This is a genomic window from Rummeliibacillus pycnus, assembly GCF_044359855.1.
Taxonomy (GTDB): domain Bacteria; phylum Bacillota; class Bacilli; order Bacillales_A; family Planococcaceae; genus Rummeliibacillus; species Rummeliibacillus pycnus_A.
Genome location: NZ_CP132291.1, coordinates 1 through 57,671, shown reverse-complemented (window position 1 = coordinate 57,671; position 57,671 = coordinate 1). Strand labels below are relative to the sequence as shown.

Sequence of the window (57,671 nt, the reverse complement as noted above, 5' to 3'; positions counted from 1 at the left end):
ATGGTTTATTAAAAGTAATATTCTCATCGTTTTCGGGAACTTGTTTTCTTGGTATCAACATTAAGATTGCCGCTAAAATCGCGAATACGCCATAAACGATGTTGACTTGGCCTTCGCTAAAACCACTTGAGGCAAAACTTCCTATTAAACTACCAACTAAAACGGCAATACCCATCGTTGCGATTAATGAGATGTTTAAGTAATTTCCTTTTCGAAAGGCAATCACACCTGAAATTGATGTTACTAATATTTCTACTGCAGTAATGCCTGACACCTCATGTGAAGTAAAGGAAGCGACACCAAACGCTGCAGGAATATATAATAGCATCGGATATTTTATAATGGCTCCACCAATTCCAAGCATCCCTGAAATAAACGAACCAACTAATCCTATGCAAAATAATACAATGATTAGTGATAAACCCATAGTTTCCCTTCTTTCAATGAAAAGGACGAGCTAAAGCTCGCCTTTATTAACCTTTTTGAATATAAAAAGCAATGACATCTGCTTCTTCTGTTTGTTTCAAGATTTGATGACCACCAGATTTAACCCATGCAGGAATGTCATTTAACGAACCTTTATCTGTAACAAACACTTCTAAAATGTCCCCTGTATTTAATTGATCCATTGCTTTTTTTGTTCTGACGATTGGCATTGGACAAGCCAATCCTTTTGCATCTAAGGTTTTTGTTATATTCATATTATATCTTCCTTTTCTTTTTCAGTATATCTCTATAGTATTTTTTACGAATCCTTTACTTGAATTTAACGAACAGCACAGCGATTAGGTCCAATTTCCATTTCTGTTTGTTCGTCATTATCAGGTGTAATTTTCCCCATATTCACTTGACGAATTTGTTGGTACGCATTTGGTTGAGGTGGCAAATGATCTGTTACAGTATGACGAAACTCTTCTTCGTCCTTAATATTCAAACCATGGTTTTCTGCAAATAAATCACCTAAACGTTTTGCTACTGTTCCATCTTCATTTAATTCATCGATGATCATAAAATGAGCTGGTAATACGATTAAATCTTCTGCTAGTTCACGGTAACGTTTGTATAATGTGGTACGTAAATCCCCTACCCAATCTTCAGCAAGTCCTGCAAGATCCGGACGACCGATTGAGTCGATAAATAAGATATCTCCAGTTAAAAGATATTGGTTATCTACTACGAAGGAAGTTGAGCCAATTGTATGCCCCGGTGAGTATAACGCACCAACATCAATTTTAGCTGCACCAATTTGAACAGTTAATCCATCTTCAAGAGGTGTGTAATTATAAACAACTTCAGTCGCATCTTTTGGTGGTAAGTAGTATGTTGCGCCTACTTGTGAAGCAATATGTCTTCCTCCTGAAATATGATCGGCATGTAAATGCGTATCAAAGACATGTTTAATTTCTACGCCTTTCTCTTTGGCAAAGTTTGTGAATACATCTGTAAAACGTACTGCATCTATAAGTGCTGCTTCACCTTCGGAAATCACCATATAAGAAAGACAACCTTTTCCAAGTCGAACGAATTGATAGAGCTCGCCACCATTTAAATCTGCTACCTTAATTGGTTCAAGGTGCATACTCCAAGACTTCATACCACCTTCAAGATAAGCAACATCCATACCTTCGTCAGAAAGCATCTCTGCAACCATCAAAGAAGAGCCTTCTTTTGCACAAGCGACTAAAATTTCTTTGTCTTTTGGAAGTTGAGGTACTATTTCTTCTACACCATCTAATAATTCAAAATATGGTATGTTAAGATATTCGAATTGGTGTCCTTCAATTTTCCAATCTTCAAAAGCATCATGATTACGAACATCTAAAATAAATAACTCTTTATTTTCAATTACTTTTCGTGCAACTTGTGCTGCAGTCCATTTTGTTACTGTCATTTATAATTACCCCCATAGGTATTTAAAAGTTGATTTTTTTGGTGAAGAAGCATAGACCTCTTCACCAAATTATTTTTTATCCAAAATCGTTCAATTAGAATGATAATGATGGTGCTGCGTCTTTCGCGAATTCTAAGAATGTTACAGCGCCACCAACTTCGATGCCATCAATGAAATCTTCTTTTGTAAGTCCCATTACATCCATTGTCATTTGACAGCCGATGAATTTTACACCAAGATCTTGTGCCATGTCAACAAGTTCTGGAATAGATGGTACATTTGCTTTTGCAAATCCTTCTGCCATCATTTCTTTGCCAGCTGGCATCGGCAAGTTTTTCATTCCTTCTTTATGGATTAAGTTTAAGCCTTCAAATGTAAAGAAAATGGCTACCTCTTTTTCTGTTGCTGCAGCTGCAGTGGCGATATTGAAAACTTTATATGCGTCGAAAAGACCACCATTTGACGCGATAATTGCTACTTTGTTTGACATAATAAAATCCTCCTAAAATATGTTTTTTATTTATTTAAAGAATCAATTTCATATATTTAATTTAGGTTTTATACATACGAACGTTATAACGCAAGTGCTTTTCAATATCTGGATTTGTATGTTCCGCTACAGACGGCGCTTTCCACGGGCTTGGCTTCAATCTCCTCGGGCCAACACGATGTTGGTCACAAAGCCGTTGCCACAGGACGTGGCGCTCTTAGGCTTTGGTCCTTAAAATCGTTCCTGCGGGGCTTTCAGCTCAAGCTTTTCCCGTAGGAGTCGCCGTCTTCCGCTTCACAATTATCAAAATTTACAATCATTAAATGTTCGTTTATTTTATACCAATTTTACATAATGAAATTAACTCAATAAATTTAATCAATATATTAAAGCTCTTTTTTGATGTCGCCTTTCCAAGAGGTCATTCCTGGTAAAACGTTATATACATTTGTAAAACCTGCTTTAACCAATTTTGAAGCGGCTAATCCACTGCGTTTGCCCGTTCTACAAATAACATAAATTTCTTTAGATTGATCAAGCTCATCCATACGTGCATCTAAGTCACCCATTGGAATGGATACAGCACCTTCAATGTGGCCAAATGCATATTCTGCTTCTTCACGAACGTCTAAAATAAGACCATCACGTTTTGAAATTTCATCTAGCTCAATTGTTGGTTCAAATGTTTTCTCATCAACTGTTTCGTTAGAGCATTTACGAATGTAGTGATGTAACACACCGTCTTGTTCATTCGTTCCAATATATTGATGTCCCACTGAGTCAGCCCAAGCTGCTAAATCTGCTTTTGACCCTTTATCGGTTGCTTGAACCTCTATAATTTGACCATCAACTAAATCAGCCATTGCTTTTTTTGTTTTAACGATAGGCATCGGGCAAGAAAAACCCTTTGCATCTAATTGTTTATCAGTTCTTAACATCTAAAATCCTCCCAAAATACCATCAGGGGTATTAAATTTGATAAAAAAATCTATTCGACAGCGCCTTCCCATTCAAGCATTCCGCCTACCATGTTTTTTACCTCATAACCTTGGCTTTCTAAAAATGCAGTTGCTTGGCCACTACGTGCACTTGAACGGCATACCATAATATAAGGTTTGTCACGGTCGAGCTCATGCATTCGGAATTCTATTAATCCAAGTGGAATATTCACAATACCAGGTATATGACCCGCTTGCACTTCTTGTACTTCACGAACATCAATTAAATTCAATTGTTCTCCCGCTTCTAAACGTCGTTGAACCTCTTTTGTTGAAATTTCTTTCATCCTCATTACCTCCTAAAAAACATATGCCTAGTTGAAGAATTTCAACAATTTCTTATCCTTGGCAATTTAAATTAGTAGTTCCCTTTTATTTTCTTCTTTCTCTAGTTACCCATACCTATATAGGTATTTAATTACTTAAAAAAATATAAGATAACGACTTTTAAAGATCTTAATTGCAAAACGAACAGCCGTTAATTGTGTAATGCCTTCTCATCCATCATCCCGAGAATATTTGAAGTTGCCTACATTAAAGGCGATCAATCATCGCTTTTACATGTTCTTCTGCTTTCCCCTCCAAAACAATGAATTCAATTACAAGGAATACTATATACCCCTGCAGGTATTATTGTCAACAAGAAATGGTTATTTTTTATTCAGATATTTTATATGGTGTCTTTTCTTATGTTGAGTGTATTAATTATTTTGGCGTTAAACATGGAAATATATACATAGAACCGACTACTGCAAAACAAAAAAGACCTTACAAGTGACATTTCTCCATGCAAGGTCTTCTATATTAAACTAGTCGTGATTTAATGTATATTCATCATAACTTAATCTTTCTGGAACATTTAAGTTATCGTTTATTGTTTCGATGAGTTTTAATTGTTTAGTTGATAATGAATCTATCTTTTTTACTGCATCTTCTGGATTTACTACTTCTTGTTTTCCTAATCTGAAATTGTTCAAAAATAACATATGGATTTCCTGCATATCTTGGAAATTCTTCATAATTGATAACATCACTTTATAGTTTTCCTGAGAAAAAGAATCCCCATATGTATCTTTAAATAGTTTTTCTTCTTCTTTCCAATATGAAACTTGATCTTTTGCGATGTCATAATCAAGATTTGCTTTTTCTACAGCATCTTTTGTAGAAACATTGTCCATTGTTGCGTAATTTATGAAATCATCCATACTGTTTTCAACATTATTTTCTCTATCAAAATTATATAAACTATTATAAATATTTTCACGATATATTGCCTTATAAATTGTGGCTGGTTTCGTTAAATCAGCTAAAAACTTCTTCTTTTCTGTAAAATTTAAATGATCAATTCGCTTTACAATTTTATCGCTTAAAGACTTTATTGTCTTATCATCATTAACTTCTAGTTTATCAACATTCAAAGCTTCAGCAGATATATTCAGTGTCTTTTTAACTAAACCATAGTCTTCAGGTGAAAAATCACCTTTTTCAACATAACTTTTTTTCTTAAAAATAGCATTAATATCATCAATTGCCTTTTGAGTTTGTTCATTGATTTTTTCTTTTTCTTCCTTACTCATACTTTGTTGAGAGGCTTTTGTTTCATTAGGAGCATCTGAATGAGCAGAACATCCTGTTGCTAATAAACTTGCTGCTAGTATTGGTATTACAATCTTGTTTTTCAATATATACTCACTCTTTCTATTATTATTAATAATTGAATCATTGACTAAGTTTTAATATGAAGGAAAATAGAATAGCAATAGAAAAGACTATGGGTTTTTCCCCGTAGTCTTTTGCTATAAATAGATTATTCAATCTTATGTACTAAATTAACTTCAAGATATGTTTTACTTCTAGTTAATGTGATAACTAATAAGTTTTAAAGTATTGTGATCTGTATCTTCAAAAGTCATTTCAAAATCATATATTTTATCATGCCATGAGAATTGTCCCGAAGTGTCGTAAGTACCATCTCCATTATCGATGATATGGTAGTCATCTTTACTCCATGACCAATCAACGTTATCGATTTTTTCATTTTGCTCTACCGCATCTTGTACTGCTAATTCAATGTTAGTTTCAATATCATCTGATGAGGAATCAGATGATGAGTCACTTGAACATCCAGTTGCTAAAATAGTAAGTGCGCTTACTATTAAAAATGATATTTTTCTCATATAAGCACTCCATCCTATCAAATATATACAATATAATATTTTTTCAATAAAGGGAACCTTTATATTAAAATAACTCTATTTAGTAAAAAAAATTAAGATTCATCAACTTCTTTAATATTTTTATCAGAACAAAAATCCTTCTATTGTGAAAACAGTTCACTAAACATCGTTGCATAACTTTATACTCCGCTACACTGATTCTTTTTCTCTAAAAACATATTTTTTAATCTGATTATTTTACTTTTTTTGCTAAAATTAGATTAAATAACAGTAAAGGAATGGTGAGAAAATGAGTTCAGATAGAATTAAGCTTATTCGTCAAGAAGAAAAACTATATCACGACTATTGTTATGACAACTATAAACTTTTTGAACAAGGTTCATGGTTGTATAAACCTGTTAAGATAGTATTGGATTTAATTTCCTATTTTGAAGAAAAGGATACCATAAAGGTACTTGACCTTGGCTGTGGTGTTGGTAGAAATAGTATTCCGATTGCACAAAAATTAAAAGTTGACTCAAAAGTCGTCTGTGTTGATTTACTTAATACAGCAATTGAAAAGTTAAGACAATATAGTAACGCATTGAATGTGCAACAAATTATTGTTCCCTATAAAGAAGATATTGCGGATTTTGTAATACAACCAAATGAATATGACTATATTGTTGCCGTTTCAAGCCTAGAGCATGTTGAATCGCGGGATACCTTAGAAAAAGTTCTATTAAATATGAGAAATGGAACAAAAGTAAATGGTGTGAACTGTATTATTATAAATTCTGAAGTTGAGGAAGTTGATTTGGAAACGGGGGCCAAATTGGAGGCATATATGGAAGTGAATATATCTTCTGCAGAAACGATAAGTACACTCAGACAGGTCTATAATGGTTGGGAAGAATTATTAGTGTTACCAAAATCACTAGAATACCAAATTACACGAAAAGGAAAACCAGTTTTATTAAAAACAACTGCAATTACTTTCGCCGTTCAAAAGAAACTAATTTAATAAAATGCTATCCCATTCACAGGTTGCCAAATAAAAAAATCGCTAGATGTCCTAACATCAAGCGATCTATTATAATAGTTGTTCCCAAATGATTGGCTGAATCTTTTTAATTCACAATATTATGCTGTGTTAAATAGTCATAAGTAATATCGACAAACAAAAATTCTTGGCAATTTAATGCCATTGAATAGGTACGTGTAGGTTCACTAGTTTGGATATCGTTATAAATGTTAGATAAATCACCTTTTACATCATTTCGTAGCTTAATCATATTTAATAGAAAGTACGGACGCCAGCTCCAGTTTTTGCCGATTGCCTCTTCCTCTATTTGCCACTCACTATTTAGTCTGACGATATTGGGTGAAGTTTGAAAGCCTTCGTCGTTACAAATATATAAACGAAAAGCATAGTCCTCTAGTTTTTCGGCAAGTTCTATAATACTTTCGACATTTTCACTTGTCGGATTCGTATCTTTCACCATTGTTGAAATGACTTTTTGTAGCTTATTCATTTCTTTGTACTTTACTTCTAATATCTTTTTCTCGGTTGAGATAAATTGCTGACATTCGCTACGGAAACGGTCCTTTAAGACTTCACGGTCAATAAAATGATTGGACGGTTTTTCTAAATATTTACCTTTAAAATACCGCGCTCCATTTTTCCACGCGTAGTGTAATTCATAGCTCGTATTAATTTGATCAAACATTAATGTTGCACCCATTTGGACTGCAAGTGTCTGAATTGTTGTAAACATATAATTTTGAGCACCCCATGCATTGTAATCCAGCCCGCTTACTTTCATTTTCAATACAGTGGGTTCTATTAGTAAAATTTGATCCAGCTTACTGTCTGAACCAATATCAGCAATTACCATTTTTACTCCATACGTTTTAATATAGAGAATTGGATGCCGTAGCTGATTGATATCCCCACTAAATCTTTGCATTGGAATGACTAAATGAATATTTTGTAAAAGGTTCTCTTCCACAAAATCTTTTAAAACTTGAAAATAGGCATCGCCAAAGTCCATCATCAACAGATTGGGGTTACATGGTAGATACAGATTAGCTTCTTTTAAAGCATCTTTTGCGATGGTAAGTGCCTTTTTAACCATGATCAGTTCCACTTCTGCACGAATATCAGCCGGAACTGTTTCGTCATATGTAAATTCAATAATATTGAAATGTTGATCATCTTTTAATATTCGACCAATTACTTCGTATGCTACAATCACATGCTCATCTGCACTAAAGATTGGCTCAAATAATATTTCGATTTCATCTAATCGATCGAGAAGGTCAAGAACGTCCATTAACTGGTCCCCCATTCTAACTTGCTACTACTATTATATCCTACATTTTTGAAGCTGGCACTGACACAATTCTTTTAAATAATTATTTTTTTAATATAAAAACTCTCACCAATTTTATCAAGAATGAGTAAGAGTTTTTCTGATGAGTTATATGCTCTTGTTTTTAGGGACAACGAATTTTAAAATTGATTCAGTTATGATGAGAACTAAATGTATCAAGATAAATTTTAATGGGGAAATATTTTATTACTTATTGCTCTTTGAGGCATGTTTTTTGGTTAAGTGAAAAAGCAAAGCGTATGAAATCGATATAATTCAATTCGCTTTGCTTGTTTATTTTATTTTTTTCTTATCTCTAGCAAAAATATTGTTTATAATACAATTATTATGATTATCTAAGGAGTTTTTTATGGAACTGATAACAAGTAAAGTAATTATTATTTCTTTATTTTTATTGATCATAACAATGATTGAGACATTGGCTTATTCAACGAGGATTTCAGGAGCAAGAGTGAAACTAATTGCAACTGCATTATCTTTGTTTAGTACATTAGTGATTATTTCAAGGTTTTCAACGATGATTCAACAACCGTTAACGGCAAAACTCATTGCAGAGGCTCCTGATACTAACAAATTATTTTTTATAGAGGAACAATACAGGATTTTAATTGGCGTAACATCTATTGGCGTCTTATTGGGAATATTTCTTTTCCCAACTTTCATCAATATCTTTTCGCGAGCCATAGTTCAATTATCTAACGAACGAGGTTCCATAATGGGATTATTTCTTAAACATTTTAACAAAAATGGAATAACAAAGGTGTTTAAGTGTTTTAAATTACCAAGATTATCGTACTTAAAAGGGATTACATTAAAAACAATTCCTAAACGTCTCTTTGTTGTGAATGTGATTATTTCAGCAGTTTTTACGATTGGTGTTCTTTCTTCAATATATGCTTCAATGTTAGTGCCAAGTGATTATTCTCAGGCTGCGTTAATGTCATCTGGTATTATTAATGGTATCGCAACTATTTTATTAACATTGTTTATTGACCCAAAAGCTTCTGTCTTAGCTGATAGAGTAATGAAAAATCAAACTGATTATAAATACTTAAAAAGTTATTCATTGACCATGATTAGTTCAAAATTCTTGGGCACAATAGTGGCTCAACTTTTACTTATTCCAGCTGCATATTATGTTGCTTGGTTTGCCAAATGGATTTAATGATAATTATTATTCACAAACGTGAGTTTTGTTAAAAAGAACATTAAATTTCGCTATTCAGATGTTGATTTTCCGCTACAGACGGCGCTTTCCACGGGCTTTGCTTCAATTTCCTCGTCACTACATTAAGGTACTGTAAAGTGTTTAAAAGCGATTATTAATAGTATTAATTTACATCTGCATGATGTGGAATTAGCTTCGCTTTCCGCGGGCGAGCGTTGAGCCTCCTCAGGGCAACAGGATGTTGGTCACGGAGTCGTTGCCACAGGACGTGGCGTTCTTATATTCCGTTCCTTAATCGTCCTGCGGGGTCTCACCTGTCTCGCTTTCCCGCAGGAGTCTACGCTAATTCCACATCAACAAAGATAGCTATATAGGATTTTAATAATAAATTTTAATCTATTTTACTTTTTCAATGCCTTCACTTGGATCCTTCGGGGCTTTCAGCTCAAGCTTTTCCCGTAGGACTCTGAATGAACCTCTCTGAATTAGCCTCGCACGGAAGAAATGCGAATGCATTTTCGAGGACTCGCCGTCTTTCACTCCACAATGAACATTAAATTCGTATATTTCATATGAATTTTACTTTATTAAATTGATTCAATCATCAAGCTTTTTATAAAAACTGCATACTAAATTAGCAAAAAGAATCCATTTTGATCTAACTTTTATCAAAATGGATTCTTTTCATTTGTCGGAGGTTGCAGTGTCATGCCATCAATTTGATTAAACTTTTTCACAAAGGTACAACCATGAATGGAAATAGATAGTTTTTTTAATAGTAATCAATTGAAATGGTATGAATTACCCCTATGGGTATGGCACCGGTTATTAAATCTCCATTCCCACTTCTTCAAAAGTCGGCATGTTTTTCATCATGCTACATGCTGCTTCGATAATTGGGAAAGCTAAAGAGGCTCCAGAACCCTCGCCTAGACACATGTCCATTTTCAACATTGGCTCTTTACCTAAAAGTTCACTGGCTATTATTCCTCCTGGTTCTTCAGTGGCATGTGAAGTAATCAGATAATCCTTCACTTTTGGTTCAATAGAAGCTGCGATTAAAGCTGAAACACTGGAAATCAAACCATCCACTACAACAGGTACTCGATTCGCTGCAGCTGCAAGCATAACGCCAGCCATCCCAGCGATTTCTAGTCCCCCAACTTTCGCCAGCACATCAATACCGTCAGCTGGATTTGGTTGGTTCGTCTCAATGGCATTTCGAATGACTTCTATCTTATGTTCTAATCCGCCTTGTCCAAGCCCCGCGCCTCTACCTGTAATTTCTTTCGGATCGCAATTGGCTAAAACAGATAATATCGCTGTACTTGGTGTTGTATTGCCGATGCCCATTTCACCTGTGCCTAGTAAATTGACCCCATTTTGTATTTCCGTTGTGGCAATTTCAATACCCACTTCTAAGGCTTTGATCGCTTCATCTCTTGTCATAGCAGGACCTTTTGCCATATTGTCTGTTCCTTTTTTTATTTTTCGGATAATGACACCAGCATCACTTGGGATGTCCTCTTTTACACCTATATCAACTGTCACAATTTTAGCACCAGAAACCTTTGCGATTGTCCCTACACCAGTGATTCCTTTTGCAATGTTTAAAGTTTGTGCAAAAGTCACTATTTGTGGATTACTCGTAACGCCTTCTTCATACACACCGTGATCCGCTGCAAGTACAATTACTGCTTTTTGATCAATCGCAGGGAAAAGCTCTCCTGTAATACCTGATAATTGTACAGCTATACTTTCCAATTTCCCTAGACTTTTTGGAGGCTTGATCAGGTTGTCCACTCTATATTGAGCTTTTTCCATCATATTTTGGTCTAACTCTTTAATCTTTTCAATGGTTTGTTGTAATAAGTTCATTTTCATCTCTCCCGAATAAAATTAAAAGCCTGCAGTTTATTTGCATCACAAATAAACCGCAGACTTTTCCATCATCTGTTCTATTCAAGTAATGAGGCAGGTCTCCTGGCTCGGGGTCAACATTTCATCAGACCTTCCCAGAAACAATATCCAGTGGCATTTCTGATCAAACTCCCCCATACAGTGGCGGGTCCGCTGAAGATTTTCACTTCATTCCCTATTCTCCTTGTTAAAAAGGCACCTTTTACTTTTATTGAATTTTCTATTAATTATGATACTAGGGAATTGATTGGAATGCAATCTATTATTTTAATTAACTATAATCTCTAGTGACTATCAAGTATAAATGCAAAAAGTATTATTTGAAACATTTGTAATCAAACTGTAAATTCTACCAACAAAGCCTTTCATATCAAGCTTTTAACCTTTTTTGAAAGATGCGCGGAAAATTTTACCTAAAAAGCCTTCTATTTTTATTGCTAACATTAAGTTTGTAGTGATCTTACAGGAGGTATTTAAAAACATGAAAAAACATTTTTTAACAACTACGATTGCACTTACAATCGGCTTAAGTACATTTGGAATTTTACCAGCAACAAGTTCATCAATGGATGTAAAGGCTGCAACCACAAATGTACAAAATAACGATCAAGCTGTCGCAGCGAAAGCAGACCAACTAATCCAAACAGGAAAAAGTTTAATGAGTCAGGCAACGTATAGTAATACAGTGTACAAGCCAACTTATCCTTATAAATTCTCTTGCGCTTCATTTTTAATGTACATTTTCGAGAAAAATGGTGTGGATCTAGCTACATATAACGAAGATTATATGATTCAACAAGGTACATATGTTCCAAGAAATCAATTACAAAAAGGCGATTTACTATTCTTTAAGAGTAAAACAACAGGCACAGATCCTGACCATGTAGGTATGTATATTGGTGACAACAAAATGATACATATGGCAGACTCTAAGCAAAACATCGTTATTTCTGATTTGAACAGCAAACCATATTATACAGATAATTATGTATCTGCGCGTAGGGTTTTACCAACATTACTTCCATCTAATCCTGCAACAAAAGGGGATATGATTGTTCAAAATGCTTTTGATTTAAAAAATAAAGTTACAATGAGCACAACTAATGATGAAAAGAATTTACGTTTCACTGGTCCTGGTTTTGTAAACTATGTTTATAAAAAAAATGGAGTAAATCTTGGTACAACAAACTTAAAAGATCAAATGAATCTTGGAACTACTGTTTCTCGTGCCAATCTTAAAAAAGGGGATTTAGTTTTCTTTAATAGTACAATAGGTTCTAAGACACCTTCTCAGGTGGCAATCTATGCAGGTGATTATCGTCTAATTATTCCGAGTTCTAGCGGGGTTATTACTAGAGTAATGTTTGTAGATTATTATAATCAACACTATATTACAGCAAAGCGAATTTCTAAGTAACAAGTATTAACTTTTAATCTCTACTTGAGCATTATTCTAATATTGGAGGTACTTCATAGAAAAAGAAGCATTCATTATTCTATAGGATGCTTCTTTTTCATATTCTATTATTTATCTTTTAAGCTCTCTGCAAATTCAATCATAGACCTACTAGACATAGGTCCCTTGATAAGTAAAATCGTATCACGATCGAGCTTCGGTTTTAGCACATCTAAAACTCCAGTTACATCTTTAAAAATATGAACCTCTGCGTTTGTTCCATCCTTCTTTGCTTGAATAGCTATTTCTTCTGCTTTTGTTCCAATTGTAATAAGCATACTAACATTTCTTTTTGCAATCATCGTACCAATTTCACGATGGTACTTTTTTTCGAAGTTACCTAATCGATTAATATCACCCAGTACAAGAATTACCTTTTTTTCTTTCCCTATGGTATCTAATACTTTCAAAGCTGCTTCAACAGATGTTGGGTTATTTGTCCAAGTATCGTCTATAATGGTGCTTTCACCTATACCTGTTGAAAACTCTAGGTGTCTTATCATCTGTTTAAATGTTCTTAAACGAGAGATGGCTTTATTGATTGGTATACCCATTTCATTTACAGCTGCAATAGCAGCTAATGCATTGTATACTTGATGTTCACCGTATCCAGGAATAAACGCAGAATATATTTGATTCGAAACATGAAGAAGAAATTTCATACCGTTTTTTATAAACTCTATATTGGAGGCTTTGAAATCCGCCTGTCCTTGTACACCAAATCTAAGAATTTTACCTTTAAAATTATGCAATGGAATTTTTTTCGTATTTTCATCATCTGCATTGATGATTAATGTACCATTATCGGATAATCCTTCTACGATTTCTGATTTTGCCTTTATATAACCTTCTAGGTTTCCACATCCATCTAAATGGTGTACACCGATTGTTGTTATGATACCGATTGTTGGTTTATAAATCATACATTGGTGTTTGATATTTCCAGTATTTCCTAAGCCAAGTTCGAACACAGCAGCTTTTGATGTTTCGTTGATTCCAGTCAAGTAGGGCAATGATTGGCGCGGTTCATTTTTACTACTAATAGATGCCTGAATCTGCCAATCTTTACTAAGAATATGTTTTATCATTTCTTTCGTAGTTGTTTTCCCGCAAGTTCCGGTTATCGCAGCGACTGGTATTTGAAAAAGGCCTCGATAATATTCAACGAAACTCCAGTATGCTTGCAAAGTATTCTTCACTCTTATAACAGTTGTATTTCCAAGTGCATTCTTTAGTTCTGAGATAGGTTTATCAGAAATAATAAGAGAAGGTCCCCTATTGTTAATTATTTGCCAATTAATTGAATCATTTTTATTGATAAATATAAGTGTATTCGGATGTGTCAGATCATGCCGATTATAATAGATTGCATGCTGAACTTGCCAATGTTCCGAACCGGTTACTAATTCTCCTTGTAGTAAGTTTAAAATATCGCTCACATCTAATGGTTGCAAAATTACACCTCCTTTAAATTGGTATATCATTTTAGATGATTGGATACATTAACATCTTTTTGTTCGTTTCTAATCTTCAGTATTGTTTGATACATTGTTTCATCTTCCAATTCATGGAACATCTTAATATCAGGAACCATATTACCTTCAATAATCCACATGTTACCCTTTTTTGTTATACCTACATCAAAGCCTATAATATTAAGATCTCCAAAGGTTTCCTCCAAAAACGATGAAGCAAGCAAACAAGTCTTACTCAGCAGAGTATTAAAGTTATTCATATGAAATCGTCTTATCTTTGCATCAAGTACTGCTTGATCTAACGTTAGTAATTTTTGGGCAGCGTTGGTTATAAAAAAATGTTCGCCAGCGACTTTTACGATCTTACCTGTAATATGCCAAACTCCATTCACCTTTTGTGTCACAACTCGGAGATCAATCGGGTTGTTGTTGATTGTTGCTAGCGCAATCCTGCGTTGAACAATATACTCACTTTTAGATAGATAGGTCTTTTTTATATATTCAAATGCTTCATCCACGCTCATTTTTTTTAGCTTCCTTATCCCGGCGTGAATTTCATATGTTGAGTAATTTTTTCTCGTTATTTGAAGAACTCCTATTCCATTTTGACCGACGCATGGCTTCAGAATGATGGCTTTATAGTGATGTAAATAATCGCGAAACGATTCTGAAGTGAGTAAATCTGTATTAGGCAAATACTTTTGAAGCAAATTCTTTCTTTTTAATACATGATACTGGCTCCATTTACTGTTCAGAAGGTGAAGCATTGAATCATAAATCCGTATATTACCATACATATCACAAGCTATATCAAGAACAATCGTATAGCAATCTGGAAATGATTCTCCTAACTTTGTAGCAGCACGAATGGCGATCTGACGTATTTTATGAAAATAGATTTCACAAATGAAAGAGTTGAAGGTGGTACGTGTTTTTTTTGTTTTCATTGCTACATACCATTCAGGTAATGTAGAGTTTCTTTGCAATGTTATAAACTGCCGTAATAGTTTATTCGTAGTTGGTAACTTTTGAATAATGTAGTATTGTTGTGTCATTTCATTTTTCAATGCAGTAAATAGTACTTCTTTATCATCCACCGTTACTATTTTGTCACTTGTTTGAATATGATATTGATTATTTTTATGAAATATATAAATTTCTTCCGAACCGTATACAGCTTTTATAACTATTTGCTCGCAAACAGTTAACATGGCTGTTAAAGATTCTTTTGATAAAAGTTTCATTTCTACAAGATGCTTTTGTAATTTTTCATCAGCAAATAGGATTTTATATAAGTTAACCCTCCCCCTACTAGCTTTCATTTCCTATTTTCCTCCTGTTCTAAAGAAACCCTCGGTCTTTTTCAACCGAGAGTTTCATTACCGTTACAAAGCCTGACAACCTAAAGCAACAATTGAACCTTGTGGAACAGTCACTGCACCAGTTTGATTGAAGAAGCCGTTGATTACAAAGCTTTGAACAATATCATTCGCAGCTGTTGCAACTTGATCTCTAAATACTGCTTCAAAAGAAAATTCTGATGAACCAACAAATCCTGTTCCTGTTACGGTTACTACACAGTTTTGTCCTTCTCTTTTACATGTAACAGACGTGATATCATTGGCTGTAAACAAGAAGCTAAATTCCCCCGGCGTCTCTGTATCTACAAATTCTAGAGAAAGTGTAGAAGCTGCAAGTGTTGTAACACAAACATTCGCTAGGTAAGTCAAATTTCCTTTAATGTTGCCATTCACTCCAGTGAATTTGACATTCTCGCCTTCTTTAAATGCATCTACTAAAACGCCACATGGACAAATTACACCCATATTTCCCCCTCCCTTCATAATAGATTATTACAATATATTATCTAAACGCTTTCTAAGGCAGTGCGTATGTCATGTGAACTATAAATATTCCTCCCTAATGACTAGCAAATATAAAAATTCCTCCCTAATGACTAGCAAATATAAAAATTCCCTCTGAATACGTTTTCTATTCAGAGGAAATCGATGGTTTCTTTAATTTTGTTGCCAATTCATGTAATGCCTTACTATACATATCCCCTTTTATCAATATGATTGTATTGTTATCCACTATATCACGTAATAATTGAGGAACTAGGGTACTATTTTTAAATTTATAGACGGGGATGTCCATTCCTAAATTCATTACTTTTTCAGCCATGATACTAGCATGTTCCCCAATTGTAATAAGCACATCCACACCAATATCGTGTATCAATTCTCCTGCCTGTTCATGAATTTTATATCCACTTGAACCTAAATCCGTTATCGTACCAATTACTGCTACTTTTTTTTTGTCTTTTCCAAGTTCATTTAATACTTGTAATGCGGCCTTTAAGGAAGTTGTTGTAAGACTCCATGTATCATCGATAAGAATTGAGTGGTTGATGCCTTCAAATAGTTGTAGGTGTTTATTTAACTGCTGAAATGATTGTAAGTGATTAGCAGCCATTGGAATCGTTACTCCCATTCCATACACTGCTGCAATTGAAGTAAGCGCGTTATACACTTGATGCTCACCAAATCCAGGTACGAAAATCTCATAATCTTTCATATTGTGATGTAAAGTAAATTGCATGCCATTTAGATTATAGCGAATATGACTTGCTCTAAATTCACAAGACATATGTTTACCAACTTTAATAATACGTCCTCTAAAATTCGTCATATCAATTTTACTTGTGTTAACATCTTCTGAGTTTATGATCAATGTACCATTAGGTTCAATTACTTGCACCATTTCTCCCTTTGCTTCAATATACCCCTCTAGTGTTTTGCAATAATTTAAATGATGCGCACCGATATTTGTTATAATCCCTATTGTCGGTTTGAAGTATTTACCTGCTTTACTAATATCCCCAGGAGAACCAACCGGTGTTTCAATAATGGCTGCCTCGGTGTCATCTTCTATGCTAAGTAAATACTGTAAAAATGCCGTTCTGGAGTTATTACTAAGATTTGTTGCCGTTACCTTTTTTTCAAAAGAAAGAATATGTTTTATCATCTCTTTTGTTGTAGTCTTCCCAGAAGTCCCGGTAATAGCCACAATAGGGATTTTAAATTGATATCGATAGAAGTTTACGAACTTCCAGTATGCTTCTTCTGCACTCACTACTTTAATAATTATTACATCTTCTGGAATTTTATTTTGTCTATATTCACTATCTGTGACAATTATTAGCGGTGAGTATGGTTCAAGCATTTTCCAGTTTGTTATACGTTTACTAATAAAAAGAGCTGTGTTGGGTTTTTTAACTTGTTTTAATCGATAAGCGCCATACTGAATGGTCTCGTCAATTGAACCTTGCTTCCATTCACCTGAAACAATTGCTGCTAAATCTTTTACTGTGAGAGGTTTTATATCAATTCACACTCCTTTCTTCTATAGCATATGCACCTCTATAAAAGTAGATTGGGTGAAGCTATGATATTTAACCAGAGGAATACTAATTCTTATCATATATATAGGGTGTGTATAATGAATCGAAATATTAATAGGAGGAGAGTTATAGTTGAAAACGATAATATTTATCGGAACAAACAAATCTGGTTCAAGCCGTGAGGCAATAAGAGCAGCAGATAAATTAGGTTACTTGACTGTACTTTTCACATACAATGAAAAGCAAATACAACAGAGAAAAGCCTATCCAGAAATTCATAAAATGATTTTCATCGATACAACAAATTTAGAAAAAATGAGAGCGGAAATTAATCAGTTACGCTTAAGCGGATTAGAGATTAAAACGATTGTTAGTTTTACTGATCCATTTGTTCATATAGCCTCTGTTTTATGTGATGAATATTGTCAAAATTATACTTCATCAAAAGCTGTAGAAATCATGGAGGATAAAGAGGAAACAAGGAATTTCCTAAAAGACCAACCTTATACTCCAAAATTTCACTCGATTAAACCAAATGAATCATTTCATCATAACAAGGAATTTCCGTTGATTGTAAAATCTCCAAAATCAACTGGTTCTAAAGACGTTTTGTTAGCGACAAACGAAAGTCAGCTAGAAAACCATCTCAAATTTTTCCAAAACAAATATCCAGATGAAACAATCATTGTTGAGGAGTATGTTGAAGGTCCACAATATTTAGTAGAAGCGCTCGTCTATAAGAAGAAAACTCATATTATAGGCATCATGGAGCAAGAAATAACGAAAGGAAAACGTTTTATCATTACTGGCTATGGTGTACTCGCTGAAGTTCCAATCGAAATTCAAACAGGAATTGAGGAAGTACTCCTTTCAATCGTCAAAGAATTTAACATCGAAAATGGGGCACTTCATTTAGAGCTCCGTTTAACAAAGAATGGCTGGAAGCTCATTGAGATCAATCCTAGAATCTCAGGAGGCGCTATGAATAGCATGATTCTAGCTGCATTCGGATTTAGTTTGGTAGAAGAAACACTTAAATTATATTTAGGTGAACAACCCAATGTTGAGCCTAAGCATAGAAAGTTCATTTTCACAAAATATGTCATTGTGAATAGAAAAGGCCAATTAGAAAGAGTAATTGGAAAAACAAGAGCAACAAAATCAAAAGGTGTTGTGGATGTATATGTCAAACCTAAAAAAGGAACATTACTTACCCCACCATTATCCATGGGACACCGATATGCTTATGTCATTGCTGAAGGAGCAACTTTGGAAGAAGCCAAAAACCACGCTCATGCTGCTGCTAAGGAAATCCAATTCATTTTGAAGGTGTAAAAAACTACCTAAAATTGCGATACTTCAACTATAACTATAAAAGTACTTAGAGAAACACTCGTGTTGAATAGGCTAAAATAGTAAGAATATTCTTCTGTAAACTATATCACATTGTTTATTGATTGTTGCGGAGGATTGCTCGCCCGCAGGAAAGTGAGCAATCCTTGGGTATCGGTTGATCATTTATTTTTTTATGAAGAATACTGGATAATTAACATGCATATTAGAGAATTAATAATTACCCTCACTAATACAAATCATTTTAATTAAGTAGCAAAAAACCCGATTAAATGCCACTTTCAAATGGCAAATATCCGGGTTTTTTAGTTACATTTTAAATGTTTGGTCTAAGAATTTTACGGTGTCAAACATATTCGTTTTACTAGCACCCTTTACAAGAATTGTATCCTCGGGCCTTACAATTTTCCCTAATAGTGCATGTAATTCTTCTTTATTTATATAATGATAAATATTTGATGGATCCATTCCTTTTGCTGTTGCTTCTTTACCTATTTCTTCTGTCCGATATCCATAGGTTATCAACAGATCAATTCCTTTTTCATAAATGTATGCACCCACTTTGCGATATTCTTGTTCTCTTAAATCTCCTAATTCCCTCATTTGTCCAATAATAGCAATCTTTCGTTTCTTTGCAATGTTAGAGAGCACATCAATAGCAGCCTTTACACCTTGAGGGTGTGAATGGACGGTATCATCAATAACAGTAATATTATCTCGGCAGTTATACAGTGTAAGCCTTCTTGGAGGTTTTTTGAAATTTAGTCCAGTTTTTATTTCGTCTGGGGTAAAACCTAAATAATCTGCAACCGCAATGGCATTAAGCGCATTGTATACATGATGTTCTCCTAAAATTGGAATAAACAAGTCAATATCCTGCCCTTGTAGTTTCATCTTAAAGGTCATGCCTTCATCTTTATAATGAACGTCGTAAGCTCTATAATTGGCTACCGAATTGATGCCGACCGTAAGCATTTTTCCTTTAAAAGCATTCGTCGATAAAAACTTCGAATTCTCGTCATCCTTGTTAATCACAAGAAGACCGTTCGGGTCCATTCCATGTATTAATTCAGACTTCGCCTTTGCAACTCCTTTAATATCTCCATTAAAGTTTCCAACATGCGCAAGACCTACATTCGTTACGATACTTATATTTGGTTGTATAATACTACAGTGATTTGTAATAATTCCAGGATAAGCCATTCCATATTCGAGAACAACGGCTTGGTGTGACTCATTAATCTCTTCAGCATGTATTTTTGTATGTTCTGTTGTATTCCAGTAATCTTTCGAAGCAAATACATTCCATTTAGTAGATAAAATAGAGTCTACAAATGCCTTAGTGGTCGTTTTTCCTGCACTTCCGGTAATCGCAATAATAGGTAGGCCCGATTTTGAACCTAGATATTTGGATTTTCGTTCCAAAATTTCATTTTTAATTTTTTCTTGGTTTTCTGCTAAATATTTTGCATATTGGATATTATGAACAACGACATCTAGTTCTAAATAAAATGCTGGAGGACAGCCTGGTCGCCAGTTTACTTCGTACATCCAAATTTTTTGATGTTCATCTAATCCAACATCAATGCCAATTTCGTCAATAACCTCTCCAAATTGCACCATTTGAATTTCATCTAAATGTTGTGCTATAGACAATGAAAAATGCTCCAGCATACGTCGGATATCAAATGCTTCTTCTTTAAATTCCTGTTCCAAAAATGGATCTAAATAATTTGTATAACCACCATTATTAATATTAGGTATTATCGAGCCAATTGGTGCTACACGAGGATAAATGGTCGTGATTACCCATTTTCCTTCTCCATTTTTTTGTACATGAAGACGAAAATCGTAGACTTGACCTGATTTCATCCGTGATTGAATATAGGGCTGCGCTATAAACGTACCAGTAGATAGTTGTTCAATTAATAATTCATTTAACTGTTGCCTTGTATAAATACTTTTTACTGCATCTTTTCTTACCTCAAAATTATTTCCTATTTTCGAAATAAAATAGATTCCCTTACCCTTTCTTCCATCTATGGGTTTAAACACTACTTTATTATTAGAAGCGATATACTTATGAAACCCTTGAACACTTTTTACTATTTCTGAAGGAATTACATAGTTGGCAAATTCCTTTGCTTCTATTAGTCGCTCCATTACATTCCATTTATTCCCTATAGAGTTTGTTGTAAATGGTATTTCTTTTTTCAATTTCTCTATAATACCTTTAGATACTGCTAGTTTTTCAGGACTCCCTGCATTATAAATAACATTTGGAAAAGGCATCAACTTATCTTGCCATTGCCCTTCTTCATATACTTTCCCTCTTATTGTACGGTTAACAAAGTTAACACTCTTGGGTGTAAAGTAAAAAAACGGAACCCCTTCTGCCTTTGCAACTGCTGCGTATGCATATGACTTAATCACCGTTTTAGGATCAAGACGATGATGTAACATGCCTATAATTGTCATCTAATAATCTCCTTTTCATTGAATTTTCTCTCTATTAAATTCAATCAATGCAACTTGCATATGGACAGATGCTCTAGTTTTAAATTAATTCAGTAGTTTTTGCAGGGGTTCACTACCATTTAGGCTCACATAGGATTTTCCTTATTAACAAATCAGGACTTAATAGCTGAATGCCTGAAATACATTCTAAATCAATGGATCTTTTAGTCCGTGTTTTTTCTAATTTCACAACATCACAAATCGAAAACGTATCATGCCCTTCAAAATCCAGAGCTCTTAGCAATGAAACAGTTGCACAACAGAGCTCTCTATCAATAGATTCAATTCGAAAATATTCTGTTTCAAATTGCTTATCTGTATCTATAAATCTAAAGTGACAACCATTGTTCGTTATTAAGAAAAAAGGAATGGTATCTGTGCCAACTAGTTTTAAGAGTAATTCACCATAATATTTAGTCTGCAAATTAGTTATCATATCCTGGAGCTTTTTTAATTCCAAAAGCGCTTCGCATAAACAATGTTTATTAGCATCTTCAACGCTCAATTTCTTTTCAACTCCTTTGAGATCTAACTAATAAAGTGAAACTTCATTAATGTGGGTTTTCTTCATCCCCCATTAATAATTTAATTTTGCCACGTGCTATGGCAACAACTGAGTTTCCAACATCCTGTTGGACCAATCCACTCGGTGCGCGTTAATACGGGACAATTACAAAAAAAATGCAATTTTATGTTTAAATCTCTTTTCTGATTATAATATGTATAACTTAGGAATATGTTGAGGTATAAATGCCCAGCCGACATCAAATCTGATAAACAAAATTTGTGATTATTCTACAAATCTCGTAATTAACATTTTAAATTATTGATAAGGTTAGGGGAAAAAAGGATTACATCTTCAGGAAATCGCTTGTTATTCACCAAGCTACTTAATTTAAATAGCTCTGCCACAAGCCTTAATCTTTACTAATACTTTACCACCTTATATTTGAGGTTTCGAAACCTCTTTACATCTGCTATTCATCATTTATAAATGTTATAAAACGATTATAATGATAATTCTTGAAACTAATTCCACTTTTCAAACGTATTAGAATTATATAAAAAAGGGGGAGATCTGTATGGATGGAAAAGGTTGTATCAAGTGCGGGAGTAAAGATGCGGCTAAGAAAGAAGTTGCGATGACTGGAACGGGTTTATCCAAAATGTTTGATGTTCAGCACAATCAGTTTATCGTGGTTTATTGTAAGAACTGTGGCTATTCTGAGTTCTATAATAAAAACTCATCAACCGCATCCAATATACTGGATCTATTCTTTGGATAATTTAATCTGATGAATATGTGAATTTTAAGTCATAGGAGTAGCTTCTTGAAAAAATAACAATCTACACGTATACTAAATTTAATAAAGGCATAAATTAAAAAGACCGCCGATGTAAGCGCATCGAACGGTCAAATAGATAGTTGGTTCCCTTATGGGGATTGGCTTTTTAGGGACGTAACCCATCTGAGCGGCTAACTCAAGGATGGGTTATTTTTTTGGCTTTTAAATGAAAGTATAGATACGATTAATTCTGCAAAAGCTACTGCAAACATTAATGCCTTATATACTGACATTGCCCCTTTCAAAGCGGGAGTGAGCCAACCACTCTTGAATTCCAACTATCTTAAATTTCATTACACCAACCGTTTATTCCCCTTTATACTTCAAATATCACCAATTTTAAATAAAATTGGTGATATTTGAGCTAAAACATAACGAATTACTTCCTGTAAATTCTCTATAACTAACCTACTATACATTGGCTTTCTAGTAAGTATTACAGTTTGCGAATAGGGAACATTTATCCGTTTCTATTTTCAACATTACCCAAGTGAACTCCTTGAAAAAATAAAAATCTCTTAGTGGACTAAAGAATTTCGCTTATAATTTTTTTACTTTTGGGAAACTTATTAGAAACCTTTTTCGATATCTTTCACCATTAAGGAGTAGCTCATGTATGTATAGAAAAAACAAACTTTTATATATCCCCCTCATGTTTGTATTGTTACTTGGTACGATGTGTACCACAGCTGTTCCAGTCCCTGCTGCTGCGGTAGATAAACAAATTTCAAATAAATTCTACCTGTTCATCAATCCTAGAACGCAGCAAAAAATAAATGAGATTTTAGATCAATTAGAAAAGGATTTAACGAATCCAGATTCAAGTGCCCAAAGAAAATAACTGTAGCAAGCTCTAAAAGAAGACAATTACTAATATAAAAAATAACCCATCAGAAATTTGATGGGTTATTTTTATTGTTAGAAGACATTAGGTATTGAATGCTTGTACAACGGCTAAAACTCATTTTGCTTGAGCTATCAGCACTGAACAGCTTATAAACGTCCAATTAGCATTAATAATCTATAAACTATTTAAATTATAATTCTTCGTTATTCAGTGTTAACACGATACGACCGTTAATCTTGCCTTCTTCCATTTTTTCAAATACTTCATTGATATCTTCTAGCTTTGCGGTTTCAATAATGGCGCGGACTTTTCCGCGTGCGGCAAAATCAAGTGCCTCTTGCATATCTTTTCTTGTACCCACAATTGAGCCTTTTACTGTCACACCATTTAGGACTGTATTGAAAATTGGGATTGGTAGTTCTTCATTTGGCAAGCCAACAACAACTAAGCAACCACCGCGTTTTACAGATTCATAGGCTTGTTCAAATGCTTTCTTTGTTACAGCAACACTAATGGCAGCTTGTACACCACCTAATTGTTCTTGAATCACTTCCACAGGATCTTCTTTTAAGCCATTAATCACAAGATCTGCACCTAGTTCTTTTGCAAGTTTAGACTTTTCATCACTAATATCAATGGCAACAACATTTAGTCCCATTGCCTTTGCATATTGCAATGCAATATGTCCAAGTCCACCAATACCATAGATTGCTACCCATTCGCCAGGTTTTGCACCAGATACTTTTAGTGCTTTATAAGTTGTTACGCCTGCACATAAAATAGGAGCAATTTCAACTGGGTCCACATTGTCTGGAATTTTCGCTACATAATCTGCGGGTGCTTTACAATACTCTGCGTATCCACCATCAACAGAGTAACCACCGTTTAATTGATTTGGACATAGTGTTTCTTTACCAGATAAGCAATACTCACATTCACCACATGCAGAAAATAACCATGGAATACCTACACGATCTCCGACTTTGATAGATTTAACACCATTAGCAACTTCAACAACAACCCCAACACCTTCATGACCTGGGATTAATGGTAATTTAGGTTTTACAGGCCAGTCCCCATGTGCTGCATGTAAATCCGTATGACAGACACCACAAGCCTCAATCTTTACTAGAATTTCACCATCTTCTAATTGAGGTTTTGAGACCTCTTTAATCTCCAACTCTTTTGAAAACTCATTCACTACTGCTGCTTTCACTAACATTCACTCCTTTCGCATTATCAGTTTTAAATATATGATGTTAAATACGAAAACTATTCATCATTTATTGATGTTTCTATTATCAGTTATCTTAAGTCTTGATAGTTCTCATTCGTTGATAACATTGAAACTAGTGCATTTGAACGAATATCAACTAGTTAAACTTTCCATTTCTAGACTCATCAATCTTTTATGCATGAAAAATACCCTTCCTGTATTCACCAAAGGAAGAGTATATTTGTTAATGAAGTAAATCTCTCTATAACAATTAAATGATCCATAACGTATACCCTAATCATACTTCGAATTTACGATACATCAAAATTGGACAAATTAAAGAGTACGGCTCAGTACATACTGATTGCTTAATTTAATTCGAAAAAAGCTTGTAACAAAGAAAATGTTATTACATTGTATATCATTTAGTTACCATCTACTTATAAAACCTTTACGAGCTTGTGTTTTAATTTCTTCTTCACAATTATCACACCAAAATTTTTTATCTCGATTTACTTTATATTCTCGATACTTCTTTGTACCTTCTATAAGTTCAAATTTTTCTTTACAGATGATACACGTTGTTGTGTAAGAAATCATTGGTTTATCCCCCTTATTGTATCTTATATAAAATAATTATATGTTAAATATTCACATTTCTCAAAAAACCGCTAATTTGTAAAATTGATTCATTTGAGTTAATTTATTAAATACTTTTCTTGTTAAAAAATATGAATATTCCACAAAAACAATTCAATAATTTGGATTGTTTTCCATTTATAACATTCACATAGTAGACCGCTCCAGATGGCGCTTTCCGAGGGCGAGCGTTGAGCCTCCTCGCAAGTACGTACCGTACTTCACTGCGGGGTCTCACCAGTCTCGCTTTCCCGCAGGACTATGAATGGTCTTCTCTGCATCAACATCGCACGAAGGAAATGCGAATGCATTTTCGAGGACTCGCCATCTTCCGCTTCATAGACAATGATCTAATAGATATGGAATATATAACAATAGCCCATTTAATGTTCGTGGTTTTTTATCAAATCTTTGAATTATGAAATTGATTCATTTATATAAATAATTTTTTAATATTCGAATAACCCCACATAAAAATGGTAAAATAGTAGATTATTAGATAATGGATGACAGAAAAGAAGGATGAGGTGATTTAAAATGAACTCTCTTGGTCAAAAAATTCATATCATTGGTCCTGTAGGCAGTGGAAAAACGACGTTAGCGAAAAAACTTGCTCTCCTTAATCAATGTGATTATTTTGAATTAGATAATATCGTGTGGATACGTTCTGAAGATGGTGATATTCGTCGCACGGAAAATGACAGGGATTTACTTTTACAGCAAATCATCAATAATAAAAAATGGGTGATTGAAGGTGCACATTATCAGCCTTGGACAGCACCAAGTTTAGAATCAGCAGACTGCATTATCTATTTAGAACCTTCATATTTTACTAGAATCTACAGAGTCAATAAACGTTTTATAAAACAACTTTTGAAAATTGAACAAGCCAATTATAAGCCCACTTTTCAAATGCTTAGAAAGATGTTTGAGTGGAGTGACTTCCATGAACAAAAAGGTAAATATTTAATTCAAGAAATGCTAGATACATATCAGGAGAAAGTCATTTTGATTCAATCAAATAAAGATTTAAAGAGGCTGTTAGATCAATCGTATTTAACCCAAGATGTCAGTGTCTAAGTTTGCATATTGTCTTCTAAATAAACAATTTAATGTTTTGGATAAATTTTCATTTCTAGCATTTATTTAGTATACCGCTCCAGATGGCGCTTTCCGCGGGCGAGCGTTGAGCCTCCTCGGAAGCCCGTACCGTGCTTCACTGCGGGGTCTCAACTGTCTCGCTTTCCCGCAGGAGTCGCCATCTTCCGCTACATAGTCAATGATCTAATAGATATGGCATATAACAATAGCCCATTTAGTGTTCTTGTTTTTTATCAAATATTTGAATTATGAAAATAATTCAATAGTAAGATGAAATACTTAAATTACTAATATGTATTCTCATTATGCATTCTTATTATTTTGGTTGTCATGTTTCATGATAAATTTCAATATCTTCACGTAAAAAAGATTTTACAATTCCTCATCCTCTTTAAATAACTCATTCAGTACGATTTCAGGAGCTTGAAGAAAACGTTTTGTCATAATATAGTGAATGGTATCTTCGTATCGAATCGTTTCTATTTCATCATTGTCAAAATTATAGATTGTAGCATTTGGATATCCGAGTAATATGGGAGAATGTGTTGCAATTATGAATTGTGCAGTATGTTCTAGATCTTTTATAATTTTCATAAGGCTTAATTGCCTAACTGGTGAAAGTGCAGCTTCTGGCTCATCTAACAAATAGATAGCTCTTCCTCCAAACGAATTCTTAAATAGTGAAAGAAATGATTCACCATGTGATTGATGATGCAATGATTTCCCACCATAAGCAGCATACTTTTTACTCGGTATATCCTCTAATGCGTCAATATAACTAGCATAATGATAGAATGTTTCAGCCCTTAAGAAAAAGCCTTTTGTCACTTTAGGACTCCAAGATAATCGAATATACTCTCCCAAAGCAGATTCTGCTTGGTTAACTTCAAAACTACTGTTCCGTCCCCCTCCTGCTGAATTGAATTCACATTTATCTGCAATGGCCTCCAATAGAGTGGATTTTCCAGTCCCATTTTCACCTACAAAGAACGTTACATTAGATGGTAAATCAAGGGCTTGGAAGTTTTCTAACCATGGAATATTAAAAGGATGGATTGAAGAATCTTGTCCCTGATTTTGTGAATAAGATACTCTTTTTAGATACATAGTTTTCTCCTTAACGATTTTAGAGGTTTTTCTTTAACTAAATGAATGATTTGGTAGAATAGTTTCCCCCAAAATGCTGAATCTAATATATATTAGATTATATAAATTGATAATTAATAACTGCACTAACAAGCGCGCAGCATGCAAATATTATCAGCCACAAGGCCCATTTGTTTGGTGTACCCTCTTTTTTGCTCACTATTAATCCAATGATACCAACAAGCAACAGTAAAAAAGCTACACTTATTCCTACTATAAAGGGTATTTGCATAATATTTTCTCCTTTAATTAAATTAAGTTACTTCCTTCTTTAATCTTTAATTAATTGAAAATAGATTTGAACATCTCAATTTACAAACTACTTAAGAGATGGATTTTGTTTAAAAACGAGTATTTTATACTTTACATAATGTAAAGAAACCACCTCTAACCTCGGCATCAAACATACTTGTTCCATTTTTGTATACGTAGGAATCTTTAGCCATTATTAAAGAAAAATCACTTTTAAAGTTTCCTGAAAGCTTTTTAAAGTGGAATGAAAAACCATCATTTTCTGGAATTGATACTTTTACATTAGCTGCTGTAGAAATCGATTTGATTTTCTGTAACATTGTTGATGAGCTTACCATAATACTTCTACCCGTTGAATTGACATTCACTTCTGAAAACTTTCCTGAGAAATCTATTTTTGTAGAAGTTGTCTTCAAATGTAGCTTCTTTATATCTAGATATTCCCCGGTTATTTTACATCCGGTAGCACGGATAGTTAGTTCTTCCATTGTCCCTGAAAATTTAGCGTTGCCAGATGTTATATTACAATTGCATGTTATCGCGTCTAGATCGTCAATAATCAAATTTCCTCCTGTACAGTCAATCGAAATAGAATGAAGTTGTCTTTTTGGTAGATGAATTTCTAAATTCGTTATATTAATATTGAATCCAATTTTTATTTTCTTTTTCCTACCATCCGAAATATATAGCTTTCCGCTATTTACTTTATGATGAAAAAGATGATGTTCTGGAAATTTCTCATTCGTTATTTGAACAATTTTTATTTCATCATTTTCACTTTGAAGAATATGAATGTCCCCTGTGATCCAATCTAATGAAATATCAGATATCGTATCTTTATAACACACTTTTTTTCTATCAGTTAATTCACTAAAGCCAAACATTTTGACATCTCCTTATCATTTCGATTTGCTTATTTCATAAAATTACTGCTAATTTACATAGGAAATACAATTTTCTCCTTCACAATTTCATTCTGATTCATCTTGCACGTAACCTCCAAAATCAGAATAACGTTCAGCTATTTTTTGTATAAGTTGATCACTGACAATATCGGCCCCCAACCCCTTCATCATTTGTTGTAAAAACTTTAGTCTGTTTAATGTTTCATCATGCTTTCGTTCAAATAGAATAGGATTGATCCAAATATTCACTAATAGTATAAAAACTTCTGCACATTCAGTAGGAAAATCTGTTGTGATTGATCCATCCATTTTTCCCTCTAACATGATTTTAGCAATATGAGGTGCATCATTAATGACCCCCTCTCTCATTCCTGTCACAACAAATTGAGGATTTTTTATTTGTTGGCTTAAGAGTCTATCTACGGAATGTGCTTTTGGGTCTACCACAATATGATCTAATATTTTTGTGAGTTTTTCTCTAGCATTCGTTGCTTGAACAGTTTGAATCAGGTGATCCAACATTTGAGCTGCATAACTAAATTGCTGATTCATTACTGCATTCAATATATCTTCTTTTGATTTGAAGTGATGATAAATCGCTCCCTTCGACATACCTAACTCGTCAATAATGTCTTGTATACTGGTCTTTTCATAACCCTTTTCTTTAAAAAGTTTTGTTGATACAGATAGTATTTGTTCTAAAGTTTGTTCTGGATATTTATTTCTCGCCATATCTATTCTCCTTTTTGATACCGACCGTTGGTATCTATAATATATATTATAAATTTTACCATGTCAATAAAAGGTTATTATACAGATTTATTCAAAAAGAAAAAAACCTCCATAAGTATTAGTTTGTAGTTGCTGAATAGGATTATTTTTGCCACAAAAGAACAAATGTTCTATAATGGAATAAAATACATATGGAGGCGTTTTTTAGTGAGACCTATTCTAACAAAAGAAATTAGTGTGCAAAGTTTTAAAGACTTTTATTGGTTAAAAGAAGAATTACAATCTTTTTGCAGAGAGAATGGAATTAGTGCTTCTGGTTCAAAAATAGAGATTACCGATCGAATTGAAACATTTCTTCGAACAGGAGAAATTAAAAAGCCTATTAGAAAAAAGGTAAATAAGAAGGCAGAACCTCAAACTGATTTAAGTCTTGATACAGTCATTACGGAAAACCATCGATGTAGTCAAGATGTAAGAGCCTTTTTCAATACAGTTATTCCCACTTTTCATTTTTCTACATATATCCAAAACTACTTTAAAAACAACATTGGAAAAACGTATCGTGATGTTGTAAATGCTTGGTATGCGGAAGAAGAGAGAAAGAAGGACCCTACATACAAGAAAAAAATCGCTCCCCAATTTGAATACAATCAATTCACTCGTGACTTTTTTGCTGATCCCCAAAATCAAGGAAAAAGTCGTGAAGAAGCGATTAAAGCGTGGAATAACATTAAGAAACTTCCAGGAAGTAATAAATACGAGCCTAATAGTTAATCTGACATACATTAAATAAGGGATTGGCTCCAATCACTTGGTACCAATCCCTTAACAGTCTTTTATGACTTATTTATTTTTTCGTTCATTCGCATATTGTGCTGCTGCTGTGAAAACTACGTCTGATGAAGAGTTAAGTGCTGTTTCACAAGAATCTTGAATGACCCCAATGATAAAGCCGATCGCAACAACCTGCATCGCAACTTCGTTTGGAATACCAAATAAGCTACATGCTAGTGGAATTAATAGTAATGAGCCACCTGCAACTCCTGAAGCACCTGCTGCAGAAACTGCTGATACAACCATTAAAATAATAGCTGTTGGAATATCAATATTAATATTTAACGTATGTGCTGCTGCTAACGTCAATACGGAAATCGTAACCGCTGCCCCACCCATATTAACCGTAGAGCCTAATGGAATTGATACAGCATATGTATCTTTATCTAAACCTAATTTTTCACAAAGCTTAATATTAACCGGGATATTCGCGGCAGAGCTACGAGTGAAGAATGCTGTAATCCCACTTTCTTTTAATGCTGTTAATACAAGTGGGTATGGATTTCTACGTGCTGCAACAAAGACGATTAATGGATTTACCACTAAAGCGATAAATACCATACAGCCTACTAATATAATAAGTAGTTGTCCATATTCTAGTAATGATGATAAGCCGTTTGTTACGATAGTATCAAATACGATACCGATAATACCGATCGGTGCTAGATTAATAACCCATTGTACAACCTTTGAGATAGCATCTGAAAAGTTTAATAGCACACCTTTTGTTGAATCGCTCGCTTGCTTAAGTGCTACCCCTAATACGAGTGCCCAAGCTAAGATACCGATATAGTTTGCATTCATTAATGCATCTACTGGATTTGAAACGATATTTTGAAGAAGTGTTTGAATTACTTCCCAAACACTACCAGGAGGTTTTAGTTCACCTGTACTTTCCTTTAATGATAATTGAACCGGGAAGATTGTTGTCGCAATTACTGCTACACATCCCGCTAAAAATGTACCAATAGCGTAAAGTACAATTATCGTTTTCATATTCGTTTTTTTGCCACTCTCATGACCAGCAATAGCATTCATAACGAGTAATAAAACAAGTATAGGCGCAACTGCCTTTAACGCACCCACAAATAATGTACCTAGCATTGGAATCCATGCTGCCTTTGGGAATACGAGTGCCACGATGACGCCGATGATAATACCAATAATAATACGATTAACTAGACTAATCGCATTCCACTTTTTCATAATATTCTTCATAATGTTTCCCCTTCTGTGCCCCTGATGCAAAAAACACGCTGTTTTCCACCCAAGAAAACACTTTGTATTTCTATAAAATACATTTTATCATGAAATTTTAGAATTGTGACAACAATTTTAACAAATTCTCGTTTTTTTATGTCTTATATTATATTCTTTAGGGTAGAATTATAGATTAGGAATTATTCGGGGGTTATTAGGGACATATTACTACTCGAGTTTTTAGTAGAAACGAATATTAACTGAATGAAAGAATAGCAACTGGAATTTGATCACAGTTAAAAGCCAACGATGATAAAATCCAGCACATTTAGTAGAATCAGTTTCTTTTTAATTCGGAAAATCTATGGATTTTGCTTAATGGCAGGACTTAAATTGCTGTATTAGCGGATGTCCTGAACCTACTCGAAATTTGATTTTCTTGATAAAATAACAAACTCCACGTATACTAAAGTTATAAAAAGCATAATTTAAAAAGACCGCCGATGTTGGTCCATCGAACGGTCAATTCGATAACTGGTTCCCTCAAGGGGATTGGCTAAGAAGTGTGAGATAACCCACCCAAAAGAGCCGTCAACTCAAGGATGGGTTATTTTTTATGGTTTTTAAATGAGAGTATTGATATTACTAATGCTGCAAATGCTATTGCAAACATTAATGCCTCATATACTGTCATGGCACCACCCCCTTTCTAAACGGGAGTGAGCCAACCACCCTTGAGTACCTAGCTATCTTAAATATATTATAACAAACATTTGTTCTGTTTTATAGTAAAAGCTCTAATTCTACCTTTGCAGAATTAGAGCTTTTACTCTTTACCCCAATAATATGTTCCTCCACATTATTGCAAACTATTTGAAAATCGCGAATGTTTCTCTTAGATACACAAATTAGAACAGGTCTAAAAGATCATCAAATTTCTCTATGACTTGATCATATTCGCTTACATTCCCAAAACCATACTTTGCGTAAACAAAAGGAATACCCGCATACCTAGACGCCTTTAGATCACCCTCTGTGTCTCCAACATAAACAGGTTTTAAAAGGTTGTTTCTTTCAATTATTAATTTGATATTCTCTCCTTTTGTAAGACCTGTTCTATCGGGGTTTTCAAAATCTAAAAAGTAATTTTCAAGTTTATGATACCGAAAAAACCCCTCAATATAACCCTGTTGACAATTGCTAACAATAAAAAGTTTATATTTCTTAGAAAGTTTTTTTAGTACATCTTCCACGTTTTTAAAAAGAATTCCACCGTGTTCTTCAATATATTTACCTTCAATCTCAAAGCACTGTTTAATTATTTGTGTTCGGGTGTTTAAATCTAAGTTTGGAAATAACTTGCTACTTATATCGTCCATTTGAAGTCCCATTGTGCCTTCGAAGTCTCTTCGTGTTAGCTTCTTTTCTACCTGCTTATTTTCTTCAACTATGCTATTCCATGCCAGTAGTACAGTATCTATAGAATCCCAAATAGTTCCATCTAAATCAAAAATTATACTATCCATATGTATGCCCTCCTCATCATTTATAATATTTACGTACGAATTGACTAAATAAAAGCCATCACATTTTAACTTTTAATGAGATGGCTACTGTTAATATTTGCTTGATATAATCCAAGAATTATTTTGATTGAATAATATGGTCATTAACAAATGCTTTTAAGAAAAATAATTCATTATCATTAGGGTCCCTTTTATTTTCTGCCTTAAAGCACTCTATAGCATTTTCTAGTGAGGTGGATTTTACAACTCGACTTGCTGTTGTTAACTCTTCCCAATATATATTCATTTCATTCGAATCGCAGATCGATTCATGACCAAGTAAGAACTTTTCAGCATCATATTTTTGGATGTCTTTAATCATAGGGAATAACAATGATTGCTTGTAATGAAATAGAGAATTTGTGGTTGTCCCGTATGCACAATCACCTAAGAAAAGAACTTTTTCATCAGGAATATAAATAATTGTAGAGTCATCTGTATGAGTACTTTTGATTCTTTCAAGTATGCAAACTTTATTACCTAAATCAATTGTTAATGTATTTTCAAAAATTACATCTGGAGAGTTCAACTTAAAACTATCCCTGTTTGGCATTTCAGTTTGTATAATCTTCATACACATAGCACTCATCTGATTAGTATTCACATACTTTTGGAGTGAACTATCGTCATAGGAATAACTTTTCCATTCTTTTAACATTTCGTTTGTTTGACTATTAACTATAACAGTTGCATCGAACTCATTCATTCCTAGGAAATGATCCCAATGTGCATGGGTAATGACCAGATATTTAACTGGTGGTACATTTAGCTTCTCAATTTCTTGTAAAAAGTCTTTTGCATGCTGAGTAGAATTACCAGAATCTATTATTAAACTACATTGCTCACCACATATCAATCCTAATGTTGGTCGTTCTCTATCATCTTGATTAGATAAATAATAAATAGTATCACTTAATTTATTTAACATGTTATTTCTCCTCTATTCTAGATATTAATTCTATGAAAGAGAAAATCTACATGTTTATTCTAAAATTAATAAAATAATTTAAGATTTTCTCATTTTATTTTTTTACCATTGGACTTGTCCTCCTTTTTCACTAATGAAAAGTATAACATAATCAAAAATAAATTTTAAGAAAATTTAGAATACTAATTATTGATGTATCAGAGCCACGAATTAAAAAAATGGAGCCTGCATGTTAATGATGGCTCTAAGTCAAAACAATTCAGTATTTCTCTTCTGCTTTTTCAAAATAAATGATTTCACACAATCTTATGTAATGCAATTTTCCGTTAACTTCAAGAGCTACGTGATCAATGAAAACATTATCTAGAGTACCTACCAATTTGCCGACAGTTGTTGTGATGACAATCATTAGCCCTTTGTATTGGATCAAATGCTCGGTAAATTTGGGTTCCACAGTTATCGTATGCATAACATTTTTCGGCAATTCCAGAGTTTCCTTGCGCTGTACGTATTCATTCTAATAATATTGCGGAGTTGGAAATGAGGCATAGTCTTGCGGATAGCCATAGTACACAAATCTATTCATATGTTGCAACTCCTTTGTCATAAGTAGAAAAACATTTCTATAACATATGACAAATACCTATGTGGTGTTCCAATGAGTAATGCTGTTTGTTTAATGATCACTCGCGACTATACTTTTCATGAGCGTTTGCACAACAAAATAATAATTGCAACTCTACATCGAACACAACAGTAGGAGTAGAAAATATCGAAAGTGACTCTATTTGTCAGACGCTAATTTCTACTTCAAAGAGCGAGTAATTAAAAGAGTCACTACTGAACATTTCGTAGATGAAAAGACATTGTTTGGTGCCAGTTACTCAACTTCATTAATTTTTTTATCTTCACTTTGGGAATTGTATCTCATACTAATTTATTGTATACAGGATAGTTTGTTACCATTAATGCGGAATGGCTGTTATAAGGTTAATATAATTCATCGAGCTGCTAACTCAAGGATGGGTTATTTTTTTATGGTTTTTAAATGAAAATATCGCATGATGGATTTGCACTATTTCATTATCTCGATGAATTCTTTAAAATAAATCACTCCATGTTCAGAAAAACTTTTTGAACAATAAAAGGATTACGTGTATCTTACAAAACAAAAACAACCGTCATTTTATACGGTTGTTAAGAATTTTTATTTACTTATTTTAACAATAGTAGCTTTATTGAGCTTTATTAAGTCTTCAACATTAATTCTTACTAATGAGTTCTCAGAACCACCACCAGTATATATGTAATTCATATTTGTTATCTTAGGATCAATTAGAAACTTTGCTGGAAAACCAAAAGAAGGAACTCCTCCTGCTGGAAAGCCTGTACGTTCTATAATTTCATTTTGATAAGCAAGTCTTGGTTTTTCTATATTTAAAGCTTTTGCAACATTGGTTGTACTAGCTCTATTGTTCCCTTTCACGATAGCAACAATTAATTCATTATTTTTGTCTATCATGCAAATATTTTTTACAAAATCGTCTTCCGATCCATTAACTGCTTCTGCAGCTTCTTTTACGGAATGGCAAGATTGTTTAAATACTAAATGTTCTGCTTTTACTTTGTTTGATTCTAAGAAATTTTTGACTTTAGATTCATGCGAATTCATTTAATGTTTCCTCCTAAATTATTTATTTATCTAAATATTAGCACAATAAGGATGGTTGTAAAAATCGTATATTTTTAGCACTCTAACTATTGTGAGGTTTCTAATAATCGAATTATTGAAGAAGCGTTGGAAACAAGAGTAACTTAATGAACATTTTCTTAGATGCTGTACAGCAACATCTATACAGCGAAATTGGAAGTATTCTAATAATTTTACGTTCAATTAAAATTTATTTTTTAAAGCATAAATGGTTATTTTCCGTAGAAGATAATACAGTAGTGTATCTAAAAATAATTTTCACAGGAAGTGAAGAGTTGAAAAGTAAATATATTTTTGTATTTACCATTTGTATTTTATTTGTTTCTTTTTTCTTTCTTATAAAAAGCACTTTGGCAGATAAAGGAAGGAAGTATTACGAAGAGGCTGGATATATTGTTTGGGATATTAAAACGAAAAAAAAGATTGTTGCTCTGACCTTTGATGATGGACCTCATCCAACTTACACTGCTGAAATTTTAGATTTATTATCAAAGTACGATGCAAAGGCAACATTTTTTATTCTTGGTAAAAATGCAGAAAAGAGCCCTCAAGTGGTTTTAAGGATGTACGAAGAAGGACATGAATTAGCAAATCATACCTATACTCATCCTCTTAAAGGTAGTGTGTCACAAATATTAAAGGAAATTAAAAAAACGAATGAGACAATTTATAGTATAACAGGTTTCACTCCAACATTATTTCGTCCAGTTGAGGGCAGATATACAGATGGTTTAGTTAGTGAAGTTGTTAAAGAGGGATATAAAGTAGTGATGTGGTCTTGGCATCAAGATACAAGAGATTGGGATGATCCAGGGGTTAATAAGATTGTTAATACTGTGCTAAAAGGAACAAAGCCTGGGGATGTAATTCTTTTTCATGATGGTGGTAGTGATAGAAAACAAACCGTTAAAGCTTTAGAAAAAATTTTACCCGAGCTTCAAAAAAAAGGTTATAAATTTGTAACTATTTCGGAGCTGTTAAAAGAACAAGAAATGTCAAAAAAAGAGATTAAAGGGATAAAATAAGATAAAATATTCTTCAAGTAATGTCAGTATAATGTTTGTGTAATAAATTGGGGTAATCCCTAATTTACTACACAAGTTATACATTCATCCGTCGTTTTAGGTCTTAGAAAAAATCTATACATCTTAGCGGATATACATTTTTGGCATTACATTTTATTGATACCCCTCAAACGAATCCGTAGTAAACAACAATCCCTCCTGTTTCTTATACCGCTTCACGTATTCCAATCTCCCAGTCAAATATTCTTGCAATCCAGGATCAGTACAATATACAAAACACCCCTTTTGCCCTCTCGTCATCAATGTTCGATATGTATTTCGAATAATCGGATCAGCTAAGTTTTGAGCTTGTTCTGGATCCTCTTTTGCTATTTTCTTAATACCTTTTAGTGATTGGTCTGTTTTTGCTCGCTTTGTGTAATCCGTAATAACTTGTCCATCTTCGTATCGTAAGTCATCACCAATAATTACACCTACATAGTCAAACTCCAAACCTTGTGCGGTGTGTATACAGCCTGCTTCATGGACAGATGCATTTTCAATCGCCCATGTGTTGTTAATGTTCCAGCTAATGCCGAAGTTGTGTTCAGGTATTGTGATATCCTTGTATTCAACTTTCTCCCTATTCGCTTTTGGCCATTCCCAGCAATATCCTGCCATGATTCGAGATTTGTTGTTGCGTTTGTTGAAATGTTCAATTTCAGTTAGCATTTTGTTTGGATCATCAAACATGCGAATATCATAATCCATACCAATATCATGTGTATTAGCAGTTTCTCTTATTTGCAATACATCATCGAGCCATGCAATATAACCATCCGAACCATCGCAACGGAATTGTGAAGACAATGTACCTCGTATAACTTCTGCATTAAATTGCTTGGCATATTTCTCAATCATTTCGACACTACCAATATCACTTAAAGTTACACGTTGATTTTCATCAATAAAGAATAACGTGAATTTTGATCCCTTAATAAGCTCCATTACTTGATTTTCACCTTTATTTTGAAACATTCCTGATTTAGCATTTAATCGATGGGCTTCATCTACCAATATGACATCAAATTCGTTCTCGCTTACTTCTGTAAAGCTACCCGAACCTTTAAATAAGTTATCGATTCGACTCTTCTTAAAGTCTTTTTTCAATTTGGTAGAATAAATATTTCTTGGTGCAGCGTTTTTGGTTACATAAAGTGTCATCATATCTCTATTTGTTAAATTGACTAATAGATTAATTGCCATTACTGATTTTCCAGTGCCTGGCCCTCCCTCAATAATCATGACCTGCTTTTTGTTTTGTTGCACACATTCAGTCGCTAATTGAAGGGCTGTTTCATAAAAGACTTTTTGCTCGTCAATCATGATAAATTCTTCATTCCCCTTTAGCATGCTGTTTAATGAATCTTGCAAAGATTTAGAAGGTCTAATTCGCCCATTATCAATCTGATAAATTAGTTTATGTTCATCGCCCATTCTTATATATTTTTTGATAAATGCACGTAACTTTTCTATTTCACCCTTTGTATAAACAGGAGCCTTATTTAAATATGATTCATAAATTGGATCTGTTAGTTGATCCGATTCTGTTTTACGATAATTATGTAAATAAGCACATGGCTTTAATTGAATATTTTGGCGTTGAACATTTTCATTGAAGTCCTCTATTAACGCAGCATAAGACCAGGCTTGATAAGATGGATGCGTAACTTCACGTAATCCCTTACCAACTACTGTTTTTACTATCGCTTCTTTTCCCTCTACTTTTTCAACTTCTGACCACTGCTTCAGTTCAACAATTACGACATGATCTTGAGAGCCATCATTCCCAGCAATGATAAAATCCACGCGCTTAGATGTATTGGGAATCTTAAACTCAATTGCGACCGCTGCATCCTTTGGTATTCCATCATCTTGCATAACATTGGACATACGTTGCAACGAATTTTCCCATGAACGAATTTCGGCTTTGGAAGTCCTGCCTATTTTCTCTTTAAATGAATCATAGAGTTTTTCAATTAAAATCTCGTTTGTTATGTCATGAACAAATTCTGTTTTAGTACCTTCATAGATGATCATTTGAATCTAGCCTCGTTCCAATATATGTATATTATTTATTATAAGACAATTTAACTATAGAAATATACATAATTCTAAGGAAAGTTTGTAAATATGTTGATTTTGAAATATTTAAATCAACATCCGATATTGATACCTTTTATCAAAATTCTCTCTTTTATCGTGAAATTGTAGTTTTTATATAAATAAAAAGTTCTCTTCATTTGTTGATTGAAATTCTAGACAGAGAGGTTAAATGATTATTTGGCAAAATCAAAATACGACTTATCTAAAATTATGTGAACATAACACATAATTTTGAATAAGTAGAGTTTCTAATACATACTCTCCATTTTTAATAAGTTGTGATATTTAGACTATATTTATGGTATATTTTATATTAATGTTATTATCAATTACTTATGGAGAGGAAATATAAAATGAGCAAATATTTTACTTTACTAATTATATTTACATTTGTTATCGCCATGTTTAGCTTCAGTAAGCCTACAAGTGCAGCTATTGAAACAAAATATGTATCATGTGGTGATTCAAAGTTGAATGTTAAAAAAGACAAAAATAAAACCTCAGCTACAATTGGGCAATTAAGAAATGGGAAGAAGGTTAAAGTGCTGGGCGAAAGTAGTGACTGGGCAAAAATAACCTATTCGAATAAAACAGGCTATGTACCTACTAAGAATCTAAAAAACAAACTACCGAGTTATTTGAAGAATACAAACAAAACATATTATTACAACAATGGCGTATGGGGAGAAATTTATAAGACTTCTTATAATAAATCAACAAAATTATGGGAAGATACATTGGATGAAACGGTATTTTTTAAATACAAAGAATTTGAGTATGGTACAAAACATGTAAAAGTAATTGTAGATTCAGCTATTAATGGTTTTGATTTTACAGGGGATTATAGTGAACTTCCACGTAACATGTATAAAGGAATGAAGATTTATGATTATAAAAAGAAATACGTAGGGAAAGTCATAACTGTTAATAAGACTTTAAAAGTAAGGGCAGGCACTTTTAAAAATGTGGTTCAAGTAAAAGAGAAATATGGAATATCATATTATGCCCCTAATATCGGTTTAATTAAGACAGATACAGAAGAACTCGTAGAAATAGAATAACATATTTTGAGGTGATACGATGAAACGGATAATAAGCACTATAATTATGTTGATTTTTTTGTCATTAATATCCATACCCTTTAACAATCAACAAGTTTCCGCAAAAACAGAAACACTTAAAGTCCAATCTACTGTAGATGATTTAAACATCCGTGAAAAACCTTCAAAGAAGTCTAAAATTATTGGTAAACTTTACAAAAACCAAAGTTTACCGTTAAAAGTGCTATATAAAGATAATACTTTTAATGAGATAGTCTTCAAAGGTAATACCGCATACATTAGTGCAGACTACAGCAATGTAATTAATCCTAAGACTGGTTGGTTAGGGAATTATTGGAATGATTATTATTCAGGTTCAGGACAGAGAACTGAATTAAATATCTATAAAAAAACAACAGATTATATCTATTTATCTTCGCACATAGGGATGCGATATGAGCCTTCCAATGAAAAGTTGTATGGGTATCAGATGCCTTGGGAGTTTAAAACTTACTATGGTAAAGCAAAATTAACTTCAAAGAATACGGCTGTTTTAACAAAAGGAAGTTGCAAAATGACCTTAAAATCTGTTGGAAAATCAGTACGTATTTATAAAAAGTCAGGTTCATGCCAGTCTACTTATTTGAAAGAATATAATGGTAAATCCGTATATAAGAAATGGTAAATCAAAGGTTTAGCTTATCCTTCAATGCCTTTATTTTTGATATAAAAAATGAAGAGCCTTACTACACTTCATTGTAGTAAGGCTCTTTAAAGTTGTTTATTTTCTTTCCATTTAAATGTATTTGCGCACAAAATCATTCAACTTAAACCACGTTTGTTGAAGATTATGCATTCACAAACTAATCCGGTTAAGTAGCTCCAAAATTTGAATACTAAATAATTATGATTGTTGTTGAATCTTATTTTTGGATGGAACAAATAAAGTTAATACAAATGCGATTATAGCTAGGATTGTCATGAAATAGTAAGCATCACTTGAACCTAAGGTTGAAGCAAGTGTGCGAATGGCTTCAGCAGTAGCATTTGGTGTTTCTTCTAGCAATGTTTTTGCATGATTTGTGGTTTGTGCTGTGAAAATTGTAATAACTACAGCAGATCCAATTGCACCTGCAATTTGGCGTAAGGTATTATTCACTGCTGTACCATGTGTCACAAGTGTTCTAGGTAAGGCATTTAAACCAGCTGTGTTCAATGGCATAGTGATAAAACTCAATCCTATACGTAGGAAAATGGTACGTATCATTAAAAAACTATAGGTTGTTGTGGCTGTTAAATCTGTTACAACCCACATTGAAGGAATGACGAAAATCAAACCGATAATAAATAACGGCTTTGCACCAAAGCGGTCATACATTTTCCCTGTAACTGGAGACATAAAGGCATTTACAAGAGCACCTGGTAATAATAATAATCCAGCATCTAACGCAGTAAACCCTCTTCCGTTTTGTAAATATATTGGCAATAAAATCATATCCGCATACATCATCATTGTGACAATAATGTTGATGATGGACGTTAAAGTGAATAATTTATTTTTAAAAACGGATAAGTTAAGAAGTGGATCAGAAGATTTAATTTGTCGAAGACAGAATATTGCTATAGTCACTACCCCCACTAGAATAGAAACTATTACAACTTTATCATCCCAACCATGGCTTCCTGCATTACTAAAACCATACAAAATAAGACCAAAGCCAATTGTTGATAAAATAACACTCACTACATCTAACTTCGTTTTTTCTTTTTCTGAAACATTAACTAAATATTTCATTGCCATTAATATGACTATCACAACAAATGGAATTATTCCAATAAATAACCAACGCCATGAATAATAATCTATAATAAAGCCTGCTAATGTTGGTGCTATTGCCGGTGCGAAAATCATGGCTAATCCAATTAACCCCATCATACTGCCTCTTTTTTCTGGAGGAAAGATAAACATAACGATACTCATTAGTAATGGCATAATTATTCCTGCTCCAATGGCTTGAATCATACGGCCAATTAGTAAGGTAGCGAAGTTTGGTGCGACTGCACATAAAATAGAGCCTATTAATAAAAACAACATTGAACTTATAAATAATTGGCGTGTAGAAAAACGCTTCATTAAATATGCAGTAATAGGCACTAACACCCCGTTAACCAACATAAAACCTGTAGATAGCCACTGAATGGTTGTAGCAGAAACAGAAAATACGTTCATTAAATTACTTAATGCAACATTTAACAGTGTCTGATTAAGTGTAGATAAAAAACAACCTAAAATTAAAACTGTTAATAAAACTTTCTTATTTATTTTTATTGATTCCGGCATATAACTTATTCCTCTTCCCGCTTGTTTTTTAAACACTGTGTCAATAAAATAGATAATAGCATTTTTTATTATTGATTCCTATTTACAATTTTTCAAGAAGTGTTGATTAAACAACAAATTTTAAAATAACATTTACTAAATTCGTGTTAATAGATAAAGGAGAATTATATTGACTACACAAAAAAAGCAGGACCCACGAGCTGTTCGCTCTAAACGAATGTTTAAAGAAGCTGTCGTAGATATATTGATTGAAAATCCAGATATTTCGAAGCTTACAGTACAAAAAATAGCCAAACATGCCGAGCTAAATCGAGCAACTTTTTATTTACATTTTTTAGATATTAATGATTTATTAAAGCAGTTAGTTTACGATATTTTCGACGACTTGTTGTTGAAAATGTCTCCGACTTTACAAATTGATAACTTAAATAATCAAGAACAACTAATTACGTTTTTAGATTATTTTTATAAGCATCGAAAAATTTTAGCTGTTCTATTTGAGCATCCCGGTTTCAATAAAAAAATGCATATGACACTAAAGGACTTGATTGTCATACAACGTGAAAATGAATGCACTGATACTAAGGAAATAACTCTATCAATGGATATTATCGCATCTTCAATACTTGGGATAATCATGTGGTGGCTCAGAAATGGGGTTGATTTTAGCTCCGAATATATAGCAAAACAAATTAATGAATTGTATCGATAATCACTTTGGAATGCTTGGTAATAAACTACAATTTAATTATATTAAATTAATGGTCTTTCATTTATAATGGAATAAAAAATCTACGGGAATGCGGAAGTGTCATATAAATGAATGATTATTTAAAATCAGATTGTACTAATTGTTTCGGGTTATGTTGTATAGCCTTACCTTATACCAAATCAGCTGATTTTCCATTTAATAAAGACGGTGGAGAGCCATGTCGAAATTTATGTTCAGATAATCGTTGTAATACACACGATCAATTGAGGGAAAAAGGTTTTCGAGGATGTGTTTCTTATCAGTGCTTTGGAGCCGGACAACATGTATCACAGACTATCTATAACGGTGAAGATTGGAGAAATAACTCTGAGCGTGCCAACGAAATGTTTGCAGTATTTCCACTCGTTCAACAGCTTCATGAAATGCTTTGGTATCTCAATCAAGCTCTAAGCTTGAAGGAAACACAGTCATTTCATTCAAGTCTGCAAAACATTTATAATGAAACGGTAAAATTAATAGAGAAAGCTCCTGAAGAAATTTTAAAGTTAGACATTGTCGCACACAGAAGTAAGATTAATGTTTTATTACTAAAAACAAGTGAAGTGTATCGAAAAGATCTATTTAAAAAAGGTAAAGAGAAAAGAATAAAGAAAGGCCTAGATTACTTAGGAGCAAATCTAAAAGGGGCAGATTTACAGGGAAGTAATTTTCGAGGAACACTAATGATAGCAGCTAATTTAAGTCATGCTGATTTAAGAAAAGCTGATTTTATTGGCACTGACCTTAGAGATGCAGACCTAAGTAATGCGAACTTAATAGGTGCTATTTTCCTGACACAATCTCAAATAAATTCAGCTAAAGGAAATGCCCATACAAAAATACCGAATTTCTTAGAAAAACCAGATCATTGGTTAGAATAAATTAGCTTTACGAGCTAGTTTCAATACTTAAAAAGTATTAGTCATCGTAACAACAATACACACATCAAAAAAACGATAGTGGATAGTTTCTTGTACTCTACCCTTGCTACGTATGACAATCTTGGAACAGCTATTTATCAACAAAAATATTTAACATTGCCTAAAAATAAATAAATTAAGGACATTACATATTTTAATGACTAATATGTAATGTCCTTTCTTATTCCTCAATCGCGTACGTTTGTGGAATATATCTATTGGTTATATTTCAGGTCCTATTTTCTTCATTGCACCAAAATATTGTGAAGCAGCTTAATTTAGATGTTAGTAGTCCATCTTTTTCTAACGCATTTCCTAACTGATTCTATCCTTCCATTACACCTTTGCCCTAAATGAAAAATGAGCGCTTATCCTTGTTTGAAGTGACCCCAAAAAGTTAGACATTATATTAAGTTAAGCAGCTATAGTGGATTGAATTCGGTATTGTACCGGACTCAATCCTTTTAATTTTCCTTTAATACGTTTGTGGTTGTAGTATTCGATATACAGTTCAAGCTCACGCTTGAAGTGAACCATATTCTCAAATTCTTGTATAAATAATAATTCAGATTTTAATAGTCCAAAGAAATTTTCAATTACTGCATTATCTAAACAGTTACCTTTACGAGACATACTTTGGGTAATACCATTTTGTTTTAATGCATAAGAGTATTGTTTCATTTGATAATGCCACCCCTGATCCGAATGTAAGACAGGGGCATCTCCTTCGGATAAGCAAATAAAAGCTTTGTCTAACATGTTTGAAACAAGTTCATATGTAGGACGGCTTTGAATATTATAGGCGATAATCTCACCATTAAATAAATCTAGTACAGGGGAAAGATATAATTTCTCACCAAATAAATGAAATTCTGTTACGTCCGTTACCCACTTTTCATTTGGTTTTGTCGCAACGAAATCACGTTTAAGAATGTTTGGTGCGATTTTACCTACATTTCCTTTGTAAGAACGATATTTTTTCAAGCGTACAAGAGATTTTAAACCCAATTCCTTCATAAGCCGTTGAACGGTTTTATGATTGATCTGGAAGCCTTGATTACGTAATTCTAGCGTTATTCGACGATAACCATATCTTCCCTTATGGTCGTGATATATAGTAGAAATCATCGATTTCATTTCGGCATATTTATCAGGTCGGTCAAAGCGACTTGTCCAGTAATAATAAGTGCTACGTTTGATTCCTGCTAGCTTTCTTAACTCTTTCACACTAAATTGATTCCTTAGTTCATAGACTACTTGCGCCTTGTCTTTCGTTTTAATGTTTCCTTTTCTTGAACTAAGGCATTCAACTTTTTTAGAAATGCATTCTCCATACGTAAACGTTCATTCTCTGCTTGTAATGCCTCTATAGAACCTTCTTCGAAGATCTGTTTCTTAGCTTCTTTTTGGTTATCTTTCTTCAACTTTGTATGCCCCTTTTTCTTAAGAACTAGGGAGTCTATACTTTCATTTCCAAGACTAATTCGCCATTTTCTAATTGTTCCTGGAGTAGGTAAATTAAACTGTACTGCAGTCTCTAAAGAAGACAACCCGTTCTCGTTCATATAATTGAGTATGTATAGTTTATCTTCAAAAGTATAACGTGTATAGCTCTTTTTAAGAGATTCTGGTCCATGAAATTGATATTTTTCAATCCAAAAATGAAGGGTTTCAGTATTAGTTAAATTGAGTGATTTAGCAATAGAAGTAAGGCTTCCTTCTCCGTTTTCATAACGAAAAATCGCATCTAATTTTTGTTCGAGAGTAATTCTTGCCATAAAAAAGGCACCTCCAAGTGTTAGATTCGTGTCTAACATTTGGGGTGCAGTTCATGTTCAGGATTGCGCCCTTTAATTAAATAACATTAAATTAATTGCAATTGGATACTACTAGGGTTTACTTGTAGAAAATCCCCAAAAGAACAACTCTTCAGTTTCTTTATACATATCCGTACCGATTTTTTCTAATATTCTATGCGAAGCAATATTATCTTTTTCCTTATCAACAATAACGTAAATAACATTTACCTGATTTAACAACCAATTTTTCGAATATCTGATAGCTTCAGTCATAAAATCATTTCCTTGATGTTCAAAGAGAGTATAATACCCAATCACTACTTCACCATTATCATTGGGAGTTCCCTTTATCATTATTCCTCCAACAATCTCGTTTATATCTTTCGAAATGATAATCCAATAGGTACACCAAAAATAATTTTTCTCATCGGCCAAAAACTTTAAGTTTTGACGGTTAGAGGAATTAGTTGTTGCTTTGAACATCTCTTATTTTGGTATTTTTATAGCGTAATACTGTTTGCTGTGGTCTGTATTCTAACCTTATCACTACATTTATTGCATTGAAGTTTATATGGCCCCCGAACCCGAAAGAAAGTAATAAAAATTCGAAATGACCACAGTCGTATTCCCTGTGGATTTATGTCAATAACCGGAGTCTTCCGATGTAAGATTGTCAATCATCTTATGATCATATTTTTGTAACGGTTTTTCCGCTGGACCTTCAATTACATCACCGGTATACGAAAATCTAGAGCCGTGGCACGGGCAATCCCAGGTCCGCTCGCCACTGTTCCATTCAACTTCACATCCTATATGGGTACAAGTTGTGTCTACTATATGCAGCTTTCCTTCTGTATCCTTATAGGCACCCTTTCTTTCCCCATTAATGCTTATGATAGCCCCTTTATCGTTAGGTAACATACTTGGGTTAAGATTGGTCATTTGAAGTTTTCCTTTAATTAACTGAGAAACAACATTTGCGTTTTCTACGAAAAAGTTTTTTAGGCTAGGATTTACGTAAAATCTTGATGGTGTGTATAGTTTTTGAAATCTGCTTTTTTCACCCAATACAAGGTCACATAATAGAAGAGCGGCAGCAGTACCGCTCGTCATTCCCCATTTTCTATATCCAGTAGCTATCAATATATTTGGCTGACCAGAAGTAATTTCCCCGATATAAGGTACCTTATCCAGTGTAGTTAAATCTTGCGCAGACCAGCGATAAGGAATTGTTTCCAGTCCGAAGACTTGTTGGCCAAAGGTCTTCAGAGCCTCGTAGTGTTTCATAGTGTCTATTCCCTGGCCTGTTTTGTGGCTTTCCCCAACAATAAGTACCATTTCCTCCCCGTTAATCGTAACAGATCTAAGTGAACGTGTTGGTGTGCCTGCACTAATAAAGATTCCACCCGGAAATTTACTTTTGGGCTTGGCTGCAAGAACATATGAGCGATTAGCATACATTCTTGTAGAATAAAGCCCAAGTCCCTCATAAAAAGGAAAGTGCGTACAAGCAAGGACATAATCAGCTGTTATTTTGGCCCCGTCCCGTGTAAGGACTGTTGGCCGTGTTCCTGTCTCTAAATTTACCGCTACTGTATCCTCAAAGATGAGGCCGCCTTTTTCAGTAATATTTTGGACAAGACGCTTTAAGTATTTAAGTGGGTGAAATTGTGCCTGGTTTTTCATAATTAGTGCATTTTCAACTTTTATGTCTAAGGGAATTGTATCAACCAGTTCTCCATCAATGTTAAGCCTTTCATATGCATTAAACTCTTTTTGGATCTTTTGTTTATATTCCTCCGTGGTTGCATACATAAATGCGTCCTGTGTACTAAAATCACAATCAATTTGATAGCGATCGATTGTTTTTTTTATAAAGTTCAAGGCTTCCATATTGGCTTCATAATACAACCTTGCTTTACTTATTCCCATTTTATTAATCAACTCATCATATATTAAGTCATGTTGGGCGGTAATCTTTGCAGTTGTATGTCCCGTTGTTCCATTCAGTAATTTGTTTGCCTCCACAATAGCAACCTTCAATCCCTTATTTGCCAAAAGGTAGGCAGCTGTTATTCCGGTAATACCACCACCTACAATAACAGCATCAACATGAATATCATTATCCAATTTGGGGAACTCCGGCAAAACCGTTGAGTCCGTCCAAAAAGATTTAGGGATATCTGGCAAGCCCCCCCCTAAATAATCCTTGTTCGTCATCATATATCCTCCATTCAGTACACTAGTAATATTAGTATAGCCATTCCTCATTCGGCTAAACCTCCCCCTTTCATGTTCTTTTTTGGAGGGTACTAGTGTGGATGAAGCACTTCTATCTTTAATAATGAGAAAGGATATTAAGTGGGCGGAGAAATTAACGTGCAAAAAGCCATCAAGGTTGTTGAGGGGGCAGTCCATCACTGCGTGAATGCATCATGGGATGACCAAGGTTAACCTTTTCAAAGGAATGCTTTCTGCCTTTTCCTATTAGCACCGCATTAATTATTGGCTGCCACAACCCATTTTTGCATTTCACAGTATTGTTCTATACAACCTCTTTTTCTTTTGGTACGGTTCCCCACTATTAATGCTAAATTACATGTTCAACAATCTGACCCTATTCATGAAGAAAGACGCTTTTCTTATTTCAGAAAAGCGCCCGATTGTTGAAGAACATATCAACATCAATATGAACTTGCAGCATTATGTGTTAAAAATTCATTCGTTGTATATATAGTTGCATACATTCCATTTAGGTCACTGATAAACCCAAAGTGAACCTGTTCAGCTGGAACTACTCGGTCTAGATAAATTAAATCTTTTGTTGTACATGCATCTTCGATTACAGTACATTCAAAACCAAAATCTCTAGCTGCTCTTACTGTAGCATCAATGCACATATGTGTCATCATGCCACAAATCACTAATTTCTTAACCTCTTTTTCTTTTAACTTGTTTAGTAATTCTGTATTTAAAAAACTGTTAGGGGTGTGTTTTACGATGATATTCTCTTGTTCTAAAGGTAAAACCGATTTATGAATCTTTACGCCTTCTGTATTTGGAAGGAAAAAACCTGCTCCAGATCTGTTCGAAACATGTTGAATATGGTAAATTTCATACTTTTTAGTTCTAAACCAATCCAGAATTTCACTTGCATTCTTTGCTGCTTTCATAGGATTGTTTAGTTCCATTTTTCCGTTTGGAAAATAATCATTCTGAATATCAATCAACATCAAAGCTATGCTCACTATAGTTCCTCCTTGCTCATGAAATAGATTATAATCAAATCATAAATAATATTCTGGTTTCTATCTATACTCTGGTGAAACTCTTCTACTCAAAATAATTTCATGATGAAAGGAATAATATATGCTACTTGATGATATTGATTTTCAAATAATTCGGTTACTAACTGAGAATTCACGCATTCAATGTAAAGAAATTGGGAAACTTATTCATATGACAGGACAAGCTGTAGGAAATAGAATTAAAAAACTAGAGGATGCTGGAGTTATTAAAGCCTATTCCATTATTCTAGATGAAATAAAATTAGGTCTTTCTTATACAGCTTTTGTGACTGTTTTTATGAAAACAACAAACCACAGCTCTTTTGCTAGTTTTATCAATGAAAGAAAAGAAGTATCGGAAGCCCATAGAATATCTGGAGAAGGATGTTACCTTTTAAAGGTCAAGGTCGAATCTCAAGAACAATTAAATGATTTTCTTAATAAAGTTCTTACATTCGGAAACTATAGATTAAATCTTTCTATTCAAGTAATCAAAGAGCCAACTTACATAATCTAGATGTCGACAATCAATACTGAGTAAGGTTGACATAGTTTAAAAAACGATTGCTCAAATTATTGTTAAAAAGAATGATGTAAACTGTTAGTTCCCAATTCAGTTGGCTCTATCCCAAAGGCTATCATGCCCTGCTCCAAAGTCTTAGAAAAGAACTCTTTTCAATGAAACACTTGTTCAACTAGATGGCGCTTAAATAAAAAATGAGCGCTTATCCTTATTCAAAGATAACGCCCTTTTATGAAATAACTAAATATTTCCTCTATCATAAAATTTTATGTAAACCCGGTCGATTATAAACTTGAGCACCTAAAAAAAATTGTCTAGGTTAGTGTTGACTATCCAGTAGTTGCTAGAGTATTTACAGTAGATCATAGAGCTACATTGACAGGCTAAATAAGAAAAAAGCTTCCTTATGAAGACTGTTTCATCCTTATGTGTTCCGTGAGGATATCCATTTATTAATCATAAAACCCTAAAATCTTTCATACTTTCTCCAAGAATATAGTGTGAAAACCACATCAAATTCTGCTTCATAATAGCCACATTAATTCCTGGCTGGTCAGAACTATATGCCATTCCTTTAAATATGATTAATTCTGTATCAACTTCCATATCCCTTAATCCTTGATATAGCTCATATGCATTTGGAGTTGGGATTCTTGCATCCTTTTCGCCATGTTGGATTAGAGTAGGAGTACATGCTGATTTAATATATGTCATTGGTGATGTTTTAGTATATATCTCTGGATCATTCCATGGATTATTTCCTAAATACATCCTAATAAAGTAAGGTATATCTGTATTTACATAATGGGTACTCCAATTAGTAATTCCACCGCCAACTGAAATAGCTTTAAATCTACTACTAAATGTAGAACAGAAAGCTGATATATATCCACCGTTACTCCATCCCATAACCCCTACTCTATCGTTATCTGCAATCCCTATGTCAACTAGTTTATCAACTCCAGATATAATATCATCGTAATCAGCAATTCCAAGTTTTCTATAGTTTGCTGTTAAGAATTCATTACCATAACCCGAACTTCCCCTGTAGTTTGGTTCTAAAACTATAAAGCCTTTTTCTATAAACTGTTCAATAGGATATTTCTCATTAAAACAGTCTGAAAATATTGGAAAGGATGCCCAAGCCGGACCACCATGGATTACCACTAATAAGGGATATTTTTTATTTGCGTCAAATTCTACTGGGGTTGATAAAACTCCCTCTATTTCAAGACCATCACTACTTTGCCATGAGATTATTTCCCTGTTACATTTAAGCTTTCTTTTGAAAAAGCTATTTTCATTCGTTATTTTTTTATCGTCTAAATAGATTTCAAAGGTTTCATTTGTAATAGCCTTAATAGAAGATATATGATTTCCATCCCTTGTTATAGAAGCATCCATTATAAAGCTATTTACTTTTTCGCTTATCATTTCCACAGTGCCATTCTCAGATAACAACCCAATAAGATAATTAGTTTTATTCTGCCATCTGATTAGTATTCCTTTAGCTGTCCACCGTAATGGAATAACCGTACTATCAAAATCTGTTAAAGGTTGAATTAGCTCCCCATTATTAATATCATATATCTCTAGCGTACTGTCTTGTATATGGGTCTTATAGTAATCCTTCTCCCTTATGCTTGCTGAGTAACATATTTTGCTGCCTTCAGGAGAAAAGCAAACGCTCCCTCCCAACAACTTATCTATATTCACCTTTTGTAGATTTCCAGCTTTTATATCTAGTATGTATAGATCTCCATTAATATAATCTCCCATATTTGAGCTTGGTGTAGCCATTAATACAACCTTTTTCCCACAATTTGAAATATCAAATTCACGGACATGGAAATCCTTACCATCAGTTAGTTGATAAACAACGCTATTTTCGTGTTCATATTTATCATTTTGTATGACTTTTTCTATTTCAATGTAATATAAACAATTATTCTGGTATTCCTTACCTATATGATGGAAATCTCCATATAGTTCCTTACGTTTCTTTATCGTCTCAGATTCTTTTGACTGTGCAACATAATAAAAACCCTTGCCAGTAGGATCCCATTTGAATTTACTGACCCCTTCTTTCTCATCAGTAATTTGAACCCCACTATAACCATCTATTGACTTAACAAAGATCTGATTTTTCTTATTATCCCCGTCACCAACTGGGCTAAGGTATGCGATATCTCTAGAATCTGGAGACCATAATGGGTATGTACTATCTATATCCCTAGTTGTTAATGGGTAACACTGCCCCTTATCTTTTTCATATATCCATACATGATTCCTATATTTATTGTCTTTCCAGTTAGCTGTCTTCTTGACAAATGCTACGTTTTTGCCATTATCACTTATATTTGTACCTGATAAGGTTGGTAATGAAATAATCTCTTCTATACTTAGATATGTTTTTTCATTCATTTCCATTAATAAACCCCCTCGTAACTTTTCTTAAATTATGAATTTATTCATCTTGTTCAAATATTCTAAAAATTCATCTGATCATAATAAACTTGTTCCCCTTATATTCATTTACATACCTATTACAAGATATTGAAAATGTTTCGTACAATATTTCTATACAAAAGCCAAAAATTCCTTCTTCCACTAACTGGCCTTTTAATGAAAATAAGTGCTTATCATTATTCAAGAATAGCGCCTTTTGATGAAATAGCTTTAATATAGCCTTAGTCCTTTATGTACTGGTTATTTATTAAATTAGGTAATTATATTTGTGACAAATTGTTCGTTATCAGAACTTCTGTTTATGTTCATATCGGACTATCCATCGGCTAAATATAGCCATTATCTTATGAATGACACCTATATTGATAACCATAATAATAAAGCACAAAATAGAATACAAAATAATGGTATATAACGAAGATATCTGTATTATTTGCTTAATGATATAAATACAAATGGGCAAACAAATAATGCTTGTTACAATAACAGGAATATATCTCCTTACTATCAATACTTGAAAACAATGTATTAATAAATGTAAAGTAAACGCAATAAATGAGCCTATCCATAAGTCATACCAATTTGTCATATAAGAAATAACAGTGATGATGCTAATTAAAATGAATTCTTCAGCTACCCCCAAAGCGAAAGCAGATGTTGTCATATGCTCAAAATGAGGTAGTAATTTTTTGGATAATGTAGGAAACCTTTCACATATATAATCTCTATTTTTATTCATCCATGCTCTCATAAAAATAATTTCTTCAAAATCATGGAACATAAAAAGGATTGGGAAAAGCCATATAATAACTTGCATATTGTTCATTTAACAACACTTCTTCCCACTTTTTTTCTAGCTAATAATTCTGAATTACCACTTGAAAACCAGTAACTCATAAGAAAAAAAACGTTGAAACTAACGAATCTATTTTTAACCGTAAACTACTTACTTTGCTTTTGGAATTTCTTCATAAGACTTTCAAATAGCGGTAACCTTATACTCTTTGGTAAAAATCGTCCTAACCCTTGAAAGATAATACTATTCGTCATTCCTGGTAATAAGGTAGTCTTAATTCCAAGAGAATTAAGAGCCAACATAGCGACTTTTTCAGGTTCCATAAGGCCGGGGGTACTAATTCCTGAACGTTCCTGAAATTTAGTGTTCATTGCTCCAGGACATACGGTTAAAACATCAACATTGTACTTTTTTAAATCTTGCGATATAGATTCCCCAAAGTTCAACAGTGCTGCTTTACCTGAGTAAACGCTCCATAATGGCACAGAGGTATAAGCAACTGCAGAAGAAACTAAAATGACCCCACCCTGACCACGTTTAACCATCTCATTAACAAAAAAATATGTAAGTGCTATTGGAGTTTTTAAAATGGTTTCAAGCAGTTTACTTTGGTTCTCCCAATCTTCACAATAAAATTCCCCAGTAATGCTATAACCGGCATTGTTGATCAATAACTCTATCTCTAATGGCCGAGTCACTTTTTCAATTTTGGAAAGAATCTGGAGTTGATAAATCCGTCGCTATTGTTTTGACTTGAACATGATATTGATTCCTGATCATTTCTTTGGTTTGTAAAAGAGTCCTCTCATCTCGTGCAATTATTACTAAATGAACCCCCTTCTCTGCTAATAAGCGAGCAAATTCCTGAGTAAATACTCAATATTGGTCAAAAAAATAAAGTATATTTAATTAGAAATATCAAGTCCTTTTAATATTAGAGTTACTATATTCTTAATATAGGTATCATTTTCAAGAGGAAATTCATCTGATGCTCTTTCTCCAACCAAATAATGTGTTAATAAGGTTGAAAGAAACATCGACGCAGCCAATTCGATTGTCTCTTCTTCAATAGGAACAGAAACAGCCCTTGTCAGATGAATGTTTATTTCTTGAGACATTGAATGAATAAGGTCAATAACCTTTTCATTTACATCTTTGTTCTGCATCATTTCAGGGGACCAAATAAATGACAAGAAACTTTTATTAAGATATAAAAAATCGGAATATAGATGTCCCAATTGAATTAAAGCCGGAATGGGCTCCATTTCCAATAATTCCTTCATCTCCTTGCTCATTGACCCAATAAATGAAAACTCACGGAGTAAATGATTAAGTAGTTCAGTTTTATCTTTAAAATAATAGAAAATAAGACTTTCTGCTACATCACTTTTTAATGCAATTTCTTTTGTTGTTGTTGCTTTAAACCCCTGTTCTGTAAAAAGCTTCAATGCAGTTTGTACGATCTTATCCTTTTTTGATATCAATAAATCCACCTCTAATTGTCTGAAAGTTTGAGTGTTTACTCAATTATAAACCAAATTAAAATTATGTCAAGATTTCCCATTAATCTGAACCGTAATTATAGTGAACCCCTTTACTATCACTTCATAAATATCAATTTTCTTTAAATGTGCTCTTCCACATCTGTCCCTTTAATGAAAAAGACGCAAATCCTTCCTCTGGAAATGCGCCCGATTGCTGAAGAAATGACAATAAGTATCTTCGAATGATATTTATTGCATTTCATTTTAAAATGTGCAATTTTATTAATTCGTATTCAAATGATAGATTAGTTGCACAACACCAGATGAGAATGTTCTTGTATCAACCATGTTTAAATTTAACCTTTGTTTTATATCAGTAAACAGCGGTTTTCCTTCTCCCAAAATAACAGGATGAACAGATAATCTAAATTCATCAACAAGCCCTAAATTGATAAAAGTTGTAATTAGACTTGATCCACCATAAAGCCAGATGTCTTTACCAGGCTTATTCTTCAATCTATTTACTTCTTCAAGAATGTTATCATTAATGTAAATTGTTTTATAATTAGACCCTTTTTGCGTTTTAGAGAATATAACTTTTTCTTTACTATGAATTAATTCCCACATTTCTTTATCAGTATTAGGATCTTCTATTTCTGGAGTAAATTCTCCCCATAAATCGTAGCTTTTTCTTCCATAGAAAATAGTATCAATTTGATTTAAGAAATTAATAAATCCCATCTCAGAGTCCATGATGCACCAATCAACTTCTCCATTTTTCCCTTCAATAAAACCATCTAAAGTAACTGCTAAATCTAAAATAATTTTTCTCGATTTTACCCTATTAGACACAATTCTTCCTCCCTTGAATTATTTAAATTGTGTTTCTCTCCGATTTTTTATTTTATCATTATTTACACAATTAGTTATTCAAGAGTATGGCCCTTATTTTAAAAGTGTGTGTCATTTTGGATACATTTCAAAAAAATTTTCTACCCTATTGAAACTATGAAAATGTTGATTCCAGGGCTCACGTTTGCTTATCAAATGGTGCACCTTTGAGTTTCTAGATGATTGTGGTTAAAATAGAAGGAAAAAAATCAATATATAGGAGAGTGAATTATGGAATTTCTTGTAATTGCCAAATCGAAGCGTGAAAATTTTGCGGCAACAATGACGTCTGATGAACAAGCAATCATGGGAAAGCATGTTGAACATGTACACCAAATGTTTTCTGAAGGTAAGGTTGTATTTGCTGGTCACGGACCATTTGGTATCTATGTTTTCAGAGCTGCGTCGCCAGAAGCCGCTCAAGAAATGTATGAAAATGACCCACTAGTAAAAGCAGGAATCGCAATTACAGAATTGCACCCGTTTCAAGTTGGCCTAATTGAAAATCGAAAGTAAGTTAAAAGACGCTGAATAAGGCGCTCTTTAAGCTTACTTTATGCCATTGGTTACAAAAGGATTAAGCAGACTTACTGAAACTAATACAGCGACTATTAGTGTGAAAGACAAAACCCATTCTGTTTAGAATGGGTTTTAAATTATGTTCTCCATCTAAACTACCATTTAACTAATTTGAGCGCTTATCCTTTTTCAAGGATAGCGCACGATTGTGGTAGATAAATTATCCTCAATTACTTTTTTGGATTAAAAAAGTTCATACTTAACTCCCTAACATATTATTTTTCTTTTAACATTGAATACTTTCGATAAGCTTTATAGAAACTGCTACCAAAGAAAACAACCATAAGGGCGGGAAGCGACCTCAAAAGGGCAAATGGAGTTTCAAATAAAAATGCTTTCCAAAATAATGCACCTTTCATACTCCAAAGACCTTCAGCTAAATATAAACCCGAATCCTTGTAAAGCATATAAGAAAAAGCCAATAACAGTATACCTAAACCAGATGAATAACCCATTAATCTTTTATAATAATTACCCTTTGATTGGCGGTCCGAGAAAATTTCATTTTGATCATCATCTTCTTTTTGCCAATACCGTATTCCACCCAACCAGTACCCCTTTATATAAATCCAACCAAAATCTTCATATATACCCTTGTATTCCTCGAACTTTTTCTTTGGTAAATAATCTTGATAATCAAGTCGCATAACATATCTTTTGTCAGTTTTTTTGAAAGTGTATATTCCTAATCCACTAATATTTGTACAGCGATAGCCTTTTTGTAATTGCTCGTTCAGCCATTGCTCTTCTCTTTCAATATCAAAAAACATCTTAAATTTCTTCATTCGATTCACCTCCTTCGTACAGGGATAAAATATGCGATAGCCTTTCTTGTTCCATTTTCAAAATGGCGCTTCCTTCTGCAGTTATCATATAAACTTTTCTCCGACCTGACTCTCCAACAGGTTCAATCCAACCATGCTTATTTAAGTTTTCAATCGCACCGTATAATGTACCAGCTGCTAAAATAACAGAACCGTTACTTATCTTTTCTATCTTCTGCATTACGGCATAGCCATGGAGTGGCTCACGCAAAGCTAATAAAATATAATGCATGGTTTCAGACAACGGCAATAATTTATGTTTCATACTCTCATCCTCTATTCAGTTCGACTATATAGTTCAACTTAATAATAACTTAATACAGTTCAACTGAATAGTCAACAACATTTTAAATTCATCGAAGGAACTGAAAGTAAAACTTTTATAATTAGGCAAAAATTCAATCTAAAAAAGTCGATTTCCTTTAAGTTGGGAAATCGACTTTTTGTGTAATCTTATTCAATTAAATGGCCCGATTGCTGAACAAGAAAAAATTCTGCATTAACACATCAGAATTTTTTATCAAACTTTGATATGAACGAACAGACTTTTTAATAAATTATCAATCTTAATTCAAAAGCTACAGCAAAGGCATAGACTTTGCTTTGTTTCTTCTGAATTGTAAATAATAACCATTTTAAAGAAGTTATTTAATATGGATTTATCCAAATAAAGCAATTTATAAAAATGGTGCATGAAAACATGACTAATGTCGGCATTAACAATATTCGTCTTTTCAAAACAAATTTATATATATGAGGCGACCCTTTCTTAATTGATACAATTAAAAGGCTTATTAATAGGGCCGCTAGAAAATACTCTGGTAATGCTATGATGAATATAGTGACATCTCCAATACCTAACAATGCATCGAGGAATATTGCGTAACCCAATAATCTTAACTTACCGCAATTTAATTGTATGTTGAATAGCAATCGAGTAATAATAAGTTTTATATTCAAGTTTATTTCAGCTTCTTTCCGTTAAGTTTAAGCTTTTTTATGTTTAGAAAATCGCATTAATATTCTAACTACCAGCATGATAGAAAAGCCAATACCATAATAAAGTGCATAACCAGATTGACCATCTTTATAAGTAGAAATACATATAATGATGATGAATAATATAGTAAATATTGAGAGGATTTTTCCCAT

Annotated in this window: 55 protein-coding genes and 1 riboswitch (1 of these 56 running past the window's edge); of the genes, 15 read left to right on the top strand and 40 right to left on the bottom strand. The window is 33.3% G+C overall.

The features are described 5' to 3' along the window. The 8 genes from Q8X41_RS00275 to Q8X41_RS00240 all read right to left on the bottom strand — a co-directional run. Positions 1-427 carry the 5' portion of a sulfite exporter TauE/SafE family protein gene (locus tag Q8X41_RS00275; RefSeq protein WP_397538274.1) on the bottom strand. It extends 350 nt beyond the left edge of the window, so only the first 427 of its 777 coding nucleotides appear in the window; it begins with the start codon at positions 425-427; its stop codon lies beyond the left edge, outside the window. 46 nt (positions 428-473) lie between these two features. Next, positions 474-701, bottom strand: coding sequence for a sulfurtransferase TusA family protein (locus Q8X41_RS00270; protein ID WP_397538273.1), 228 nt, complete (start codon positions 699-701; stop codon positions 474-476). A 65-nt stretch (positions 702-766) separates the two neighbouring features. Beyond that, complete coding sequence (locus Q8X41_RS00265) at positions 767-1,891, bottom strand: MBL fold metallo-hydrolase (RefSeq protein ID WP_397538272.1); 1,125 nt, start codon at positions 1,889-1,891, stop codon at positions 767-769. 94 nt (positions 1,892-1,985) lie between these two features. Then, a complete protein-coding gene (locus Q8X41_RS00260) occupies positions 1,986-2,381 on the bottom strand; it encodes a DsrE/DsrF/DrsH-like family protein (RefSeq protein ID WP_397538271.1) in 396 nt (131 codons plus the stop codon). Positions 2,382-2,767: 386 nt separating this feature from the next. After that, positions 2,768-3,319, bottom strand: coding sequence for a sulfurtransferase TusA family protein (locus tag Q8X41_RS00255; protein WP_397538270.1), 552 nt, complete (start codon positions 3,317-3,319; stop codon positions 2,768-2,770). Positions 3,320-3,369: 50 nt separating this feature from the next. Then, on the bottom strand, positions 3,370-3,666 hold the full coding sequence (locus Q8X41_RS00250) for a rhodanese-like domain-containing protein (RefSeq protein ID WP_397538269.1): 297 nt from the start codon (positions 3,664-3,666) through the stop codon (positions 3,370-3,372). Positions 3,667-4,188: 522 nt separating this feature from the next. Next, positions 4,189-5,061 (bottom strand): hypothetical protein, encoded by an 873-nt coding sequence (locus Q8X41_RS00245; protein ID WP_397538268.1) that lies wholly within the window; start codon positions 5,059-5,061, stop codon positions 4,189-4,191. Positions 5,062-5,232: 171 nt separating this feature from the next. Beyond that, a complete protein-coding gene (locus Q8X41_RS00240; protein ID WP_397538267.1) occupies positions 5,233-5,556 on the bottom strand; it encodes a hypothetical protein in 324 nt (107 codons plus the stop codon). A gap of 289 nt (positions 5,557-5,845) precedes the next feature. Between Q8X41_RS00240 and Q8X41_RS00235 the strand changes: the two genes are divergently transcribed. Next, positions 5,846-6,559, top strand: a complete 714-nt coding sequence (locus tag Q8X41_RS00235; RefSeq protein ID WP_397538266.1) for a class I SAM-dependent methyltransferase — start codon at positions 5,846-5,848, stop codon at positions 6,557-6,559. 106 nt (positions 6,560-6,665) lie between these two features. On the opposite strand, the gene Q8X41_RS00230 is transcribed toward Q8X41_RS00235, so the two are convergent. Further along, on the bottom strand, positions 6,666-7,871 hold the full coding sequence (locus Q8X41_RS00230; protein ID WP_397538265.1) for an EAL-associated domain-containing protein: 1,206 nt from the start codon (positions 7,869-7,871) through the stop codon (positions 6,666-6,668). Between the two features lie 409 nt (positions 7,872-8,280). Here Q8X41_RS00230 and Q8X41_RS00225 point away from each other — a divergent pair, with 409 nt between their 5' ends. Continuing rightward, positions 8,281-9,096: a lipid II flippase Amj family protein gene (locus Q8X41_RS00225; RefSeq protein ID WP_397538264.1), complete on the top strand. Its 816-nt coding sequence runs from the start codon at positions 8,281-8,283 to the stop codon at positions 9,094-9,096. Between the two features lie 831 nt (positions 9,097-9,927). Here Q8X41_RS00225 and cobT read toward each other — a convergent pair. Further along, the gene (gene cobT, locus Q8X41_RS00220) at positions 9,928-10,977 is read right to left on the bottom strand and encodes a nicotinate-nucleotide--dimethylbenzimidazole phosphoribosyltransferase (RefSeq protein WP_397538263.1); all 1,050 of its coding nucleotides are present in this window, start codon (positions 10,975-10,977) and stop codon (positions 9,928-9,930) included. 77 nt (positions 10,978-11,054) lie between these two features. Next, a riboswitch (cobalamin riboswitch) is annotated at positions 11,055-11,237 on the bottom strand. Positions 11,238-11,500: 263 nt separating this feature from the next. On the opposite strand from cobT, the gene Q8X41_RS00215 reads away from it, so the two are divergent. Continuing rightward, positions 11,501-12,436 (top strand): C40 family peptidase, encoded by a 936-nt coding sequence (locus Q8X41_RS00215; RefSeq protein ID WP_397538262.1) that lies wholly within the window; start codon positions 11,501-11,503, stop codon positions 12,434-12,436. A 107-nt stretch (positions 12,437-12,543) separates the two neighbouring features. On the opposite strand, the gene murF is transcribed toward Q8X41_RS00215, so the two are convergent. From murF to Q8X41_RS00195, 4 genes are all read right to left on the bottom strand, one after another. After that, a complete protein-coding gene (murF, locus tag Q8X41_RS00210; RefSeq protein ID WP_397538261.1) occupies positions 12,544-13,929 on the bottom strand; it encodes a UDP-N-acetylmuramoyl-tripeptide--D-alanyl-D-alanine ligase in 1,386 nt (461 codons plus the stop codon). Positions 13,930-13,955: 26 nt separating this feature from the next. Beyond that, a complete protein-coding gene (locus Q8X41_RS00205) occupies positions 13,956-15,272 on the bottom strand; it encodes a YheC/YheD family protein (protein ID WP_397538260.1) in 1,317 nt (438 codons plus the stop codon). 63 nt (positions 15,273-15,335) lie between these two features. Next, positions 15,336-15,776, bottom strand: coding sequence for a hypothetical protein (locus tag Q8X41_RS00200; RefSeq protein ID WP_397538259.1), 441 nt, complete (start codon positions 15,774-15,776; stop codon positions 15,336-15,338). A 166-nt stretch (positions 15,777-15,942) separates the two neighbouring features. Then, positions 15,943-17,175, bottom strand: coding sequence for a Mur ligase family protein (locus Q8X41_RS00195; protein ID WP_397538258.1), 1,233 nt, complete (start codon positions 17,173-17,175; stop codon positions 15,943-15,945). Positions 17,176-17,485: 310 nt separating this feature from the next. On the opposite strand from Q8X41_RS00195, the gene Q8X41_RS00190 reads away from it, so the two are divergent. Next, complete coding sequence (locus Q8X41_RS00190; protein WP_397538257.1) at positions 17,486-18,688, top strand: ATP-grasp domain-containing protein; 1,203 nt, start codon at positions 17,486-17,488, stop codon at positions 18,686-18,688. Positions 18,689-19,015: 327 nt separating this feature from the next. Here the strand turns inward: Q8X41_RS00190 and Q8X41_RS00185 are convergent, their stop codons facing one another. Together Q8X41_RS00185 and Q8X41_RS00180 are read right to left on the bottom strand one after the other, a co-directional pair. Continuing rightward, positions 19,016-21,184: a YheC/YheD family protein gene (locus tag Q8X41_RS00185; protein ID WP_397538256.1), complete on the bottom strand. Its 2,169-nt coding sequence runs from the start codon at positions 21,182-21,184 to the stop codon at positions 19,016-19,018. A gap of 112 nt (positions 21,185-21,296) precedes the next feature. Then, positions 21,297-21,728 carry a CotY/CotZ family spore coat protein gene (locus Q8X41_RS00180; RefSeq protein WP_397538255.1) on the bottom strand — a complete coding sequence of 144 codons (432 nt, stop codon included), beginning with the start codon at positions 21,726-21,728 and terminating at the stop codon, positions 21,297-21,299. A gap of 577 nt (positions 21,729-22,305) precedes the next feature. On the opposite strand from Q8X41_RS00180, the gene Q8X41_RS00175 reads away from it, so the two are divergent. Both Q8X41_RS00175 and Q8X41_RS00170 read left to right on the top strand, forming a co-directional pair. Further along, the gene (locus tag Q8X41_RS00175) at positions 22,306-22,509 is read left to right on the top strand and encodes a zinc ribbon domain-containing protein (RefSeq protein WP_397538254.1); all 204 of its coding nucleotides are present in this window, start codon (positions 22,306-22,308) and stop codon (positions 22,507-22,509) included. 676 nt (positions 22,510-23,185) lie between these two features. After that, a complete protein-coding gene (locus Q8X41_RS00170; RefSeq protein WP_397538253.1) occupies positions 23,186-23,410 on the top strand; it encodes a hypothetical protein in 225 nt (74 codons plus the stop codon). Positions 23,411-23,606: 196 nt separating this feature from the next. On the opposite strand, the gene adhP is transcribed toward Q8X41_RS00170, so the two are convergent. Next, the gene (gene adhP, locus Q8X41_RS00165; protein WP_397538252.1) at positions 23,607-24,632 is read right to left on the bottom strand and encodes an alcohol dehydrogenase AdhP; all 1,026 of its coding nucleotides are present in this window, start codon (positions 24,630-24,632) and stop codon (positions 23,607-23,609) included. Between the two features lie 429 nt (positions 24,633-25,061). Further along, positions 25,062-25,232, bottom strand: coding sequence for a DUF2197 domain-containing protein (locus Q8X41_RS00160; protein ID WP_397538251.1), 171 nt, complete (start codon positions 25,230-25,232; stop codon positions 25,062-25,064). A gap of 576 nt (positions 25,233-25,808) precedes the next feature. Here Q8X41_RS00160 and Q8X41_RS00155 point away from each other — a divergent pair. Next, entirely contained in the window at positions 25,809-26,351 is a 543-nt protein-coding gene (locus Q8X41_RS00155) for an AAA family ATPase (protein WP_397538250.1), read from the top strand. Between the two features lie 393 nt (positions 26,352-26,744). Here Q8X41_RS00155 and Q8X41_RS00150 read toward each other — a convergent pair whose 3' ends face one another. From Q8X41_RS00150 to Q8X41_RS00140, 3 genes are all read right to left on the bottom strand, one after another. Beyond that, on the bottom strand, positions 26,745-27,479 hold the full coding sequence (locus Q8X41_RS00150; protein ID WP_397538249.1) for an AAA family ATPase: 735 nt from the start codon (positions 27,477-27,479) through the stop codon (positions 26,745-26,747). Between the two features lie 395 nt (positions 27,480-27,874). After that, positions 27,875-28,654, bottom strand: a complete 780-nt coding sequence (locus Q8X41_RS00145; RefSeq protein ID WP_397538248.1) for a DUF4097 family beta strand repeat-containing protein — start codon at positions 28,652-28,654, stop codon at positions 27,875-27,877. A gap of 87 nt (positions 28,655-28,741) precedes the next feature. After that, a complete protein-coding gene (locus Q8X41_RS00140; protein ID WP_397538247.1) occupies positions 28,742-29,407 on the bottom strand; it encodes a TetR/AcrR family transcriptional regulator in 666 nt (221 codons plus the stop codon). Positions 29,408-29,614: 207 nt separating this feature from the next. On the opposite strand from Q8X41_RS00140, the gene Q8X41_RS00135 reads away from it, so the two are divergent. Continuing rightward, complete coding sequence (locus Q8X41_RS00135) at positions 29,615-30,181, top strand: DUF6434 domain-containing protein (RefSeq protein WP_397538246.1); 567 nt, start codon at positions 29,615-29,617, stop codon at positions 30,179-30,181. Between the two features lie 69 nt (positions 30,182-30,250). On the opposite strand, the gene sstT is transcribed toward Q8X41_RS00135, so the two are convergent. From sstT to Q8X41_RS00105, 6 genes are all read right to left on the bottom strand, one after another. Next, positions 30,251-31,459, bottom strand: coding sequence for a serine/threonine transporter SstT (gene sstT, locus Q8X41_RS00130; RefSeq protein ID WP_397538245.1), 1,209 nt, complete (start codon positions 31,457-31,459; stop codon positions 30,251-30,253). Positions 31,460-32,048: 589 nt separating this feature from the next. After that, complete coding sequence (locus tag Q8X41_RS00125; RefSeq protein WP_397540323.1) at positions 32,049-32,135, bottom strand: putative holin-like toxin; 87 nt, start codon at positions 32,133-32,135, stop codon at positions 32,049-32,051. Between the two features lie 214 nt (positions 32,136-32,349). Beyond that, positions 32,350-32,967 (bottom strand): HAD family hydrolase, encoded by a 618-nt coding sequence (locus Q8X41_RS00120; RefSeq protein ID WP_397538244.1) that lies wholly within the window; start codon positions 32,965-32,967, stop codon positions 32,350-32,352. A 118-nt stretch (positions 32,968-33,085) separates the two neighbouring features. Continuing rightward, the gene (locus Q8X41_RS00115; RefSeq protein WP_397538243.1) at positions 33,086-33,934 is read right to left on the bottom strand and encodes an MBL fold metallo-hydrolase; all 849 of its coding nucleotides are present in this window, start codon (positions 33,932-33,934) and stop codon (positions 33,086-33,088) included. 259 nt (positions 33,935-34,193) lie between these two features. Then, positions 34,194-34,418 carry a DUF2642 domain-containing protein gene (locus Q8X41_RS00110; protein WP_397538242.1) on the bottom strand — a complete coding sequence of 75 codons (225 nt, stop codon included), beginning with the start codon at positions 34,416-34,418 and terminating at the stop codon, positions 34,194-34,196. 723 nt (positions 34,419-35,141) lie between these two features. Further along, a complete protein-coding gene (locus tag Q8X41_RS00105; protein ID WP_397538241.1) occupies positions 35,142-35,606 on the bottom strand; it encodes an aminoacyl-tRNA deacylase in 465 nt (154 codons plus the stop codon). Between the two features lie 314 nt (positions 35,607-35,920). On the opposite strand from Q8X41_RS00105, the gene Q8X41_RS00100 reads away from it, so the two are divergent. Next, a complete protein-coding gene (locus Q8X41_RS00100) occupies positions 35,921-36,670 on the top strand; it encodes a polysaccharide deacetylase family protein (RefSeq protein ID WP_397540322.1) in 750 nt (249 codons plus the stop codon). 153 nt (positions 36,671-36,823) lie between these two features. Here the strand turns inward: Q8X41_RS00100 and Q8X41_RS00095 are convergent, their stop codons facing one another. Further along, positions 36,824-38,749 carry a DNA/RNA helicase domain-containing protein gene (locus Q8X41_RS00095; RefSeq protein ID WP_397538240.1) on the bottom strand — a complete coding sequence of 642 codons (1,926 nt, stop codon included), beginning with the start codon at positions 38,747-38,749 and terminating at the stop codon, positions 36,824-36,826. Positions 38,750-39,168: 419 nt separating this feature from the next. Here Q8X41_RS00095 and Q8X41_RS00090 point away from each other — a divergent pair, with 419 nt between their 5' ends. Further along, entirely contained in the window at positions 39,169-39,876 is a 708-nt protein-coding gene (locus tag Q8X41_RS00090) for an SH3 domain-containing protein (RefSeq protein WP_397538239.1), read from the top strand. Positions 39,877-39,895: 19 nt separating this feature from the next. Next, complete coding sequence (locus Q8X41_RS00085) at positions 39,896-40,540, top strand: SH3 domain-containing protein (RefSeq protein ID WP_397538238.1); 645 nt, start codon at positions 39,896-39,898, stop codon at positions 40,538-40,540. 219 nt (positions 40,541-40,759) lie between these two features. Here Q8X41_RS00085 and Q8X41_RS00080 read toward each other — a convergent pair whose 3' ends face one another. Next, positions 40,760-42,196 carry a DHA2 family efflux MFS transporter permease subunit gene (locus tag Q8X41_RS00080; RefSeq protein WP_397538237.1) on the bottom strand — a complete coding sequence of 479 codons (1,437 nt, stop codon included), beginning with the start codon at positions 42,194-42,196 and terminating at the stop codon, positions 40,760-40,762. Between the two features lie 169 nt (positions 42,197-42,365). Here Q8X41_RS00080 and Q8X41_RS00075 point away from each other — a divergent pair, with 169 nt between their 5' ends. Both Q8X41_RS00075 and Q8X41_RS00070 read left to right on the top strand, forming a co-directional pair. Further along, entirely contained in the window at positions 42,366-42,908 is a 543-nt protein-coding gene (locus Q8X41_RS00075) for a TetR/AcrR family transcriptional regulator (protein WP_397538236.1), read from the top strand. Between the two features lie 107 nt (positions 42,909-43,015). Further along, positions 43,016-43,828: a pentapeptide repeat-containing protein gene (locus tag Q8X41_RS00070; protein WP_397538235.1), complete on the top strand. Its 813-nt coding sequence runs from the start codon at positions 43,016-43,018 to the stop codon at positions 43,826-43,828. A 453-nt stretch (positions 43,829-44,281) separates the two neighbouring features. Here Q8X41_RS00070 and Q8X41_RS00065 read toward each other — a convergent pair. From Q8X41_RS00065 to Q8X41_RS00050, 4 genes are all read right to left on the bottom strand, one after another. Further along, a protein-coding gene (locus tag Q8X41_RS00065) for an IS3 family transposase (protein WP_397538234.1) occupies positions 44,282-45,645 on the bottom strand; the annotation gives its coding sequence in 2 pieces (ribosomal slippage) (positions 44,282-45,186 and positions 45,186-45,645; 1,365 coding nt in all). A gap of 111 nt (positions 45,646-45,756) precedes the next feature. After that, positions 45,757-46,149, bottom strand: coding sequence for a GNAT family N-acetyltransferase (locus tag Q8X41_RS00060; RefSeq protein WP_397538233.1), 393 nt, complete (start codon positions 46,147-46,149; stop codon positions 45,757-45,759). Positions 46,150-46,308: 159 nt separating this feature from the next. Then, positions 46,309-47,886 (bottom strand): FAD-dependent oxidoreductase, encoded by a 1,578-nt coding sequence (locus tag Q8X41_RS00055; protein ID WP_397538232.1) that lies wholly within the window; start codon positions 47,884-47,886, stop codon positions 46,309-46,311. A gap of 464 nt (positions 47,887-48,350) precedes the next feature. Continuing rightward, positions 48,351-48,914 (bottom strand): cysteine hydrolase family protein, encoded by a 564-nt coding sequence (locus Q8X41_RS00050; RefSeq protein ID WP_397538231.1) that lies wholly within the window; start codon positions 48,912-48,914, stop codon positions 48,351-48,353. A gap of 121 nt (positions 48,915-49,035) precedes the next feature. Between Q8X41_RS00050 and Q8X41_RS00045 the strand changes: the two genes are divergently transcribed. Further along, entirely contained in the window at positions 49,036-49,470 is a 435-nt protein-coding gene (locus tag Q8X41_RS00045; RefSeq protein ID WP_397538230.1) for an Lrp/AsnC family transcriptional regulator, read from the top strand. Between the two features lie 462 nt (positions 49,471-49,932). On the opposite strand, the gene Q8X41_RS00040 is transcribed toward Q8X41_RS00045, so the two are convergent. From Q8X41_RS00040 to Q8X41_RS00020, 5 genes are all read right to left on the bottom strand, one after another. Continuing rightward, positions 49,933-51,906 (bottom strand): S9 family peptidase, encoded by a 1,974-nt coding sequence (locus tag Q8X41_RS00040; protein ID WP_397538229.1) that lies wholly within the window; start codon positions 51,904-51,906, stop codon positions 49,933-49,935. 325 nt (positions 51,907-52,231) lie between these two features. Continuing rightward, a complete protein-coding gene (locus Q8X41_RS00035; RefSeq protein ID WP_397540321.1) occupies positions 52,232-52,762 on the bottom strand; it encodes an HXXEE domain-containing protein in 531 nt (176 codons plus the stop codon). A gap of 125 nt (positions 52,763-52,887) precedes the next feature. Further along, positions 52,888-53,439, bottom strand: a complete 552-nt coding sequence (locus Q8X41_RS00030) for an SDR family NAD(P)-dependent oxidoreductase (RefSeq protein ID WP_397538228.1) — start codon at positions 53,437-53,439, stop codon at positions 52,888-52,890. A 207-nt stretch (positions 53,440-53,646) separates the two neighbouring features. Further along, positions 53,647-54,225 (bottom strand): TetR/AcrR family transcriptional regulator, encoded by a 579-nt coding sequence (locus tag Q8X41_RS00025; protein WP_397538227.1) that lies wholly within the window; start codon positions 54,223-54,225, stop codon positions 53,647-53,649. A 282-nt stretch (positions 54,226-54,507) separates the two neighbouring features. Then, a complete protein-coding gene (locus Q8X41_RS00020) occupies positions 54,508-55,077 on the bottom strand; it encodes a dihydrofolate reductase family protein (RefSeq protein ID WP_397538226.1) in 570 nt (189 codons plus the stop codon). 270 nt (positions 55,078-55,347) lie between these two features. Between Q8X41_RS00020 and Q8X41_RS00015 the strand changes: the two genes are divergently transcribed. Then, positions 55,348-55,632, top strand: coding sequence for a YciI family protein (locus Q8X41_RS00015; protein WP_397538225.1), 285 nt, complete (start codon positions 55,348-55,350; stop codon positions 55,630-55,632). Between the two features lie 278 nt (positions 55,633-55,910). On the opposite strand, the gene Q8X41_RS00010 is transcribed toward Q8X41_RS00015, so the two are convergent. Together Q8X41_RS00010 and Q8X41_RS00005 are read right to left on the bottom strand one after the other, a co-directional pair. Continuing rightward, the gene (locus tag Q8X41_RS00010) at positions 55,911-56,480 is read right to left on the bottom strand and encodes a DUF2812 domain-containing protein (RefSeq protein ID WP_397538224.1); all 570 of its coding nucleotides are present in this window, start codon (positions 56,478-56,480) and stop codon (positions 55,911-55,913) included. After that, positions 56,467-56,784, bottom strand: a complete 318-nt coding sequence (locus tag Q8X41_RS00005) for a PadR family transcriptional regulator (RefSeq protein WP_397538223.1) — start codon at positions 56,782-56,784, stop codon at positions 56,467-56,469. The genes Q8X41_RS00010 and Q8X41_RS00005 overlap by 14 nt, the downstream gene beginning before the upstream one ends. Positions 56,785-57,671 lie beyond the last annotated feature (887 nt).

Bases quoted from the DNA above. Each gene is read 5' to 3' on its own strand.
- Q8X41_RS00270 (WP_397538273.1), bottom strand. From the start codon at position 701: ATGAATATAACAAAAACCTTAGATGCAAAAGGATTGGCTTGTCCAATG.
- Q8X41_RS00265 (WP_397538272.1), bottom strand. From the start codon at position 1,891: ATGACAGTAACAAAATGGACTGCAGCACAAGTTGCACGAAAAGTAATT.
- Q8X41_RS00260 (WP_397538271.1), bottom strand. From the start codon at position 2,381: ATGTCAAACAAAGTAGCAATTATCGCGTCAAATGGTGGTCTTTTCGAC.
- Q8X41_RS00255 (WP_397538270.1), bottom strand. From the start codon at position 3,319: ATGTTAAGAACTGATAAACAATTAGATGCAAAGGGTTTTTCTTGCCCG.
- Q8X41_RS00250 (WP_397538269.1), bottom strand. From the start codon at position 3,666: ATGAAAGAAATTTCAACAAAAGAGGTTCAACGACGTTTAGAAGCGGGA.
- Q8X41_RS00240 (WP_397538267.1), bottom strand. From the start codon at position 5,556: ATGAGAAAAATATCATTTTTAATAGTAAGCGCACTTACTATTTTAGCA.
- Q8X41_RS00235 (WP_397538266.1), top strand. From the start codon at position 5,846: ATGAGTTCAGATAGAATTAAGCTTATTCGTCAAGAAGAAAAACTATAT.
- Q8X41_RS00230 (WP_397538265.1), bottom strand. From the start codon at position 7,871: ATGGACGTTCTTGACCTTCTCGATCGATTAGATGAAATCGAAATATTA.
- Q8X41_RS00225 (WP_397538264.1), top strand. From the start codon at position 8,281: ATGGAACTGATAACAAGTAAAGTAATTATTATTTCTTTATTTTTATTG.
- cobT (WP_397538263.1), bottom strand. From the start codon at position 10,977: ATGAACTTATTACAACAAACCATTGAAAAGATTAAAGAGTTAGACCAA.
- Q8X41_RS00215 (WP_397538262.1), top strand. From the start codon at position 11,501: ATGAAAAAACATTTTTTAACAACTACGATTGCACTTACAATCGGCTTA.
- Q8X41_RS00205 (WP_397538260.1), bottom strand. From the start codon at position 15,272: ATGAAAGCTAGTAGGGGGAGGGTTAACTTATATAAAATCCTATTTGCT.
- Q8X41_RS00200 (WP_397538259.1), bottom strand. From the start codon at position 15,776: ATGGGTGTAATTTGTCCATGTGGCGTTTTAGTAGATGCATTTAAAGAA.
- Q8X41_RS00195 (WP_397538258.1), bottom strand. From the start codon at position 17,175: ATGCTTGAACCATACTCACCGCTAATAATTGTCACAGATAGTGAATAT.
- Q8X41_RS00185 (WP_397538256.1), bottom strand. From the start codon at position 21,184: ATGACAATTATAGGCATGTTACATCATCGTCTTGATCCTAAAACGGTG.
- Q8X41_RS00175 (WP_397538254.1), top strand. From the start codon at position 22,306: ATGGATGGAAAAGGTTGTATCAAGTGCGGGAGTAAAGATGCGGCTAAG.
- Q8X41_RS00170 (WP_397538253.1), top strand. From the start codon at position 23,186: ATGTATAGAAAAAACAAACTTTTATATATCCCCCTCATGTTTGTATTG.
- Q8X41_RS00160 (WP_397538251.1), bottom strand. From the start codon at position 25,232: ATGATTTCTTACACAACAACGTGTATCATCTGTAAAGAAAAATTTGAA.
- Q8X41_RS00155 (WP_397538250.1), top strand. From the start codon at position 25,809: ATGAACTCTCTTGGTCAAAAAATTCATATCATTGGTCCTGTAGGCAGT.
- Q8X41_RS00150 (WP_397538249.1), bottom strand. From the start codon at position 27,479: ATGTATCTAAAAAGAGTATCTTATTCACAAAATCAGGGACAAGATTCT.
- Q8X41_RS00145 (WP_397538248.1), bottom strand. From the start codon at position 28,654: ATGTTTGGCTTTAGTGAATTAACTGATAGAAAAAAAGTGTGTTATAAA.
- Q8X41_RS00140 (WP_397538247.1), bottom strand. From the start codon at position 29,407: ATGGCGAGAAATAAATATCCAGAACAAACTTTAGAACAAATACTATCT.
- sstT (WP_397538245.1), bottom strand. From the start codon at position 31,459: ATGAAGAATATTATGAAAAAGTGGAATGCGATTAGTCTAGTTAATCGT.
- Q8X41_RS00125 (WP_397540323.1), bottom strand. From the start codon at position 32,135: ATGACAGTATATGAGGCATTAATGTTTGCAATAGCATTTGCAGCATTA.
- Q8X41_RS00120 (WP_397538244.1), bottom strand. From the start codon at position 32,967: ATGGATAGTATAATTTTTGATTTAGATGGAACTATTTGGGATTCTATA.
- Q8X41_RS00115 (WP_397538243.1), bottom strand. From the start codon at position 33,934: ATGTTAAATAAATTAAGTGATACTATTTATTATTTATCTAATCAAGAT.
- Q8X41_RS00105 (WP_397538241.1), bottom strand. From the start codon at position 35,606: ATGAATTCGCATGAATCTAAAGTCAAAAATTTCTTAGAATCAAACAAA.
- Q8X41_RS00095 (WP_397538240.1), bottom strand. From the start codon at position 38,749: ATGATCATCTATGAAGGTACTAAAACAGAATTTGTTCATGACATAACA.
- Q8X41_RS00090 (WP_397538239.1), top strand. From the start codon at position 39,169: ATGAGCAAATATTTTACTTTACTAATTATATTTACATTTGTTATCGCC.
- Q8X41_RS00085 (WP_397538238.1), top strand. From the start codon at position 39,896: ATGAAACGGATAATAAGCACTATAATTATGTTGATTTTTTTGTCATTA.
- Q8X41_RS00080 (WP_397538237.1), bottom strand. From the start codon at position 42,196: ATGCCGGAATCAATAAAAATAAATAAGAAAGTTTTATTAACAGTTTTA.
- Q8X41_RS00070 (WP_397538235.1), top strand. From the start codon at position 43,016: ATGAATGATTATTTAAAATCAGATTGTACTAATTGTTTCGGGTTATGT.
- Q8X41_RS00060 (WP_397538233.1), bottom strand. From the start codon at position 46,149: ATGTTCAAAGCAACAACTAATTCCTCTAACCGTCAAAACTTAAAGTTT.
- Q8X41_RS00055 (WP_397538232.1), bottom strand. From the start codon at position 47,886: ATGACGAACAAGGATTATTTAGGGGGGGGCTTGCCAGATATCCCTAAA.
- Q8X41_RS00045 (WP_397538230.1), top strand. From the start codon at position 49,036: ATGCTACTTGATGATATTGATTTTCAAATAATTCGGTTACTAACTGAG.
- Q8X41_RS00040 (WP_397538229.1), bottom strand. From the start codon at position 51,906: ATGGAAATGAATGAAAAAACATATCTAAGTATAGAAGAGATTATTTCA.
- Q8X41_RS00035 (WP_397540321.1), bottom strand. From the start codon at position 52,762: ATGCAAGTTATTATATGGCTTTTCCCAATCCTTTTTATGTTCCATGAT.
- Q8X41_RS00015 (WP_397538225.1), top strand. From the start codon at position 55,348: ATGGAATTTCTTGTAATTGCCAAATCGAAGCGTGAAAATTTTGCGGCA.
- Q8X41_RS00010 (WP_397538224.1), bottom strand. From the start codon at position 56,480: ATGAAGAAATTTAAGATGTTTTTTGATATTGAAAGAGAAGAGCAATGG.
- Q8X41_RS00005 (WP_397538223.1), bottom strand. From the start codon at position 56,784: ATGAAACATAAATTATTGCCGTTGTCTGAAACCATGCATTATATTTTA.